This window comes from Falsirhodobacter sp. alg1 (assembly GCF_000739715.2).
Classification (GTDB): domain Bacteria; phylum Pseudomonadota; class Alphaproteobacteria; order Rhodobacterales; family Rhodobacteraceae; genus Falsirhodobacter.
This window is the reverse complement of the sequence record NZ_BBJC02000008.1, coordinates 1-47782: the sequence shown is the minus strand read 5'-3', so window position 1 is coordinate 47782 and position 47782 is coordinate 1. Positions and strand designations below refer to the sequence as shown.

46 protein-coding genes, 2 tRNA genes and 1 pseudogene are annotated in these 47782 nt (G+C 60.7%); 20 read left to right on the top strand and 29 right to left on the bottom strand.

The annotated features are described in order from the left end of the window. Positions 1-132 (bottom strand): 2Fe-2S iron-sulfur cluster binding domain-containing protein (locus TR36_RS16435; protein ID WP_153010574.1); only part of this gene is annotated, 132 nt, incomplete at its 3' end. A 727-nt stretch (positions 133-859) separates the two neighbouring features. Here TR36_RS16435 and TR36_RS13475 point away from each other — a divergent pair. Beyond that, positions 860-1681 (top strand): alpha/beta fold hydrolase, encoded by an 822-nt coding sequence (locus tag TR36_RS13475; protein WP_045388638.1) that lies wholly within the window; start codon positions 860-862, stop codon positions 1679-1681. A gap of 39 nt (positions 1682-1720) precedes the next feature. Here the strand turns inward: TR36_RS13475 and minE are convergent, their stop codons facing one another. From minE to TR36_RS13455, 4 genes are all read right to left on the bottom strand, one after another. Next, positions 1721-1999, bottom strand: coding sequence for a cell division topological specificity factor MinE (gene minE / locus TR36_RS13470; protein WP_045388636.1), 279 nt, complete (start codon positions 1997-1999; stop codon positions 1721-1723). After that, entirely contained in the window at positions 1996-2814 is an 819-nt protein-coding gene (minD, locus tag TR36_RS13465; protein WP_202814445.1) for a septum site-determining protein MinD, read from the bottom strand. The genes minE and minD overlap by 4 nt, the downstream gene beginning before the upstream one ends. 26 nt (positions 2815-2840) lie before the next feature. Then, positions 2841-3596, bottom strand: a complete 756-nt coding sequence (gene minC, locus TR36_RS13460; protein ID WP_045388633.1) for a septum site-determining protein MinC — start codon at positions 3594-3596, stop codon at positions 2841-2843. A 247-nt stretch (positions 3597-3843) separates the two neighbouring features. Continuing rightward, the gene (locus tag TR36_RS13455) at positions 3844-4782 is read right to left on the bottom strand and encodes a DMT family transporter (protein ID WP_237763595.1); all 939 of its coding nucleotides are present in this window, start codon (positions 4780-4782) and stop codon (positions 3844-3846) included. 111 nt (positions 4783-4893) lie between these two features. Between TR36_RS13455 and TR36_RS13450 the strand changes: the two genes are divergently transcribed. Next, positions 4894-5796, top strand: a complete 903-nt coding sequence (locus tag TR36_RS13450) for a LysR substrate-binding domain-containing protein (RefSeq protein WP_045388629.1) — start codon at positions 4894-4896, stop codon at positions 5794-5796. 58 nt (positions 5797-5854) lie between these two features. Here the strand turns inward: TR36_RS13450 and TR36_RS13445 are convergent, their stop codons facing one another. After that, positions 5855-7186 (bottom strand): dicarboxylate/amino acid:cation symporter, encoded by a 1332-nt coding sequence (locus TR36_RS13445; RefSeq protein WP_045388626.1) that lies wholly within the window; start codon positions 7184-7186, stop codon positions 5855-5857. A gap of 299 nt (positions 7187-7485) precedes the next feature. Between TR36_RS13445 and TR36_RS13440 the strand changes: the two genes are divergently transcribed. Then, a complete protein-coding gene (locus TR36_RS13440; protein ID WP_062763495.1) occupies positions 7486-8745 on the top strand; it encodes a tetratricopeptide repeat protein in 1260 nt (419 codons plus the stop codon). A gap of 42 nt (positions 8746-8787) precedes the next feature. Here the strand turns inward: TR36_RS13440 and TR36_RS13435 are convergent, their stop codons facing one another. Next, complete coding sequence (locus TR36_RS13435) at positions 8788-9426, bottom strand: GntR family transcriptional regulator (RefSeq protein ID WP_045388623.1); 639 nt, start codon at positions 9424-9426, stop codon at positions 8788-8790. A gap of 133 nt (positions 9427-9559) precedes the next feature. Here TR36_RS13435 and TR36_RS13430 point away from each other — a divergent pair, with 133 nt between their 5' ends. From TR36_RS13430 to TR36_RS13405, 6 genes are read left to right on the top strand one after another with little or no spacing between them, the layout of a single operon-like run. Next, positions 9560-11173 (top strand): ABC transporter substrate-binding protein, encoded by a 1614-nt coding sequence (locus tag TR36_RS13430; protein WP_045388621.1) that lies wholly within the window; start codon positions 9560-9562, stop codon positions 11171-11173. After that, entirely contained in the window at positions 11173-12120 is a 948-nt protein-coding gene (locus tag TR36_RS13425; protein WP_045388619.1) for an ABC transporter permease, read from the top strand. Before TR36_RS13430 ends, TR36_RS13425 begins: the two co-directional genes overlap by 1 nt. Then, positions 12120-12983, top strand: a complete 864-nt coding sequence (locus TR36_RS13420) for an ABC transporter permease (protein WP_062763492.1) — start codon at positions 12120-12122, stop codon at positions 12981-12983. The genes TR36_RS13425 and TR36_RS13420 overlap by 1 nt, the downstream gene beginning before the upstream one ends. Further along, positions 12980-13933 carry an ABC transporter ATP-binding protein gene (locus TR36_RS13415; RefSeq protein WP_045388614.1) on the top strand — a complete coding sequence of 318 codons (954 nt, stop codon included), beginning with the start codon at positions 12980-12982 and terminating at the stop codon, positions 13931-13933. Before TR36_RS13420 ends, TR36_RS13415 begins: the two co-directional genes overlap by 4 nt. Further along, positions 13930-14895: an ABC transporter ATP-binding protein gene (locus TR36_RS13410; RefSeq protein ID WP_045388612.1), complete on the top strand. Its 966-nt coding sequence runs from the start codon at positions 13930-13932 to the stop codon at positions 14893-14895. Before TR36_RS13415 ends, TR36_RS13410 begins: the two co-directional genes overlap by 4 nt. Continuing rightward, positions 14888-16468 (top strand): gamma-glutamyltransferase family protein, encoded by a 1581-nt coding sequence (locus tag TR36_RS13405; RefSeq protein WP_045388604.1) that lies wholly within the window; start codon positions 14888-14890, stop codon positions 16466-16468. Before TR36_RS13410 ends, TR36_RS13405 begins: the two co-directional genes overlap by 8 nt. Before the next feature lie 261 nt (positions 16469-16729). Here TR36_RS13405 and TR36_RS13395 read toward each other — a convergent pair whose 3' ends face one another. From TR36_RS13395 to TR36_RS13380, 4 genes are all read right to left on the bottom strand, one after another. Then, complete coding sequence (locus TR36_RS13395) at positions 16730-17608, bottom strand: metal ABC transporter permease (protein WP_045388598.1); 879 nt, start codon at positions 17606-17608, stop codon at positions 16730-16732. After that, positions 17605-18486, bottom strand: a complete 882-nt coding sequence (locus TR36_RS13390) for a metal ABC transporter permease (protein WP_153010573.1) — start codon at positions 18484-18486, stop codon at positions 17605-17607. Before TR36_RS13390 ends, TR36_RS13395 begins: the two co-directional genes overlap by 4 nt. Further along, a complete protein-coding gene (locus TR36_RS13385) occupies positions 18486-19412 on the bottom strand; it encodes a manganese/iron ABC transporter ATP-binding protein (protein WP_275477450.1) in 927 nt (308 codons plus the stop codon). The genes TR36_RS13390 and TR36_RS13385 overlap by 1 nt, the downstream gene beginning before the upstream one ends. Positions 19413-19508: 96 nt before the next feature. Further along, entirely contained in the window at positions 19509-20420 is a 912-nt protein-coding gene (locus TR36_RS13380; protein ID WP_045388592.1) for a metal ABC transporter substrate-binding protein, read from the bottom strand. 466 nt (positions 20421-20886) lie between these two features. Here TR36_RS13380 and TR36_RS13375 point away from each other — a divergent pair, with 466 nt between their 5' ends. The 4 genes from TR36_RS13375 (at position 20887) to chrA (ending at position 24117) form a co-directional block, all read left to right on the top strand. Then, positions 20887-21402, top strand: coding sequence for a hypothetical protein (locus TR36_RS13375; protein WP_062763486.1), 516 nt, complete (start codon positions 20887-20889; stop codon positions 21400-21402). Then, positions 21395-21784 carry a phage holin family protein gene (locus TR36_RS13370; protein WP_045388589.1) on the top strand — a complete coding sequence of 130 codons (390 nt, stop codon included), beginning with the start codon at positions 21395-21397 and terminating at the stop codon, positions 21782-21784. Before TR36_RS13375 ends, TR36_RS13370 begins: the two co-directional genes overlap by 8 nt. Continuing rightward, the gene (locus TR36_RS13365) at positions 21784-22797 is read left to right on the top strand and encodes a DUF3618 domain-containing protein (RefSeq protein ID WP_045388586.1); all 1014 of its coding nucleotides are present in this window, start codon (positions 21784-21786) and stop codon (positions 22795-22797) included. Before TR36_RS13370 ends, TR36_RS13365 begins: the two co-directional genes overlap by 1 nt. Positions 22798-22926: 129 nt before the next feature. Continuing rightward, positions 22927-24117, top strand: coding sequence for a chromate efflux transporter (gene chrA, locus TR36_RS13360; RefSeq protein ID WP_153010572.1), 1191 nt, complete (start codon positions 22927-22929; stop codon positions 24115-24117). A gap of 25 nt (positions 24118-24142) precedes the next feature. Here the strand turns inward: chrA and TR36_RS13355 are convergent, their stop codons facing one another. Next, positions 24143-24589, bottom strand: coding sequence for a DUF302 domain-containing protein (locus TR36_RS13355; protein WP_045388580.1), 447 nt, complete (start codon positions 24587-24589; stop codon positions 24143-24145). 131 nt (positions 24590-24720) lie between these two features. On the opposite strand from TR36_RS13355, the gene TR36_RS13350 reads away from it, so the two are divergent. Then, the gene (locus TR36_RS13350; RefSeq protein ID WP_045388577.1) at positions 24721-25803 is read left to right on the top strand and encodes an FAD-dependent oxidoreductase; all 1083 of its coding nucleotides are present in this window, start codon (positions 24721-24723) and stop codon (positions 25801-25803) included. Here TR36_RS13350 and TR36_RS13345 read toward each other — a convergent pair. The 6 genes from TR36_RS13345 to TR36_RS13320 form a co-directional block, all read right to left on the bottom strand. Then, complete coding sequence (locus TR36_RS13345) at positions 25781-26446, bottom strand: ATP-binding cassette domain-containing protein (protein ID WP_062763484.1); 666 nt, start codon at positions 26444-26446, stop codon at positions 25781-25783. The genes TR36_RS13350 and TR36_RS13345 overlap by 23 nt on opposite strands. Further along, a complete protein-coding gene (locus TR36_RS13340) occupies positions 26443-28176 on the bottom strand; it encodes an ABC transporter permease (protein WP_082714977.1) in 1734 nt (577 codons plus the stop codon). Before TR36_RS13340 ends, TR36_RS13345 begins: the two co-directional genes overlap by 4 nt. Next, a complete protein-coding gene (locus TR36_RS13335) occupies positions 28152-29339 on the bottom strand; it encodes an ABC transporter substrate-binding protein (protein WP_045388571.1) in 1188 nt (395 codons plus the stop codon). Before TR36_RS13335 ends, TR36_RS13340 begins: the two co-directional genes overlap by 25 nt. A gap of 20 nt (positions 29340-29359) precedes the next feature. Continuing rightward, positions 29360-29965, bottom strand: coding sequence for a CDP-alcohol phosphatidyltransferase family protein (locus TR36_RS13330; protein WP_045388569.1), 606 nt, complete (start codon positions 29963-29965; stop codon positions 29360-29362). Continuing rightward, entirely contained in the window at positions 29962-32109 is a 2148-nt protein-coding gene (locus TR36_RS13325) for an FAD-dependent oxidoreductase (protein WP_062763482.1), read from the bottom strand. The genes TR36_RS13330 and TR36_RS13325 overlap by 4 nt, the downstream gene beginning before the upstream one ends. A gap of 83 nt (positions 32110-32192) precedes the next feature. Next, complete coding sequence (locus TR36_RS13320) at positions 32193-32822, bottom strand: TetR/AcrR family transcriptional regulator (protein WP_052362503.1); 630 nt, start codon at positions 32820-32822, stop codon at positions 32193-32195. Positions 32823-33235: 413 nt separating this feature from the next. Here TR36_RS13320 and TR36_RS13315 point away from each other — a divergent pair, with 413 nt between their 5' ends. Then, entirely contained in the window at positions 33236-33757 is a 522-nt protein-coding gene (locus TR36_RS13315; protein WP_062763480.1) for a redoxin domain-containing protein, read from the top strand. A 49-nt stretch (positions 33758-33806) separates the two neighbouring features. Here TR36_RS13315 and TR36_RS13310 read toward each other — a convergent pair whose 3' ends face one another. The 7 genes from TR36_RS13310 to TR36_RS13280 all read right to left on the bottom strand — a co-directional run bounded on the left by TR36_RS13310 (position 33807) and on the right by TR36_RS13280 (position 40501). Next, positions 33807-34040 (bottom strand): hypothetical protein, encoded by a 234-nt coding sequence (locus TR36_RS13310; RefSeq protein WP_045388565.1) that lies wholly within the window; start codon positions 34038-34040, stop codon positions 33807-33809. A gap of 37 nt (positions 34041-34077) precedes the next feature. Next, a complete protein-coding gene (locus TR36_RS13305) occupies positions 34078-34707 on the bottom strand; it encodes a sigma-70 family RNA polymerase sigma factor (RefSeq protein WP_045388564.1) in 630 nt (209 codons plus the stop codon). Positions 34708-34774: 67 nt separating this feature from the next. After that, on the bottom strand, positions 34775-35932 hold the full coding sequence (locus tag TR36_RS13300; protein ID WP_153010571.1) for a CaiB/BaiF CoA-transferase family protein: 1158 nt from the start codon (positions 35930-35932) through the stop codon (positions 34775-34777). Then, positions 35929-37077 (bottom strand): OpgC family protein, encoded by a 1149-nt coding sequence (locus TR36_RS13295; RefSeq protein WP_082714974.1) that lies wholly within the window; start codon positions 37075-37077, stop codon positions 35929-35931. The genes TR36_RS13300 and TR36_RS13295 overlap by 4 nt, the downstream gene beginning before the upstream one ends. Beyond that, entirely contained in the window at positions 37055-38632 is a 1578-nt protein-coding gene (locus TR36_RS13290; protein WP_062763474.1) for a thiamine pyrophosphate-binding protein, read from the bottom strand. Before TR36_RS13290 ends, TR36_RS13295 begins: the two co-directional genes overlap by 23 nt. Before the next feature lies 1 nt (position 38633). After that, positions 38634-39113: a hypothetical protein gene (locus TR36_RS13285; protein WP_045388560.1), complete on the bottom strand. Its 480-nt coding sequence runs from the start codon at positions 39111-39113 to the stop codon at positions 38634-38636. A gap of 23 nt (positions 39114-39136) precedes the next feature. After that, positions 39137-40501 carry a hypothetical protein gene (locus TR36_RS13280; protein WP_202814439.1) on the bottom strand — a complete coding sequence of 455 codons (1365 nt, stop codon included), beginning with the start codon at positions 40499-40501 and terminating at the stop codon, positions 39137-39139. A gap of 517 nt (positions 40502-41018) precedes the next feature. Here TR36_RS13280 and TR36_RS13275 point away from each other — a divergent pair. Both TR36_RS13275 and TR36_RS13270 read left to right on the top strand, forming a co-directional pair. Next, complete coding sequence (locus TR36_RS13275) at positions 41019-41963, top strand: hypothetical protein (RefSeq protein WP_045388558.1); 945 nt, start codon at positions 41019-41021, stop codon at positions 41961-41963. 153 nt (positions 41964-42116) lie between these two features. Further along, positions 42117-42362 (top strand): putative quinol monooxygenase, encoded by a 246-nt coding sequence (locus TR36_RS13270; protein ID WP_237763594.1) that lies wholly within the window; start codon positions 42117-42119, stop codon positions 42360-42362. A 61-nt stretch (positions 42363-42423) separates the two neighbouring features. Here the strand turns inward: TR36_RS13270 and TR36_RS13265 are convergent, their stop codons facing one another. Both TR36_RS13265 and TR36_RS13260 read right to left on the bottom strand, forming a co-directional pair. Then, positions 42424-43065 carry a DUF3047 domain-containing protein gene (locus tag TR36_RS13265; RefSeq protein WP_045388554.1) on the bottom strand — a complete coding sequence of 214 codons (642 nt, stop codon included), beginning with the start codon at positions 43063-43065 and terminating at the stop codon, positions 42424-42426. Between the two features lie 130 nt (positions 43066-43195). Continuing rightward, positions 43196-43272 (bottom strand) — tRNA-Arg (locus TR36_RS13260). A 97-nt stretch (positions 43273-43369) separates the two neighbouring features. On the opposite strand from TR36_RS13260, the gene TR36_RS13255 reads away from it, so the two are divergent. Continuing rightward, positions 43370-44383, top strand: coding sequence for a LacI family DNA-binding transcriptional regulator (locus TR36_RS13255; protein ID WP_045388553.1), 1014 nt, complete (start codon positions 43370-43372; stop codon positions 44381-44383). Here the strand turns inward: TR36_RS13255 and mtaB are convergent. Both mtaB and dapF read right to left on the bottom strand, forming a co-directional pair. Then, on the bottom strand, positions 44380-45633 hold the full coding sequence (mtaB, locus tag TR36_RS13250; RefSeq protein WP_045388919.1) for a tRNA (N(6)-L-threonylcarbamoyladenosine(37)-C(2))-methylthiotransferase MtaB: 1254 nt from the start codon (positions 45631-45633) through the stop codon (positions 44380-44382). The genes TR36_RS13255 and mtaB overlap by 4 nt on opposite strands. Beyond that, a complete protein-coding gene (gene dapF / locus TR36_RS13245; RefSeq protein ID WP_045388551.1) occupies positions 45630-46445 on the bottom strand; it encodes a diaminopimelate epimerase in 816 nt (271 codons plus the stop codon). The genes mtaB and dapF overlap by 4 nt, the downstream gene beginning before the upstream one ends. 97 nt (positions 46446-46542) lie before the next feature. Between dapF and TR36_RS13240 the strand changes: the two genes are divergently transcribed. Both TR36_RS13240 and TR36_RS13235 read left to right on the top strand, forming a co-directional pair. Beyond that, positions 46543-46618: transfer RNA gene (locus tag TR36_RS13240), tRNA-Lys, on the top strand. Positions 46619-47274: 656 nt separating this feature from the next. Further along, positions 47275-47700 (top strand): annotated as a pseudogene (locus TR36_RS13235) (LysR substrate-binding domain-containing protein); the annotation flags it as partial. Positions 47701-47782 lie beyond the last annotated feature (82 nt).

Below are 47782 nucleotides of genomic sequence, written 5' to 3'. Positions count from 1 at the left end.
GATCACCGCGGTTTCACATGTCCCGCAGTAACCATCCGCGCAGTTGAAGCTCAGCCCCTGCCGTTGCTTGCGCGCCTCGCCCAGAATACTTTGCCCCGGGCTTATGGTTATGGTCACGCCAGTGGCACGCATTTCCACCTCGRWSSGAAGACTTCGCTCGACTTGCATGTGTTAGGCCTGCCGCCAGCGTTCGTTCTGAGCCAGGATCAAACTCTCAAGTTGAAAGTCCCGAAGGACTATCCTTGACGTCGAAACCTTCGCACATCTAACCTGGTCATAAAAACCAGGTTAACCTTCTGTCCGTTAGTCAAAAACCAACAAGACAGTGAAGCTAAACTATCATCATCGCCAAAAGGCTAGATAGCCAGAATATGCAAACATCCAGACGCCGAAGCAACCAAACCGCCCGCATATCCCTTCAGAATATACATCAATGTCAAAGAGCAGGGAGACTTGTTTAACCGCATCTCCGGTCCCGCTTCCGTTCCGCCAACCGGCGTCTCGTCTTCGGTGAGGGCTATCTACGGAACCGCGACCGGACCCGCAAGTGACAAAATGATGAAAAATCACCTTCAGACAAAAATAAATCAAAAAACACTACATCTTGCGATCAACGCAAAACAAAACACCATCTAGTAGCTAACCCCGCCCCACAAACAAACGATACAAACGAAAACCAACCAGTAGAACCGATAGGGCGACCGCCAAATCGGACGATGAACTGGAGAATCCCCACCCCGAACCTATGGAAGATGCCACCGGCACATTCCCAATCGATCCATCACCATTCCGGGGGATCCGGGAACAAGCATGCGCGACCCCGTGTTTTCCTGCCAAGAATGGAACAGAGGATCACATCATGCACAGCCGCACAGCCCGTGTTGAAAACATCGAAATGCGTTGGGAAGAAACAGGCGCAGGCGAAGCCGTCATTCTTGTTCACGGCATTCCAACATGCCCCGCGCTTTGGCGGGATGTGGCACCACATATTCAGGGGCGCCGCGTTCTTGCGTGGGAAATGCCCGGATATGGCGCCTCCATTCCCGAGGGTCAGGATCGTGACATTTCGGTGTCGGCACAGGCCGATTATCTGATCGCCTGGATGCGCAGCCAGAATATCACCCGCGCAATTCTTGCCGGGCATGATCTGGGCGGGGGCGTCGTGCAGATTGCTGCCGCACGTCACCCGGAAATGGTCAGCGGCCTCTTTCTGACGAATGCCATCTGCTATGATTCATGGCCCGTCCCGATGATCAAGGGCGTTTCCATGGCAGGCTCCATTCTGAAGCACGCCCCTGACGGGTCCTTGCATCAGTTGCTGAAGATGATGTTCAAACAGGGCCATGAAACGGAAACGGCAGCCGAAGCCGCATTCGCAGCCCATGCCCCCCATTATGACCGGCATGGCGGTGCCGAGGCATTCGTCTGGCAGGCGCGGTCCCTTGAGGTTGAAGATACACAGTCCATTGCCGATCAACTGCCCCTGCTGAACATTCCAACCCGGATTGTCTGGGGCGTCGCAGATGATTTCCAGAAGATCGAATATGGAGAGCGGCTGGCCAGGGATCTGAAGGCCCCCCTGCGCAGGATCGAAGGGGGCAAACATTTCACCCCCGAGGATCACGGCCCGCTCATCGCCGAGGAGATCAACCTCCTGATCCGCACGGTCGAGGGCCGCTGAAGCAAAAGGGCGCGACTGTTACCGGTCGCGCCCTTTTCATCATTTCTTCGCAGGCGCCGCAGCCTTGGGCAATTCGATGTTTATCTCCAGGCTGGACATCTGATCACCACGCTCCATCCGCACATCGACATCCTTATCACCGATCGGAACGTATTTGCGGATTGCAGCAACGATATCGCGCTGCAACATCGGCAAGTAATCGGCCCCCTCGGGGCCACCGCTGCTGCGTTCATGCGCCAGAAGGATCTGCAGCCGGTCCTTGGCAGTCTGGGCTGTCTTTGGCTGGCGCCCTTTGCGTCCAAAGTTGAAAAAGCTCATGTTGCACGTCCAAACATCCGCCGGAACAGGCCGGGCCGACGCTCTTCGACAATACGCATTTCCAGCTCGGTTCCCGTCAGGCGCGTCACCGCATCCTCATAGGCCTGCGCCGCGGCCGATGGCCCGTCCAATACGACGGGGGTACCGACGTTCGACGCCCGAAGGATCGCCTTGCTTTCAGGGATGACGCCCAGCAAAGGAACCGCCAGAATTTCCAGCACATCCTCGACCGTCATCATCTCACCGATATCGACGCGCGACTGGTCATAACGGGTGATCAAAACCTGCGCCTTGATCGGCTCCGCATCCGCGGTCTCCGCGCGTTTGGTCTGGCTGTTCAACAGGCCCAGAACCCGGTCGCTGTCACGAACCGAAGAAACCTCGGGGTTCGTCACGACAACAGCCTCATCCGCGTAATACATTGCCAACTGCGCGCCGCGCTCGATCCCGGCGGGGCTGTCGCAGACGATGTAATCGAATTCGGTCTTCAGTTCGTTCAGGATCTGCTCCACGCCCTCTTTCGTCAGGGCGTCCTTGTCGCGGGTCTGCGAGGTGGGCAGAATCGACAGGGTCTCCAGCCGCTTATCCTTGATCAGCGCCTGCTTCAGCTTGGCGTCACCCTGGATGACGTTGATGAAATCGAACACCACGCGGCGTTCGCATCCCATGATCATGTCGAGGTTGCGCAGGCCGACATCGAAATCGACGACAACGGTGCGGAAGCCCTGCTTGGCAAGGGCTGCAGAGATCGCGGCGGATGACGTGGTCTTTCCGACGCCCCCCTTGCCCGACGTGACCACGATGACCCGCCCCAAGGGCGGCTTGTCTTTCAGTTCCGTCGTCATGCGATCACCTCCATGCAGATTTTTTCGTCTTTTAAGTAGATATGCGTATTACGTTCACGCGCAGTGTCTTCAATGGTCTCGCTGGTCTGATAGACGCCCGCGATGGCAACCAGTTCGGCATTCAGGCTTTGGCAGAAGATATGGGTATTCTCGTTTCCATGACAGCCGGCAATCGCCCGCCCCCGCAGGTTACCATATACATGGATATTGCCGGCAGCGACCAGTTCCGCACCTGACGCGACGGAACCGACGATCGTCAAATCTCCATGTTCGGCCACGACGATCTGACCGGAGCGGACAGGCGTACGGATGACCTTGTTTTCGGCCAGAGGAGCCTGCGTGACCGTCTGCGCCACCGCAGGCGCGGGATTCGTATCGCGCGGCACGGGGGCTTCGCGCCCCGGCGCGAGGGTGATCAAACCCAGCGTCTGCAACTGGCGGGCATCAATCGCAGGCGCATTCTGCACTCCGAACACCTGAAGATCACGGGCCCGCAATTTCTCGACCAGATCGCGCATGCGCGAATGGTCGGCAAAGTCGGGCGCATTGGCCAGATCAAGCACGATCGGCGCCCCCATGAACAACTGCCGCCCCTTACCCAGCTGTTCATCCAGCTGCGCATAGAATTCGGCATCCGCGCTTGCGGAATCGATCCGCAGGGCCAGCGCGGTCAGAAAACGTCCGCGCACCTGAAATGCTGCAACCTTGGCCGAACGTGGATCAGGACGTGTCCGTGCATATCGATCTGACAACTCGAAACTCTGCTCCTGCTCTAGGCGGATCGCAGCCTTCAGCCGCCCCGCTCTTATTGGAAGTCCATTGCACGAACATGCAGCGGCACAAAAGACACCGCTCGTGTGTTCAGCAGGAACCTGCCAACTTGTAAAGGCTGACCAACGATATGTCCGGCAGAAATCTGACATTGGTTCCGCCGCGCAACGGCCTGCGGGAATTTCCCGCCACATATATGGCAGGCAGGGCGCGGACAGGCCTGCAAGGCTAGACCCCGCGGTGCATCCCGCCCGGCAGGACGGGCACCATGGAATGGGGTGACCGCCGGGGAACACGCCCCCCGCTGGCAAGAACAACCCCCGCCGCGATCACGGCCATTCCGGCCACCTCGTGGTATGCAGGCACTGCCCCGAACAGCACACCTCCCCAAAGGGCCGCGAATGCCAGATAGGCCGTATCGAACATACCGACCACAGGGGTCGGCGCCAAACGATACGCCATGGCCACCGCAACGGAAATTATTGCCAGAAGCCCCCCCAGACAGGCCACAAGCAGCCAGTCCGCCGGTTCCAGCACAGGCCAGACCGCCATCACGAATCCGGTCGCGCCCTCGGGGCGCAGGATGCCCAGACCGATCATGCCAAGACCGGACAGGATGCACAGACACAGGTTCAGGTTCAGCGCCATCACGCCCGGTGTCTCCTGCTGGCACTTGCGCCACGTGATGATGCCCGACAGCGCATAGAACCCCGCCGCCGCCAAGGGCAGCAGAAGAACAGGCGAAAGGCTTTCAGGATCCGGGTCAACGACGAGGATCACACCCGCCATCGTCAGGAAAATGGCACCCCACCGGCGGCGGCTGATAACCGTGCCCAGCATAAGCCGCGACATCAGGGCCATCCACACGGGGGTTGTATAATAACAGGCCGCTGCCAGCGCGAACGACATGGACGGCAATGCCGCGTAGTAGCACAGCCACATTGCGGCCAGGCACAGGCTGCGCGCCCAGACCCATCCGGAATGGCGGAACATCGACACTTCCGCCCGGGCAAATACCAGCATGGCTCCGCCCAACAGGCCCACAGCAACCAGCGATCGCAGCAATACCAGTTGCCCCAGGCCAAACCGCGCCCCGATCAGCTTGACCAGCCCATCGGAAAACGACAGCAGAAAAACAGCAAGAAGAATGGCGGCAATACCTTGCATGCGCCCATCCATTCGCCTGTTTGTTCCCACGATCCATGCCATGGATGAGGGAAAGCAGATTGCCTGCCCGTCGTAAAATGACTATTCAGGACCAATCCATGAGGATATGGAATGGATCATCCCAAACTGCCCCCCCTTTCGCGCCTTGTCCCTTTCGAGGCTGCGGCGCGCCACGAAAGCTTCACCGCGGCTGCGGATGAACTGGGGCTGACGCAGACGGCCATCAGCAAGCAGATCGCGGCGCTGGAGGCCGATCTTGGAATGCCGCTGTTCGAGCGGCGGAACCGCTCGGTGTTCCTGACCGAGGCCGGACGTGCCTTCGGCCGCGTTGTCAGCACGGCTCTGGCCGATATTGCCGCCGAGGCGGCCCGACTGCGCGGCGGCCAGAATATCGGGGGGCTGATCCTGCACTGTCAGTTATGCGAGGCGTTCTATTGGCTTATGCCCCGCCTTGCCCGTTTTCACGAAAGGCATCCGGGCATAGAGGTCCGGGTGGTCAGTTCGCTTGCGCCGCTGACCACCACCACGGAACCGTTCGATGTGGCCATGCAGACCAGCGGCAGGCCATCGGGTTCGGCACGGCTGGTCTTCACGGCCCCGGACGAAGTGTTTCCCGTCGCCTCGCCCGGATTGATGGCCCATAAGACGCTGCCCTGTTCACTTATGGAATTGTCGGACCTGCCGCTGCTGTCACATCAGGTGATACCGCAGGACTGGATGGATTGGCCCGACTGGTTCGCTGCCATAGGCCACCCTGCCCCAAAGGCGCGGCGGGTCGCCAGCTTCGACAGTTTCCCCCTTGTGCTGCAGGCCGCCGTCGCGGGGCAAGGCGTTGCACTTGGCTGGCGGCGCACGGTCGAAGGGCTGATTGCGGATGGCAAACTGGTGCGTGTCTGCACCGAAACGGTTTCCCGCCCCACCGAGATCTCGGTGTTCCGTGGGATCCGGCGTGGCAACCATGCCGAGACCGATGCGCTGATTTCCTGGCTGCGTGAGGAACTGGCCGCCTTCTGACCGGAGAGCACCGTTACGATCTGAAAAGGCCCCCGTCGTTCAGGACGGGGGCCATGTATCAGGGATGTGTTGCAGTGCCATGCGGCAGATGCGGCGTATCATCGACCAGCCCCGCATCGGGATCGTTGAAGACCGCCATATCGACCTTGCCCTCTCCCTTGGCGACGATGGTCGTAACGATGGCATCCCCCGTGATGTTCACCGCAGTGCGGATCATGTCCATCAGACGGTCCACCCCGAGGATGATCGCGATCCCCTCGATCGGCAGTCCGACCTGCGTCAGCACCATTGTCAGCATCACAAGGCCGACTCCGGGCACACCCGCCGTACCGATAGAGGCCAGAACAGCCATGCCGATCACGGTCAGATATCCGCCCAGCCCCAGATCGATCCCGTAGACATTCGCAAGAAACACCGTGGCCACGCCCTGCATGATGGCAGTGCCATCCATGTTGATCGTTGCCCCGAACGGAATGCAGAAGGACGCAACCCCCTTGTCCACACCCATACGCTTGGTCACGGCACGGTAAGTGACGGGGATCGTGGCATTGGAACTGGCGGTAGAGAATGCGAATACCTGCGCCGCACGCATCTTCTTCATGAAGGTGATCGGGTTCAGACCGCTCAGCAGCTTCAGCAAAAGCGAAAGCGTGCCGTAAAGGTGGATCAGCAGCGCCAGCACCAGTGTAAACACATATCCCAGCACCGGCAGGAACAACCCGATACCCTGTTCCGCAAAGGTCTTGGCAATCAGACAGAACACCCCGTAAGGCGCAAAGATCATGACGATGCTGACAACCTGCATCATCAGCTCGTTCATGTAGCTGCATGCCGCAACGAACGGCTTAGAGGCATCCCCCATCATCAGGATCGCGACACCCAGCACCACGGTGTAGAAAATCACCTGCAGCATGTCGCCATTCGCAAAGGCCGCAATCGGGTTGGTCGGAACAATATTGGCGAATACGCTCCAGACCGACGGGGCGGCCGCACGTTCGACCATGGAGGTGTCGATCCCGTCCATGACAAATCCGGCGCCCGGTCCGACGATTTCAGCCAGCACAATGGCCATCGCGATGGCACATGCGGTGGTGAACAGATAAAGCCCGAACGACTTCCCCCCGACACGCCCCAGAACGCGCACATCACCGATGCCCGTGACCCCGCCGATCAGGGAAAAGAACACCAACGGCACAACCAGCATCTTCAACGCGTTGACGAACATCGCGCCGATCATTGCGAAAAATCCGCCAACAATATGCGTATTGATGAAATCGGATTGAATTGTGTTGAAGATCACCCCAACTACAATACCGAGCGCCATTGCGACCATGATCTGGCCGGTCAGCGAGAATTTTCCAGAGGATCCGGAAGGTTTTGGATCTGTCATCCGATTTTTCCTGTGAGGGTTCCGCCTTGATAGTGGCAGGAACAGCGGAAATGTCAAAGCGTCGTGCTTGGTCGAAGGGCGGCGCTGTACCGGATATATTACGGGAAAGCATCCCGGCAGCGCAGGTGAAAGCAACATCATCGCCTGAAATCTCTGTTATCTGCGGATTTATGCCGGATTCAGAGCCCCGAGGCCGGCAGGCCTGCCCCTCTCTGGTCATCCCTTGCCACCTTGCATAGCAAAGGGGCAACGGGGTGGATCATGCCGCCCCCGGAACGAAGACAGCGAAAGGACATCCGATGACGCAGCCCCCGAAAGGCACATTTCTGGGCCGGATCATGGGCGCATTCCGCACCTCCTCCGAACCGGCCACAAATGTTGCGGCAGGAATGAAGGCACTGGACGACGGAAGGTATGAAACCGCGCGCGCGATCTTCGAACCCCTTGCCGACCAGGGCAATGCTGAGGCGCAATGCCAGATGGGGCGCATTCACTTCCACGGCTTCGGGGTGCCGCAGAACTACAGCCTGTCCATCGCCTGGGCGAAAAAGGCAGCAGCCCAGAACCATGGCGGCGGCCTGAACTCTTTGGGCGTATGCTACCGTGAGGGGCTGGCGGTCGATCGCGATATTGCCACCGCCATCAGCTATTTCGAGCGGGCCGCCGATCAGGGTGTTCCGAATGCCATGTTCAATCTGGGAAATATCCAAGACATCGGAGACGATGTGCCGCAGGACCATTCCCTTGCGGTGTCATGGTACAAGAAGACACTGGCCACGGATCCCGAACATGCGCTTGCGGCCTACCGTCTGGGCGAAATGTATCTTCAGGGCCAAGGTACCGAGGCCGATCCGGTCCACGCCGCATCACTGCTCCGCGCTGCGGCGGATAAGGGCATTCCCGAAGCGCAATACGTTCTGGCACTGATCCTGTCCGGTGGCTACGGGCTGGAACCGGACCCCCTTCAGGCCAAGGACTATTATACATTGGCGGCAAATCAGGGGTATCCAGCCGCGATGATCAACCTCGGCAATATGTACAACAGTGGCGACGGCATTCCGCAGGATCAGGCAAGAGCCTTGCGCCTGTTCCTGCAGGCCGCCGAAATGGGCCTCCCCGCCGGAGAGATCAATGTGGGCCGCCAGTACCATATGGGCTGGGGTGTTCCGCAGGATTATGACGAGGCCATCAGCTGGTATCAGCGGGCGGCCAACTCCGGCGAACCGACCGCATTCCTGAATATCGCCTTGATGTACATGAATGGCGAAGGGCTGGACCCAAGCGACGCCGACGCACTGCAATGGCTGTACAAGGCGGCCGAACACGGCGTGCCGGATGCGATGCGGTGGCTTGGCCGCGCCTATGACGAGGGGCGCAGTGTAGCCGCAGATCCGGTTCTTGCGCTGGCCTACGAACAGCTTGCCCATGATTTCGGCGCGAATACCGAAGGAGAGGCAATGCGGGAATACCGTGCCAAGCTGAACGATGCGGATGCGGAAAAGGCGCTGGCGCTTGCCGCAGGCTGGGATATCGGCATGCCTGCATTGGGCACGGCCTGACACGGTACAATCCGGTTGCCCGCCTCCGGGACGGGCAACCGCCTATTGCTCTGCCCAGGCCAGATCTATCTCCAGCACGACCTGCAGGGTTGCTGCGACATGCATCACCATCAAACGTTCGGCCCGTCCGGCATCGCGGTCCCGGATGGCCTCGGCGATCTGGCGATGCTCATCCTGCGAGGTCTGCACCCTGCCCTCCTTCAGGCGGAACTGCATGGCCCGAAGCGGCAGGGACCGCAGCTGCAGATCACGTAGAACATCCTGCAGAACGGGATTCCTCGCTCCGGCATGCAGCGCCGCATGAAACCGCGCGTTGATGTCATTGAAATTTTCGGGGAAGTCATCGCCCTCCGTCACGATGCGTTCCAAGGCGCAAATGTCCCCTTCGCTCATGCGTTGGGTGGCCAGCTTCGCGCAGATCCCCTCCACCTCGCCCAGCGCCTCGAACAACACGCGCAGATCGCTGCGCGCCATGTTGCGTACCACAAGAGTACGGCGCGGACCGGGTCCAAGCACATTCTCGCGGCGTAGACGTTGAAGCGCCTCACGGACAGGGGTGCGGGACAGACCTGATTCTGCTGCCAATGCGACCTCGCTCAACACATCCCCGGATCGAAGATCGCCACACATGATGCGCTCAATTAAGGCATTATACAGAATATCTGCTGATCTTTTACTCATACATCCGAAGCCCACGCCAATATCGCACCCTGTCTTTCCCATATGTATACAAGTCGTACCAATCTGTCTGCATCCCCGGCTGCGATCCGCGCAGAATGGCACAAAGACCTCCGGCAACAGTGGAGACTTCGACATGGCAGACGTATCGATCGATCACAAAAGCATCCTCGCTACCCATATCGCAAAGCGCATAGGGCGCCGCACATTGCTGCAAGGCATGGGCGCGGGCCTTCTGGCCACCACTGTCGGCGGCTTTCTTCCCGGCAAGGCCAGCGCACAGCAGGCCGGGCACATCAAGATCGCGGCAGTCAAGCATATCGATACGCTGGACCCGCATTTCACCTTCTTTCTGGCTGCGGTCCAGATCATCAACAACATCCATAACGGCCTTCTGAAGGTCGCCTATGATGGGGAGGCTGTCAGCTTCGAGCCCGATCTGGCCGAGACATGGGATATCGAGGATGACCGGACGCACCTGTTCAAACTGCGCCCGGACGTCATGTTCCATGATGGCACACCCTGCGATGCCGAGGCCGTCAAGTTCTCGCTGCTGCGCGTCAAAGAAGGCACCCCTGCCTCGCCGCATGCATGGAAGCTGGAGCTGCTGGAAGAGATCGAAATCGTTGACCCGCTTACCATTCGGCTTCGCTTTACCCAGCCCTATGCCTTCCTGCCAGTTGCGCTGACCGGATCGACAGGCCGCGCCGGCACGATCGTCAGCCCGGCCGCCGTTGAGAAATACGGGGCGGATTACGGCCGCAATCCGGTCGGCACCGGACCCTTCAAATTCGTATCATGGCGTGAAAACGATTCGATCGAGCTGGAGGCCAACCCCGATTATTTCGAACCGGGCCTGCCGAAACTGGCCCGCGCATCCTTCATGCTGATCGACGAGCCGACCACGGCCGTGGCTGCCCTCGTCTCCGGTCAGGTGCAGGGGATGAACGATTGTCCGATGCAACTGGTCCAGCAGTTGAAGAACGTACCGAACGTCACCCTCTATGGCGAGATCGAAGGAAACTACAGCTACGTCGGCATGAACACCACGCGGGCCCCCTTCGACGATGTGAACCTGCGCCGCGCCGTGGCCTTTGCGATCGACCGTGATGCCCTGATGAAACAGGCCTACTTCGGGTTGGCCCAGCAAGCCTACACCCCGATTTCACCGCCCATGACGGGATATTTCGACCCCGACATTGCCACGAGCGGACGCGGACACTTCTTCGATCTGGAAAAGGCCAAGGAATATCGCGCATTGGCCGCCAATCAGGATGAGATCGAGGTGACATACCTCATGGCCGAACGCGGCCCCGTCGGCACGCGAGTGGCGCAGGTCATCGCCCCCATGCTGGCCGAAATCGGCATCAAGGTGAAACTGGAGCTTCTGGAATCCGCCACATGGGTTCAACGCATGAAGGATCGCGACTTCGACATGCTGGACTTCGATTGGGTGGCCGATCTGGATCCGGACGAAACCCTGTTTCCCGAGTTCAAGACCGGCGGATCCTGGAACTACTGGGGATGGAGCGATCCGGAATTCGATCGTCTCTGCACCGAAGCGCAGGTGGTTCTGGACGTCCCCGAACGTGCCGGGCTTTACCATGCGGCAGAAGATATCCTGATGGACAGCGCCCCCGTGGCGATGCTGGCCCACCTGCCGATCTACAAGGCCTTCACCAACAACGTGCAGGGTTTCGAATACATCCCTGCCGATCTGTTGAACCTGCATACCGTGAGCCTTGGCTGATGCTTGCCCATATCGGCCAGAAGGTTGCCCAGACCTTTGCGGTATTGCTGATCGTTTCCTTCGCCAGCTTCGCCTTGTTGAAGCTGGCCCCCGGAGACCCGGTGGTATTGATGCTGGGATCGGAGTTCTCGCAGGAGACCTATGACGACATGCGGGCACAGCTTGGCCTCGACCAGCCGTTTCTTGCGCAATACGTGCAATGGCTGGGCGATTTCGTCACGGGACACTGGGGCACCTCCTATGTCGGGCGGGCCGATATCTACACCTATGTCGTGCATGAGGCCCTTCCCGTCACCCTGACACTGACGGCAGCTTCCATCTTTCTGGCGCTGCTGATCGGTGTACCCCTTGGCGTCATCTCTGCCGTTCGCAAGGACGGAGTTCTGGATACGGTCGTCGCGGCAGGCGCGTTGACCCTGACGGCATTTCCGTCATTCTTTCTCGGTATTCTTCTGATCTGGTTCCTGGCTGTCCGCTTCGGGCTGTTTCCCGTGATGGGGTTCGTGCCCCCGTGGCAGGATTTCGCAGCGGGAATGTGGCATCTGGCGCTGCCGGCGCTGACCCTTTCCACGTTCTTCATCGGCATGATCGTCCGCGTCACCCGCGCTGCCATGATCGAGGTGATGGAGCAACCCTATATCGCTTCGGCCCGCGCCCGTGGAGAGCCGCAATGGCGTGTCGTATGGGTCCATGGGATGCGCAACATCATGATGCCGCTGGTGACCACCGTCGGCCTGCAACTGGGCGGCATCCTGCAGGGGGCCGTACTGACCGAAACCGTCTTTTCCCTGCCCGGCTTGGGCCAGATGCTGACGAATGCCGTTTTGGGGCGTGAATATGTTCTGGTTCAGGCGGGGGTCATGCTGACTGCGCTGATGTTCATCTTCGTGAACCTGCTGGTGGATCTGTCCTACCCCTTTCTTGACCCGCGATTGAGGACACGCTGATGGCCGTCATCGACGTTCCGCGCAAACGCGGCACCTCCCATGGTATTTTCCGGCGCAGGCCCTTCTTCACGCTGGCCTGCCTGGTAGTGCTGTTCTTCATCGCCTGTGCGGCCTTTGCGTCCTGGATCGCGCCCTATGATCCGCTGGCCCAATCCATTGATGCCATGATGCAGCCCCCCGGGGGCGACCACCTTCTGGGCACCGACAGCTATGGTCAGGATATCCTGTCCCGCATCATCCACGGGGCAAGATATGCCTTGCTGATCGGGCTGGGCTCGGTCCTGCTGGGGGCAACGGGCGGGCTGATCCTCGGTGTGGCTGCCGGCCTGTCCAAGGGGTGGGTGGAATGGGTTCTTGTCCGGATCATCGACGCCATTCTGGCCCTGCCCTCGCTGATCCTTGCGGTCGCCTTCATAGCCCTGCTGGGGCAGGGCGTGGACAAGGTGACGCTGGCCGTCGGTCTGTCGATGATCGGGCCGTTTTCGCGCACCGTCCGATCCGATGTGCTGCAGGTGAAATCGCAGCTGTTCGTTGAGGCGGCTGGCCTGATGGCCATTCCCCGTCTGCACATCATTCGCAGGCATATCCTGCCGAACATCATCTTTCCGCTTTGCGTGCAGGTGACAGTCCGGGTGTCAGAGGCGGTTCTTGTGTCGGCATCGCTGTCCTTTCTGGGGATCGGTGTCACACCGCCCACCCCCGACTGGGGGCTGATGATTTCCGAAGGTCGCGGGTTCGTCAGCTTTGCCCCGTGGATGTCGGGAATGCCTGGACTGGCTCTTGCAGCCCTGCTGATTGCCCTGGCCATCATGGGCGACGGCATCCGCGAGGAATATGACCCGAAATTGAGGCAGGGCCGATGAACGATATTCTTCTGGATGTGCGCGACCTGACACTGGACCGCGGCGAGAAGCGCATTCTCGATCGTGTCAGCCTTACCCTCGCCAAAGGAGAAACCCTTGCACTGGTCGGGGAAAGCGGGGCCGGAAAATCCACCATCGCGATTGCCCTGATGGGCCTGCTGGGGCGCAGCGCAACAACCTCCGGCACGGCACGCTTCGATGACCAGCCCGACCTTCTGTCGTTGTCCGAGCGTGGCTGGGCCGCCCTGCGGGGGCGCAAGCTGGCGATGGTGTTTCAGGATGCGGGGGCCGCGCTCAACCCTTCGTTCACCGTGGGCCGGCAATTGGCCTCGGTCCTCCGGCGCCAGTTGGGCCTTTCGAAATTCGAGGCACGGTCGCGCGCGGTGGCGTTGATGGAAAGCGTGGGGATCAATGATGCCGAGGGCCGGATGACGGCCTATCCGCACCAGCTCTCGGGCGGGATGCAGCAACGCGTGATGGTGGCCATCGCCCTTGCCTGCAATCCGGATCTTCTGTTTGCGGATGAACCGACCTCTGCACTGGACGTGACGATTCAGGCACAGATCATCCGCCTGATACTGGAACAGACACGGGCACGGGGGGCCAGCTGCATTTTCGTGCTGCACGATCTGGCCCTCGCCAGCCAGTCCTGCGACCGGATTGTTGTGCTCTATGCCGGTCAGGTGATGGAGGCCGGGCCGACCGAGGTGGTGCTGCGCGATCCCCGCCACCCCTACACCCGCCTGCTGCAATCCTGCGTAATCGAAATCGGCACCGAGGATCTGACCCCGCCCGAAGGCAGCGTTCCGCCCTATGACCAGATGCCCGCCGGGTGCCGCTTTTCCACCCGCTGTCCCCGCGCCGATGCCCGTTGCGCTGCCGAACGCCCGCCCCTTCAACCTGTTGCAGGCCGCGATCTGGCCTGCTGGCACCCCGAGGACGCCGCATGACCCCCCTGTTCGAACTGCGCGAGGTCGAAAAGACCTTTGAAATCCGCCGCAAGGGCAAAAAACTGGGGCTGCGCGCCCTGGACGGTGTGCGCCTCACGATCACCCAAGGGGCTAGCATCGCCCTGGTGGGGGAAAGCGGATCGGGCAAATCCACCCTGCTGCGTGTGCTTCTGGGGCTGACGCCCCCCACCGAGGGGGTGGCCCTGTATCAGGGGCGGCCCATCGCACAGGTTCGCGCCGAAAACCGCGAATTCGCCCGCAATGTGGCCATGGTGTACCAGGATGCACGGGGCAGCCTGAACCCCCGCATGACCGTGGAGGCGTTGATCACCGAACCTTTGCGCCATTTCGGGATCTGTACCGCGGCGCAGGCACCCGCGCGGGTTCGGGCGCTTCTGGCGCGGGTCGGCTTGGCACCCGAAGTTGCCGGGCGCTTTCCCTCCGAAATGTCCGGCGGGCAGGTGCGTCGGGTGGCAATCGCCCGTGCCCTTGCCTCCGAGCCGACCGTGCTGGTCGCGGATGAGGCTGTCTCGGGGCTCGATGTCTCCAGTCAGGCGCAACTACTGAACCTCTTGCGCCGCCTGCAGGCGGAAATGGGGCTGACGCTGATCTTCATCACCCATGATCTTGGCGTTGCCAGCTATCTTTGTGCAGAAATCGCCATCATGTATCTGGGCCGGATCGTCGAGACAGGGCCGACGCGGGCCGTGCTGGATGCCCCCGCGCACCCTTATGCCCGCGCGCTGCGCAAGGCAGCCCCCGAATTCTTCGCTCCACTTGCCGAACCCCTGACGGGGGAAATCCCCAGCCCGATCGACCTGCCCCCCGGATGCCGTTTTTCGGGGCGCTGCGCCTATGCCCAGGCAGACTGCCGATTGACGGACCCCGCTTTGTTGCGTCTGAATGACCATCGGGCGGCTGCCTGCCTTCATCCCCTGACACAGAGCTTTGCAAATGTTTGACTTCTTTTCCGCCCGTCGCCCTTCCACCCTGGCAAGCAAGGCGATGATCGCAACATCGCACCCGCTGGCCACTGCCGCCGGGCTGGATATCCTGTCGGCCGGGGGGAATGCGGTTGATGCGGCCATCGCCGCCGTGGCTGTCCAATGTGTCGTCGATCCGCTGATGACCGGCATCGGCGGCGATTGCTTTGCCCTTCATGCTGCAGCTGACGGGACGGTAAAGGCGCTGAACGGCTCCGGTCGCGCACCCGCCGCCGCAACCGTTCAGGCGCTGAAGGATGCGGGGCTGACCGACGAAATTCCGCAATCCAGCCCCCATTCCGTTACTGTTCCCGGTGCCATTTCGGCGTGGTGCCTTGTCCATGCCGATCACGGCTCCCTCCCCTTGGAACGCCTGTTCGCACGTGCCATCGGATATGCCGAAGACGGCTATCCAGTTACTCCGCGTGTTGCCCTGGATTGGGCGGCCCATGCCGCCACCGTCGCGGCCGACCCCCATTCCGCCGCCGTATTCCTTCCCGACGGGCGCGCCCCTGTCGCTGGCGAACGCCACGCACAACCCCTGCTGGCCGCCCGCCTGCGCGAGATTGCCGCCAAGGGAGCTGCCGGTTTCTACGAGGGCGATACGGGCGCGGCGATGGTCAGCCACCTCCAATCTCTGGGGGGCCTGCATACCACCGAGGATTTTTCCGCAGCCACCACGGCGGCGCATTGGGTGGATCCGATCAGCACCACCTACCGCGGGGCCACGGTGCATGAATGCCCGCCGAATGGTCAGGGTCTGGCCGCGCTGATGATCCTGAAGATCATCGAGGGCTTCGACACCGCAACCATGTCGCAGGCTGACCGTATCCACCTTCTGGCCGAGGCTACCAAGATCGCCTACCATCACCGCGATGCCCTGATCGCCGATCCTGCACATTGTGAGGGGGTTGCCGAGCAACTGCTTTCCGATGCCGTCATACGGACCCTGCGGGACCGGATCGATATGGCACGGGCCGGCGCACCCGCGTTGTGGGATGAACCGGAACACAAGGATACCATCTATCTGTGTGTGGTCGATGCGGAGGGGAACGCCATCTCGTTCATCAATTCGGTCTTCCACCCCTTCGGATCAGGTCGGGTCGATCCGGTCACAGGCGTGTTGTTCCACAGCCGCGGCGCCTCTTTCCGCCTGATCGATGGGCATCCGAACGCCATCGGCCCGATGAAACGCCCCATGCATACGATCATCCCCGGCATGGTCACGCGCAACGGCATCGTGGAAATGCCCTTTGGCGTGATGGGTGGGCACTATCAGGCAACCGGCCATGCCGCCTTCTTGTCCGCTGTTCTGGATGACGGCATGGGCCTGCAGGAGGCGATGGACGCCCCCCGCAGCTTTGCCACCGGCGGGCAGCTGGAAATCGAACCGACCATCAGCGCCGAGGTGCAGGCCGATCTGGCCGCACGGGGCCACAGCCTGAAAATTGTCAGCAGCCCGATCGGGGGCAGTCAGGCCATCCGCATAGCCGAAGGCACGCTGGAAGGGGGCTCCGACAGCCGCAAGGACGGCATGGCCCTCGGATTCTAAAATACTGACGGTCCGGCGCCATATGTGCCGGACCACGCCACGTGTCCCCCCGATACACTCGGGCTCTGTGAATGTCCGGTCCTGACAACTGCTTGATTATGGCGGAATGTGTGTATGGAAGCCGAAGGCATTCTGTGGCGGGCCACCGCAGCGCCCGGACCGCCGCTGGATCATGATCTGGCGGTTGATCTCGCCATCATCGGGGGCGATTCTGGTGCATGCGGCGGGGGCGCGCAGACCGTCGCCCCCGCCGCTGCAGTCCTAGGCATTGGTTCGGCCCAGCGCGCGTTCCGCAGCTTCATCCCGGATTGCCTGGCGTGATGTACGACGGGTAGAGGCCATCCGGCGCAAAAAGGCGAGAATGAACATGCTTGTCAAAATCAGGACGATCGTGGCGGCGGGGGCACTGTCGATATAGAAGCTGGCATAGGTGCCGCTGACCATCGCGAACAGACATACCCCGAAGGAAACCATCAGCATCGGGCCAAAGCTGCGCACCGTCAGGAACGCGATTGCCCCCGGCGTGACCAGCAGCGCCACCGCAAGGATCAACCCTACCGAGGAAAGCGTGGAAACGATGGTCAGCGACAAGGCACAAAGCAGCCCGTAGTGCAGAACACCGGTCCTTAGCCCCGAGGCCTGCGCCTGCGCCGGATCAAAGGCATGCAACAGCAGATCTTTCCATTTCAACAGCAGGACAAAAGCCACCAGCGCTCCGATGATCCCCGAGGTCCACAGATCCGTGGTGCCGACCCCCAGCATGTTGCCGAACAGCACATGGTCCAGATGCTCGTTCGTGTGGATGGAGGTGTACATGATGATGCCCACCCCGAACATGCCGGAAAAGACGACCCCCATGACCGTATCCTGCTTGATCCGGCTGTTGTGCGCCAGAAACCCGGTGGATAGCGCACAAAGCATTCCTGCGGCAAAGGCACCGACAATCAGCGGCAGGCCCAGGATCCAAGCCAGGACGATGCCCGGCAGGGTGGCATGGCTGACGGCATCCCCCATCAGCGCCCAGCCCTTGAGAACCAGAAAACAGGACAGCAAGGCCGTCGGTGGTGCCACGAACAGGCATATCCAGAAGGCGTTCTGCATGAACGGAAACTGGAACGGCAGCAGAAGTGCATCGATCATGGGCGTACCTCCGCTGCGGCTTCGGGCAGCCGCTCCAGCGCGCGGGCGGCCTTGCGGCGGGCAGCCAGCATGCCGTGTTTGGGGGCAAAGACGAATGCGGTCAGAAAGATTACCGTTTGCAATGCCACGATCACCCCTCCCGTGGCCCCGTCGAGAAAGAAGCTGATGTAGGCGCCAAGGAAACTGGTAATTGTCCCGATCAGAACGGAGACCACGATCAGGCGTGGAAAGCGGTCGCACAGCAGATAGGCCGTGGCCCCCGGCGTCACCACAAGGGCAATGACCAGAAACGCCCCGACCGTGATCATGGCGGCCACGATGGCAGCCGACAGCAGCACGAAGAAGACCGCCTTCAGCAGCTCGGGGTGCAGGCCGATGGTACGGGCATGGTTCTCGTCGAAGAACACGACCATCATGTCCTTCCACTTCAACAACAGCACGGCCAGACAGACAAATCCGATTATGGCCAGTTGCACCGTATCGCTTGGGGTGATGGCAAGGATATTGCCCATGATGATTGTCTGGATGCTGACCGACATCGGCGACAGCGATACCATGAACAGGCCCAGCCCGAAAAAGGATGTGAAGATGATGCCGATGATCACGTCGATCTTCAGCCCCGAACGGTCGGACAGGAACAGCATTGCCCCTGCGGCCAGCCCCCCTGCGGCAAACGCCCCCAATGCAAAGGGCAGCCCCAGCATGTAGGCCCCAGCCACACCGGGCACGACCGAATGCGAAAGCGCGTCCCCGATCAGCGACCAGCCCTTCAGCATCAGATAACAGGACAGAAAGGCACAGACCCCGCCGACCAGCGAGGATACCCACATGGCGTTGAACATGTAGCCGTAGGAAAACGGCTCTAACAGCAACTGCATCACTGGAACCGCTCCTTCGTTTCGTCGGACGGTTCGGCAGCGGCCGTCCGGTGCTTTTCGCCATACTGCACGAAGGGACGTTCATCATCGGTGATGATCCGGACCTCGCGGCTGTCGTCATCATGGTGAAGATCGCCGCCGCCCAGGGTGAAGTGGCGCAGCACGCCGCCAAAGGCCGCTTCCAGATTATCGCGGGTAAATGTCGTTTCGGTCGGCCCGTAGGCCAGAACGGTCCCCTTCACCAGAACGGTGCGATCGCAGAACTCCGGCACCGAGCCGAGGTTGTGGGTGGAGACCAGCATGACCCGCCCTTCCTCTTTCAGTTCGCGCAGCAATGTGATGATCCGTTCTTCGGTTTGCACATCGACACCGGTAAAGGGTTCGTCCAGCAGGATGACCTGCCCGTTCTGGGCGATACTGCGCGCCAGAAAGACCCGCTTGCGCTGCCCGCCGGACAGTTCACCAATCTGGCGCTTGCGAAAATCGCTCATCCCGACGCGTCCCAGTGCGGCCTCTACCGCGTCATGGTCGGCGCGGCTGGCACGGCGCAGGAAGCCCATGTGACCATAACGGCCCATCATCACGACATCTTCTACCAGCACGGGAAAGGCCCAATCAACCTCTTCGGCCTGCGGGACATAGGCCACCAGATTGGCCGCCAGCGCCTCCTTGACCGAGCGCCCCAGCAGTTTTATCTCGCCCCGCGCGGTGGGCACGAATCCCATGATGGCCTTGAACAAGGTCGATTTGCCGGCCCCATTCACCCCGACCAGCGCGGTGATTGTCCCGCGTGGAATTTCGAAGGTGGCATCATGCAGGGCGGTATGGCCATTGCGATAGGTTACCGTCACATCACGCGCCATGATGCCCCCCGCCATATCGTTCCCCCCATCGGGAGAGGCGTGCATTCTGGCTTGGTCGGGCATCGTCTTATCCTTTGATCGCGATTGTCGTATGGAACGTAGCGCGCCTGCCGGAAATCCATGCCCCCGACAGGCATTATGACCGGAAACTCTGGTCAATCAGTTGTTATGCGGGGCCAAGGCATCCGCAATCGTTTCGGCATCGATACGCAGCAGATCCAGATAGGTGGGCACGGGGCCATCTGCCGCGCTCAGGCTGTCAACGTAAAGCATGCCGCCGTAATTTGCGCCGGTTTCCCGGGCGACCTGCTGGGCGGGGGCCTGGTTGACGGTGCTTTCACAGAACACTGCCGGAATTTTATGCGTGCGAACAACATCCACGACGCTGCGGACCTGCTGCGGGGTGCCCGTCTGATCGGCGTTGATGGGCCACAGATAGGCTTCCTGCAGGCCGAAGTCCTTTGCGAGATAGCTGAATGCCCCCTCGCAGGACACTAGCCAGCGGCTGCTTTCGGGCACCGACTGGATCCGTTCGCGCAGCGGGCCGACGGTATCCTCGATTTCATCCTTATAGACTTCGGCATTGGCCGCATAGGTATCGGCATTCTCCGGATCGTATTCCGACAATGCGTCCCGAATATTGTCCACGTAGATCGAGGCATTCTCCAGCCCCATCCAGCCATGAGGGTTCGGCAAACCTTCGTATTCCCCTGCCGCAATGGAAATGGGGTCAATCCCGTCCGTCAGCACCACCGAAGGGATATCCCCCAGATTGTCGATGAACTGCTGGAACCAGCGTTCAAGGTTCAATCCGTTGTAAAGAATCAGATCTGCATCCGATGCCCGGACGATATCCTGCGGGGTGGGTTCATAACCGTGGATCTCCGCGCCCGGTTTGGTAATCGACACCACATCGGCCGCATCACCGGCAACGTTCTGTGCCATATCCTGCAGGATCGTGAAGGTGGTAACGACTTTCAGCTTATGGCCCGTGTCGGCCTGTGCCGCCAATCCCGATGCCGATGTGATCAACAATGACGCAAGTGCCAGCCGAATAGGGGAGTTCCGCATATGATCGCTCCTGATTTGCTGGGGATGACGCTAGGCATATTGCGAAGCATTCGCAAGTAGGCATGCAAATGATAATTGATCGCAAAAACTTGAGGTTTCGGGCAAAGCCTTCCAGTGCAAACATCGCTTGCAGGCATATGTGCCCGCGAATGCGGCATCACTGGCGGAAATCCCCATCGGGCCCACGCCCTGCACCATTGAGGGGCAGGACCACCGGGCTATTCCCTCAACCCACCATATCCATTGCATATTATTGCCCGCCCTGAGGCAATCCCGGCAATAACCGGATTGCCCATAGTACGATTGAACATCGCATCAACTGCAATATCCCGGTTTATGCTGATTAAAAAACAGCATCAAAATCGGAACATATACGGCACCAGTTTTCTTTACTCCAAGCGCGGAGAGATAACCGCAACATATTGCCTGTCGCTGATTTTAATCAACGCAACTTTTGGAGAGAGACATGTCCGATTTTTCCACGAACGGTGGGAGCTCCGGTTCCGATCATCTCAAACAAAAAGCCGATGAGGTTAAGACCCAGTTCTCGCGTGAAAGCGATGAGCTGAAGAACAAGGCCAAGGCTGGCCTGTCCGATGCAAAAGACGCCGCCGCCGAGCGTGGAGAAGCTGCAAAAGAACGCGCTGCTGATGAAATCTCCAGCACTTCCAAGGCGCTGCGTGCAGCTGCCGGCGAATTGGAAGAAGGATCGATCCAGCACCAGATGTTCATGCAGGCCTCTGATGCCGTGGGTGGATTTTCCAGTGCAATGAACGACCACAGCATTTCGGAAATCGTGGATAACCTAACCCGCTTCGGTCGTCGCAATCCGGCAGCCGTAATTGGCGGCGCTGTTTTAGCGGGCCTTGTCGTATCCCGCTTCATTCGGGCCGGGGAAAACAAGCCGGAGGTCGAGAGCCAATTGCCGGCCACGACGGCCTATTCCGTAGACCCCTATGCGAAGGAGCGTTTTAATGGATGATCAAGTCAATAAATCCGCAACCAATCTCGTAGGTGATCTGGTCGGCAACGTGAACAATCTGTTCCGCAAAGAGATCCAGTTGCTGCGGGCCGAAGCCAGTGAAAAGGCTACCCAGGCCGTGGCTGCCGTCGGGCAGATCGCAGCGGGTCTGGTGATTGTTCTGGTTGCACTGATTGTTCTGGCCTTTGCCATCGTTGCCGCCATCCACGCTGCCGGACTGAGCGTTGGCTGGTCGGCCCTGATCGTCGGTGGTGTGTTTGCCGTGATCGCGCTGATCCTGATCAGCAAAGGCGTGAACGATCTGAAGGCGACCAATCTCGCCCCCGCCCGCACAGCAGATTCGGTGTCCAAGGACGCCGCCATGATCAAGGATAAAGTGTGATGAGCGATACAACAAACCCGGGCTCCAAAAGCGCCCATGACATCGAACGCGAAGTCGACCAGACCCGTGACAATATCTCGGCCACGATCGAAGCCCTGCAGGACCGTTTCTCGGTAGAGACCATCGTTGATAACGTTGTCCAGTCGGTCACGAAAAACGGGGGCGAGGTCAGCCGCAATCTGGGTCGGACCGTACGCGACAATCCGGTCCCCCTGATCCTGACGGGAATCGGTCTTGCATGGATGATGGCCAGCAACAATCGCAGCCCGGCCCAGAATACGGCATCGCGGCTGGATTATACGCCGGACCCGCGACCCTCGTATACGGCCACTCCGGCACCTGTTTCGGACACGCTGAATCCGCGCCCGGTTACCACCGGTACCCAGACCTACACCGGTACGGCGCTGAATGATAATACGTCGCATGATGATGCCTCCGGCCCGTCGATGGCGGATCGTGCGCGGGAAAAGCTGCATGATCTTCAGGATGCCGCCGGCAACATGAAGGATAGCGTGAAGGACAGCGCCACCGGATACGGACAGAATGCCAGTGCGCGTCTAGATGACGTCCGCAATCAGGCAGGTGACCACGCTGCCCGCCTTCGTGAGAATGCGCTCCGCAACGGCACAGATTTCTCCCGTCAGGTCGAGAAATTCGTGAAAGAGCAGCCGTTGGTAGTTGCAGCTCTTGGGTTTGCTGCAGGTCTGGGTCTGGGTGGTTTGCTGCCAAGCACCAAGGTTGAAGACGATCTGATGGGTGAGCATTCCGACGCCGTCGTCGCCTCTGCCAAGGAAATGGCCGGAGAGCAGATGGACAAGGCCAAAGCCGTGGCGGGTGCTGTCGCGAACGAGGCTGTCAGCATGGCCAATGAAGCCGCTGATGCCGTGGACGAAAAGACCCCCGCAGGCGAGGATATGGTTGGCCGCGTCAAGGAAGAGGCAAGTGCTGCAACCGATCGCCTGACCGAGGCCGGAACCCGGGCCGCAGACGAGCACGACACCAAAACGTTCTGAGGTTTATCCGCCAGACCGATCATCTGCATGGCGTGGCCCTTCCGGGCCGCGCCTTCTTCATGGTGTCGTTGCAAAACCACCCTGTGCCCTGCACAGTCCGCTGCAAACATGCGGCAGAGGTTTCGCACCATGAAAAAGGCACCGACCGGCACGGCTTTGGAAGTGTTTCGGGCTTTTCTGAAGCTCGGGCTGACGTCTTTCGGAGGCCCGGTCGCGCATATCGGATATTTCAGGGATGAACTGGTCGTTCGCCGCAAATGGCTGACCGAAGAAAACTATGCGGATCTGTTGGCTTTGTGCCAGTTTTTACCCGGTCCGGCCTCCAGCCAGTTGGGGTTCGCCCTTGGCCTCCTGCGCGCGGGATGGGGCGGGGCAATCGCCGCATTTCTGGCATTCACGCTGCCATCGGCCGTCTTGCTGACAGCGCTTGCACTTGCGGCGGTACATCTGGACGGGGATGTGGCGCATGGGCTGATCCACGGGCTGAAGATTGTGGCCGTCGCGATTGTGGCACAGGCAGTTTGGGGAATGGCCAGAACCCTGTGCCCTGATGCGACACGGGCTGCCATCGCTCTATCCTCCATGGCCCTTATCACCCTCCTGCCCGGATCATTCGGCATGATGGCTGCAATAGGATTGGGCGGGCTGGCAGGAATGGCATTATGCGGGGCCTCTGGCGGGCAGATGCATCAGATGCACATTCCCGTCGGCAAAGGCGTGGGCATCACGGCGCTGGCCTGTTTCACCTTTCTGTTCGCCGTCTTGCCGATCATGTCCTCTTCGGGACAGGGATTTGCCATGATCGACGGCTTTTACCGTGCGGGGGCATTGGTCTTCGGCGGGGGCCACGTCGTCCTGCCGTTGCTGGAGGCAGAGACGGTGGCAAGGGGGTGGATCAGTTCCGATACGTTCATCACCGGATACGGTCTGGCACAGGCCGTTCCCGGCCCGCTTTTCACCTTTGCCGCATGGTTGGGGGCGGCAGGGGGCAGTGCGCCGAATGGCATTCTCGGGGCAATGATTGCGCTGATTGCCCTGTTCGCGCCAGGGTTCCTGCTGTTGATCGCGGCCCTGCCCTTCTGGGGGCAGCTGCGAGCGCGCCCTCATGCCCAGACGGCCATGCAGGGGGCGAATGCGGCAGTCGTCGGCATATTGGGACTGGCGCTTTATGACCCTGTTTTTCTTGGCGGCATCAACGGGCGCGTGGATATTGTTCTGGCCGCGATCTGTTTTGTGGCACTGGTGCGCTGGCGCATTCCCCCTTGGGCTGTGGTGGCGGGCGCCGCCGCCGGGAGAATGCTGATTTTCGGGCTGGCGTGAGTGTCGCCACGCCAGCCGGTACTGCTCAGTTAGGTTGCAGCGCCATATCTGTCAGGCGGTCCAGAACCTGCGCCATGCTGTCAACGATTTCGGAGGCATCGTCCAAGGAATAGCGTTCCTTGAGCGTATCTGTGCTGAGATATCCGATGTTCGTCTTTCCATCCTCTTCCCACACAAGCACGCGGATCGGCAGGTCCATCGCACTGCGCGGGTCAGCCTGCATCAGGGGCGTTCCAAGGGCCGGGTTGCCGAAGATCAACACGGTCGCAGGCCCCATTTCCAGATCGGCCCCCTTGGCTGCGGCCTGATGGTCCACACGCGCCACCAGTTTGGCCGGGCTTGCCTCGATCACCGCCTCCATGCGGTCAGCCGTGCTTGTCACATCAGATGTGCTTTGCTTGATGACCCATTCATCGGCATGGCTGGCCGTGGCAGCAAGGCAGAGCGACGCAGCAATGAGAAGTTGGCGCATTCGATGGTCCCTTTCAAAACAGTTCCCGGCCACCTTGCCCGACGGTTGCGTATATTCCTAGCGGCTGGCACTGTTTTATGCACGATAGGCGACGGTTCGCCACAACCTGCCGCATTTGAAAGGTGATGCAGATGCCGGATTACAGTGCCTTGCGTATCCTGCTGCTCGGGGCCGGCCATACGAACCTTCTGGCGGCAAAACGGCTACGCGCGGCCCTTCCCGATGCCTCTATCGTGCTGGTCGAAATGGCCACCGCCGCCACCTATTCGGGTATGTTTCCCGGCTGGCTGGCCGGGCATTACACCTTGTCCCAGATGCGTGTGGATGTGGCGGAATTTGCCGCCCGCCATCATATCGCACACCGGCACAGCCATATCGAAAGTATCGATCCCATCCGCAGGACCGCCACCCTGAACGACGGAGAGGTGCTGGAGTATGATCTGGCCGCGCTGGATGTCGGCAGCCACTCTCTCATGCCTGAAATCGAGGGGTTTGCAGAACATGCGGTGCCTATCAAACCCTTTCACGGGCTGGTCGCACGCATAGGCAGCCTGCGCCCCGATGCGCCCGTCGCCATCATCGGCGGGGGCGTGGCAGGCGTCGAGATCGCGCTGTCGCTGGCCCGGCGCCAGAGCGGACCCGTGACATTGATCGAGGCCGGAACACGAATTGCCGCCACTCTGGGCCCCAAAGGACAGCGTCTGCTGCGGGGGGCACTGGACCGCGCCGGCGTGCAGGTACTGGTGAATGCGCAGGTGGCCCGCATCCATGATGGTGCCCTGCAACTGAGGGATGGCAGCCACATGCCGACGGGCATGGTGCTTGGGGTTGCCGGCGCACGGGCGCACGGGTGGCTGGCACGTTGCCTGCCGGTCAACGATGCGGGATTTGTCCGGGTCGCACCCACCCTGCAGGTCGAAGGCGCGGCGGGCCTCTTTGCGACGGGGGACTGCGCTGCCATGATGCATGCTCCCCGGCCCAAGGCGGGTGTCTACGCCGTGCGGCAGGCCCCGACCCTGCTGCACAACCTGCTGGCCACCCATCACGGAACACCTCTGCGTCCCTATATCCCGCAGCGGGATTATCTGAAGATCATCTCTCTGGGGGGCAAGACCGCCTTGGCCGAATGGCAGGGCATGACCCTGCACGGGCGCTGGCTGTGGCGATGGAAAGACCGGATCGACCGGCGGTTCATGCACGCCCTGCAGATGTAGCCGCAGCGGGCGCGAGTCCGATCAGACCGCCCCCACTCGCCTCTGCATCCTTGACATCATGGGTTACCAGCAGGGCGGGGATCTGTGCCCTCCGGATACTGTCGAATACGAAGGCCCTGATGTCCTGTCGCAACTCCGGATCAAGGCTGGAAAACGGTTCATCCAGCAGAATGGCGCAGGGTTGGGACAGCAGCGTCCGCATCAGGGCCGCCCGCGCCCTCTGTCCCCCCGAAAGTGTGGCCGGATCACGCTGCCCCATGCCATCCAACCCCGCCTGCCCCAGGGCCGCCTCCACTGCGGCGCGCCGTGCCGCACGACCCCGCACCCGCGCCGACAGTCCAAAGGCCAGATTGTCGGCCACGGACAAATGCGGAAACAGCACTGCCTCCTGGAACATGATCCCCACCCCACGCTTCTCGGCGGGCAGATGCGTCACATCGCGACCCGTTAGCAGCACATGCCCCTGCGTCCGGAATCCCGGAGCCAGATGCCCGCCGATGGCTGCCAGCAGCGTGGATTTCCCCATCCCCGACGGACCCATGACGCTGGCAATACAGCCGGTTTCCACGGTCAGCGTCAACGGCGCGAACATGGCCTCGCCGTTCGGGCGCGTCACGGTCAGGCGGTCCAGTTGCAGGCTCATTTGGAAAATCCTCCCCGCAGGGCGCGGCGGTTACGATGAAGGGTCGCGGGAATGGCAAACATGAGCACGAAGACCAGCAGCGGCAACACCGCCTGCAGCGTTGCGTGAACGGCTGCCACCCGCCGGTCGGACCCCGAGGAAAGCGCTACCGCTTCGGTGGTTAGTGTCACGATGCGCCCGCCCCCCAGAAACAATGTGGGCAGATACTGGGCGATAGACACGGAAAAACCCACTGCCGCTGCGGTACAAATGGGCGTCAGAAGGGCCGGCAGCTTTACCCGGACAAAGCGCCGCCACGGCCCTGCCCCCAAGGCGGCGGCGGTCCGCTCCAGCCGTGGATCCAGCGCCCCCCACGGATCGGCCAGTGCAATCATGACATAGGGAAATACGAACAGCCAATGCCCCCAGACGACAAGCGCCAAAGGAGAAAAAAGACCGCTTTGGAGTGTCATTCCACCCAGCCCGATCAGAAACGAGATCTGCGGCATCAGAAGCGGCAGGTATATCGCGAACTGCAACCAGATCGACGTGCCCCCGCGCCCAGTGCGATCACCGCTTTCCAGCCAGACAATCGCAACAAGCAGCGCAATGGCGGTCGAACAGACCGCCACCAGAAGCGAGGTGCCCGCAGCGCCCTGCCAACTCTCGGCCGCCCCCCGCCATGCCCGCATCGACAGGGATGCGGGCCAAAGATCCGGCCACCGCCAGACAAAGCTGACCGACCAGATCAACAGGGACATCAGCCCCAATCCTGCCAGCAGAACCACCCCGACAGCCAATGCCGCCGGAAGGGACAGCACCTTGTCCAGCCACCGCAGCCGCAATCCGCACCGCAAGACCAAGCGCCCCAGTTGCCGAACCAGGATCTGGGCGCCAAGCAACGCAGCAAAGCCCACCCCTACCAGCACCAGTTGCAACACCCCGCCCGCCGAGGCTGGAAGGATCGCATCCACATTGGGGTCCGCGAACAGGCGTGCAACCATCACCGCCAGCGTGGGCGGATTGGACGGCCCGATGATCATCGCCATATCGACGACCGATATCGCAAAGGCCAGAACCACCAGAACCGGCAGGCGGATCAGGGGCCACAGCTGGGGAAAGACCAGCCATAGCCAGCAGGCCGCCCGCCCGTATCCCAGCGAGCGTCCGGTCGCCATATGCTGGCGAACCGGGATCTGCGTCATTGATCCCAGCAGGATCAGAACCACAAAGGGCAGTTCCTTGACCACCAGCGCCAGAACCAGCGCAAGCGCCCATGGATCACCCACCGTGGGAATATCCGGCGGATAGGCCCAGCCGACAAGCGGCGCAAGCATCCGGGCAATCCAGCCGGAAGGCGCAATGACAAACACCATACCGATGGCAATGGCGGCATGGGGCGCAGCCAGCAACGGGGTCAGGATACGGCTGAATGTGCCGTGGCGCAGCCTGCCATGGAAAACCGCCAGCACGGCAAAGGCCAGCATGACCGAGATGGCCGTGGAGAGAAGGCCGGCAAACAGCCCCGTCGCCGCAGCGCGCCACAGGCCGGGCAGTGCGACCAGCCCCTGCCACGCCTCGAACGACAGTCGCGTCGCGCCGATTGCGGGAAAATACCCGAAACTGGCACCAAGACTGTGCCACATTCCAAAGGCCACCGGCACCGCCAGTCCGGCCACGATCAGGGCGCCTGCCGCGCCCCGGATGAAAATGGCACCCTGCCCGCTCATCGGGTGTAGCGATGCTGCCATTCCAGCGTCAGGCGGGGCATCCAGTCCGGGTGTGGTTCAGGCAGGACAGGACCCAGATCATCCAATGTCGGCAGGGCCTCAGCGGTCGGCAGGCTGGCAAAAGCGGCACGCCCGGCGTCATCCAGCAAGGAAGGATCCAGAACCGAGAACGATCCAAGCACATCGATATCCTGCATCCGCGCCTGCGTTTCAGGGGCCAGCAACGTATTCGCCACCACCTTGGCCCCCGCCATATGCGCGGCATTATAGGGGATCGCCACAAAGCTGACATTGCCGATGCTGCCCGCTGCGGGCACAAAGACGCGCACCGTTTCCGGCAATAACCCGTCACCGATGGCCGCAGCTGCCGAGGCCGGGTCGAACGACATGGACATATCCACCTCGCCGTCATTCAGCATCTGATGCTGTGCGGATTCGTTTTCGGGAAAGGATTTCCCGTCACGCCACAGATAGGGCCGCAGCGCGTCATACCATTCCCACAGCGGTGCCGTCGCCGTTGCAAAGCTGGCATCGGTGGGGGCAATCGAAAGGTCGGTGTCTTCGGGGGCCAGTTCGATCAGGGCCTGCTTCAGAAAGGTGGCCCCCATGAAGTTGGCCGGATCGGGATGTGTGATCCGGCCGGGGTGGTCCTTTGCCCAATCCACCCATCCCGCCATGCCCGCGGGCGGCGGGGTGATACGGTCGGAATCATAGGTAAAGACAAACTTTGCCAATCTCCAGGGCGCCTCCATCCCCTCGACCGGAATGGTGAAATCAACGGTATTGGCCGACCCTTCGGTCATATCCAGCGCCGCAGAGTTGGGCAGATCCGCGACGAAGGGACCGTGCAAAAGCCCTTTGTCCTTCATCGTCATGAAGTTCGGGCCGTTGATCCAGATCAGGTCCACCGCCCCCTCCGTATCACGACCGGCGGTTTTTTCCGCCAGAACACGGGCCACGGCGTCCGCCGTATCGGCCAGTTTGACCTGCCGGATGCTGACGCCATATGCCGCCTCGGTACGCTTGCCCAGATCGGCAATGAAGGCGTTTGTCCGTTCATCACCGCCCCATGTATTGAAATACACGGTCTGACCACGGGCTGCATCCAGCGTCGCTTGCCAGTCTTCGGCCAGGGCCGGCGATGTCCCGAGGGCCAGGGCCGCCATGATCAGAAAGGGCTTCATTCGGGTCTCCGGTTCTTGGGTTATCGAAATGCCGTCCAGCCCATACGCCAGCGTAGAGCGGTTGTTACAGCACAGGCCGCGGCAAAGATGTAGGCCAACAAGGCAAAGGATTGGGGAAAGATGCACATTGCCAGAAACACGGCGATCGTTTCCCCGCCCTCGGTCAGGCCGCCAAGGTAATAGATTCCCTTTTGGGGAAAGGCAGATGCCGCCTTGCCCCGCTTGGCCGCGATCGTGGCATAGGCCAGAAAGGAAGAGCCTGTCCCCACGAAAGCCGCAATCAGGATGGCCGCCGGCAGCGCATTCTGCACCGGATCATGCAGCGCGAATCCGACAGGGATCAGCGCGTAGAACAGGAAATCCAGCGTAATATCCAGAAATGCCCCGCGATCGGTCGGACCGTTGATCCGCGCCACGGCACCGTCCAGCCCGTCCATGATCCGGTTCACACCGATCAGCACCGCAGCAAGCCACCATATCCCGGCAGCCACTGCCAGAACCGCCAGCACACCCACGCCGAACCCGACAAGGCTTATGGCATCGGCACCCGCCCCGCGCCCTGCCAACCAGCGCGCGGGCACATTGAGCACGACGCGCTGCATCGGCAGGATGCGGGCGTCGATCATCCGCGCCTCCATGTGTGGAAACGCTCGACAATTGTCAGCAGACGCGGGTTCACATGGGCGCGCCGCCATTCACCGGCCACGGATTTATTGGCCTCGGCCCAGGTCGGATAGATATGGATCGTTCCAAGCACCTTGTTCAGTCCCAGCCCATGCTTCATCGCCATCACGAATTCCGCCACCAGATCACCGGCATGATCACCCACGATGGCCACCCCCAGAATGGTGTCTTTGCCGGGCGGTGTCAGCACCTTTACAAAGCCGCGCGTGGCACCATCGGTAATCGCCCGATCCAGTTCGGCCAGTTCGTATCGTGTCACCTCATAGGCGACGCCCTGCGCCTTGGCGTCTGTTTCGGACAGCCCGACACGGCCAACTTCGGGGTCGGTGAATGTGGCCCAGGGAATGACACGGTAATCGGCCTTGAACCGTTTGATCGAACCGAACAGCGCATTCACGCTGGCGAACCATGCCTGATGCGAGGCGACATGCGTGAACTGATAGGGCCCCGCCACATCGCCCGCCGCCAGAATATGCGGAAAGCGCGTTTCCAGATATTCATTCGTTTCCACCGTGCGATCGGTCGGGATGCCGATATCTTCAAGGCCAAAGCCGGTCAGGCGCGCACTCCGGCCCACCGCCACGATGATCTCGTCGAATTCGATGCGCTGTGTCTGTCCATCATGCTCCACCTCGATCCATTTGGCACCGTCATGACCGCAGGTCACTGCCTTGTGGTTCGTCAACACGTCCACGCCGTCCGCCACCATCGACTCCCGCACCAGTTCCGAAATCTCCGGATCCTCGCGCATCATCAGGCGTTCCGACATCTCGATCTGGGTCACCTTCGATCCCAGACGGGCAAAGGACTGCGCCAGTTCACAGCCGATCGGACCACCGCCCAGCACAACCATACGGGGGGGAACATGCTCGCGGCCCTGCAGTTTTTCCCAAAGATTGTCGGAGGTCAGCGGATCGACCAGATCAAGGCCGGGCAGTGGAGGAACGAACGGGCGCGCGCCGGTGGCGATGATGACCGACCGCGTGGTCAGCCGTTCGCTCGCGCCGCTGGCATCGGTGATCTGCACGGTCCAGGGGTCGATCAGACGGGCATATCCCTTCTTCACCTCGACGCCGAGATTCGTATACCGCTCCACGCTGTCGTGCGGGGCAATATCCGCAATAACCCGATGCACGCGGTCCATGACCTTGCCGAACGGGACGACGGGCGCTGCGTCATTCAGGCCCCAGTCTCCGGCATGGCGCATCTGGTGGGCCAGCGTGGCACTGCGGATCAGCGCCTTTGACGGAACGCAGCCGTAATTCAGGCAGTCACCGCCCATTTCCCCCGCCTCGACCAGCGTTACACGGGCTTTGGTCGCGGCCGCGATATAAGCAGAGACCAAACCGGCCGATCCGGCACCGATGACGACAAGGTTGCGGTCATAGCTTTTGGGGCGTTGCCAGCCGGCATAGACCTGACGCTGCCGCCAGATGGCGATCGCCTTGCGGGCAATCCATGGGAATACCGCCAGCAGCGCAAAGGAAAACAGAAGCGGAGGCGAGACAATGCCCGACAGGCTGTCGAGTGCCGCAAGCTGGGTGCCTGCATTCACATATACCGCAGTGCCGGCCAGCATTCCGACCTGGCTGACCACATAGAATGTCAGCGCACGGATCGGCGTCAGCCCCATCAGCAGGTTTGTTGCGAAAAACGGCATCACGGGAATAAGACGCAGCGAGAAGAGATAGAATGCGCCATCCCGCTCCAACCCGGCCTCGATGGCCTGCGTGCGACGCCCCAGGCGGGCCCGCACCCAGTCACGCAGCAGATAGCGCGACGCCAGAAAGGCAAGCGTTGCCCCGATGGCCGAGGCAAAGGACACCAGCGCCAGCCCCTGCCAGAAGCCGAACAACGCGCCCCCCGCCAGCGTCAACCAGACCGCAACCGGCAAGGACAGCGCCGCCACCGCGATATAGGCCAGCAGGAACACCATCGCGACAGTGAACGGACGGGATTGGCGCAGATCCGAAATTCCGGCCAGATATTGGCGCAGCCCTTCTATGCTTAGGTCCTGTCCACGCAATATAATAAAAAGAGCAGCAATTATTATTACGGCGACAGCGACAAGAACTAATTTTTTCATCAGGGGTTCTTTTCGGTTTGAGGCGTATGTTGAAACAGGGCGATATCGGGGCCGGAATTATCAGGGGTGATGACAATAATCGGTCATTTTTCAGGTAGGGTGTCGCGCATTCTGTACAGCGCTTCGGCGGCGGATATGGCAACGGGATAAAGATCATCCGCGCTTTGTCCGGTCCGCCCGCGTTGCACGATCCCCCGCGCCATTGCCGCAGCAAGCGAGGCGGCCACATTGGCAGGGCAGCTTCCGGATGTGGGCCATCCATCGCGCAGCAGACGTGCCTCGAGGCGCTGTTCCAGCGCGTCGAACCTGCGGTTCCGCTCATCCCGGAATTCGGCGTTGGTGGCGGCAACATCTGCCAGCACACAGGAAATCAGACAGCCCGCCGGATCCCGGCCTGCCGTTGAAAGCTGCACCACCCCTTTGAAAAAGGCGTGCAAATCCTGCAACAGATCATTCCCCGATGACAGGGTTTCAGCCACAAAGCTCAGCCGTGTCTGCGCGTAATGGGACACGACAGCCAGAAACAAGCCGTCCTTGTCGCCGAACAGGCTGTACATCGTGGCCCGCGGCATCTCCATCGCGCTGCACAGCAGATCAACCGACGCCTGGTCATACCCACGCGTCCAGAAAACACGCAAAGCCTGTTCCAGTGCATTGGCCGCGTCAAATCCGCGGGGGCGCCCTCGGGGGCGTGGCTGAAGGTGCACAGTCACGATGTGCTTCTCCGGTTTTTGAAATACTCGTTTCAAAAATTGCGGGAATGGCACGAACAGGCAAGTTACAGAACAGTGAGGGCACCGTAACATTGAAAATCGGTCTGATTTAATCGGCTCTTTTTCATCGAATTTCCCCGAAACAGGGTATTCGCCCTGTTTTTAACGGGTCTTCCAGCAGGACGCCGACCCTCAAGTTTTTGTGAAAAATCATTTCATAAGGCAAAAATCGCCAATGCACGCTGGAAATACCGTCCGTTATTACGGATTGTTACAGGCCAGCAGAGATGATGCCCATTGGAACCACCATACCGGGCGGGCGTTTAAAACCCGCAGAACACGAAATTCGAACGTTCTGCGGTTGCTTCGGGCCCGGCCCAGGTAACCGTAGTTCCTTTACAGGAAGATGAGATATGACACATCAAACCCCGATGCCCGGCAGCAAAGCCCCCGCCATTCACGCAACTGCCGCTGACGGCAATGCATTTACTGCACCCACCGCCCCCGAGGGTGGCTTCTCCGTGGTCTTTTTCTACCGCGGTGTCCATTGCCCGAAATGCAAGGATCAGTTGCAGGAACTGGCAGAGCAGGAAGCGGCGTTCCGCGAGGCGAATGTGGTCGTATCCGCGGTATCGATGGATGACGACGAACGCTTTTCCCGCCAGAAGCAGGAGTGGAACGTCGGCGACCTGACGCTGGGCAACAAACTGACCGAGGAATCGGCGCGGGAATGGGGTCTCTTCATCTCGGCCAAAGCCAAGGATTCCGAGCCTGCCAAATTTGCCGAGCCGGGCATTGCCGTGATCCAGCCGGATGGAACGATCTATGCCCTGTATATCCAGAACGTTCCCTTTGCCCGCCCCGGATTGGGCGACCTGCTGGGCGCGCTGAAATTCATCATGGCGAATGATTATCCCGTTCGCGGCACAGCCTGATATCAACAAGGGGCGGGTATGATACCTGCCCCTTCTAATTTTCCGGGTATCAACCCCGCACTTTCTGGTCATCCTCATGCAGGCCCAGCGCTTGCATCAATGCATCCGGCGCCGGCATCTGCAGGCTTTGCACGGCAAGATCACGTGCCTTCAGAAACCCCCGCATATAGGCGCGGCAGGATTTGCATTGAACAAGATGGAACGCGAACTTCAGCCGTATCACTGCCGAAAGATCACGGCCGATATAGCTGCTGGCCAGTTTCGGAATCTGATCACAGGTCATTGACTGTCCTTGATGCTGGTCTTGACCATATAGGCGGTCATCCACGGTGGGAAAGGTCGTCCAGGGCCCGTCGCAATCGGATCCGGGCACGATGCAGCAGAACGCGCTGATTCTCCGCGCTCAGATCCAGAATATCTGCCGTTTCGGCGGCATCCGCACCCTCGACGTCGCGTAAGATCAGTACAGCACGTTGCGCGGCGGGCAGTCGGTCAATCTGGTCCCGCACCTGCTTCCAGACTTCGCGCCCGGCAAGAATGCGCTCCGGTGTCAGTGTCTCCAGATCGTCGGGGGCGACGCGCCAGTGTCCGGTATGGTCGAAGCGCTCTGGCCCCTCTACTTCATCATAAGGGTCATCGGCATCCAGCAGGGGAACATAACGCCCCTCGCGGCGGGCATGGGCACGCGCCTTGTTGACCAGAATGGCCATCATCCATGTCGACAGCTTGGCACGCCCCTCAAAGGATGGAAGGCCCGCGATAACGGCAATCCATGCCTCTTGAACCACATCATCAGCCGCAGCCGCATTGCGAAGGATCGAACGCGCCAGCCCCACCATGGACCCGTGATGGCGGTTCACCATCCGGCGCAACGCTGTCGGATCCCGGCGCTGCAGCAGCCCCAGATCCGGCTCGGTAAAAGGGGCCGCCTTTGTCCACCGCCCCAACATCGCCAAACGCTCCAGTACACTCCAACAGGGTTTCTATTGGCAGATCACCGGCGCTGCTGCAACGCTCTCAGGCCTTGTCGGGGTTCAATAGCCGAAGCACCTCGGCGCGATGCTCATCCAGATGGGGCGGACGGCGGGGCGGGCGCACCGGCGTTTTCGACAGATGCAACGGGTTGCCCAGAAGCCGGATTTCAGGCGCATCCTCGGCCCTTGTGACCATGCCCCGCGCCTCGGTGTCCGGATCGTCCAGCACGTCATCGACGCTTCGCACCAACCCCGCCGGAATACCCGCCGCCGACAGCCGATCCACCCATGCAGCGGCAGGGGCCGTCGCAAACAGGGGCACCAGAGCCTCCTCCAGCGCATCCACGTTCAGGACACGATCACGGTTCAGCGCGAACCGCGGGTCATGCCCCAGCTCCGCATCCCCCAGTTCGATCATCAGGCGCCGGAATTGCGCGTCATTGCCGACGGCAAGCGCCAGATCTCCCGCCGCTGTCGGATAGGTCTGATAGGGGGCAATATTCGGATGCCGGTTGCCAAGGCGGCGCGGCGGTTTGTTCGATACAAGTGTATTCGTTGCGGCATTCACCAGCCATGCAAGCTGCGCGTCGTATAGGGCCACATCCACGCGCTGCCCCTCCCCCGTCCGGTCCCGGTGGCGCAGGGCCGCAAGGATCCCCGTCGTCGCATACATCCCGCACATCACGTCCGCGATGCCGACGCCCACCTTCATCGGCGGACCCTCCGGATCCCCGGTGATGGACATGATCCCCCCCACCGCCTGCACCAGAAAATCATAGCCGATGCGATCGGCATCCGCCCCATTGCGGCCAAATCCGGTGATGGAGCACCAGATCAATCCCGGTCGCAGGGCCGCCAGATCGTCATAATCCAGCCCGCGGCGAGCCAGATCCCCGGGCTTGTAGTTTTCAACGACGACATCGCATTCCACCACCAGCCTGCGGATCAGATCGGCCCCCTCGGGGGTGGTAAAATCAATTGCGATGGATTGCTTGTTGCGGTTCGCACACAGAAAATAGGCCGAGAGGTCGGAGCCCTCTTCCACAAAGGGTGGCCCCCAGCCTCGCGTATCATCCCCGCACCCCGGGCGTTCCACCTTGATGACCTCGGCCCCCAGATCGGCAAGCAACTGCGTGGCCGTCGGCCCTGCCAGAATACGCGACAGATCCAGAACCCGGATGCCTTCAAGGCTCATGCTCATGTGCGGCGTTCCTTCCATGGGGTGGATTTGAACCATCGGATCACCATCGCGATCGCGATCGCGATAGCAAATCCGCTCAGGTTGATCAGCGCGGTGGTGCCGAAATTCCGTCCCGTATGATCCAGCACGATCCCCAATGCCTGCGCCAGAAACATGCTGGACACGAAGATGGCCAGGGATTGCTGCCCCACACAACGCAGGATTTCAGTGACGGGCGCAATTGCAGGATACGAAAGGTTTACCCCTTCCGGCCCTGCCAGACGGACGCAGATAATGGCCAGAGACAGAAAATGCACAAGGCGCAGGATACCGAAGGCGCTTTTGTCGGTCAGCGGATGTATCAGGACAGCGGCCGATTTCAGGAAGGGTACCGCCTCCAGCGCGCGGAACCATGCGAAAGGCACGGTCAGGATCACCACGGCGATTGCCAGCTTCAGCACCCAGCCCTCGGCCTTGGGCGCGGGGCACGTTCCCCGGCGCAGGAAAAACCCGAGGTAGAACAGCAATTGCCATCCCAGCGGATCAAAGAACCAGGTGCGATCCGACCACGGTTCGGCGGGAAATTGCAGCATATGGCTTTGCGCGATCAGCCACAGCCCCGCCATGATGGCGAAGGGCAGCGCGCCATGCACCCGTTCTGCCAGCAGCATCACGGGCATCAGCGCCAGGATCACGATATACATCGGCAGAATATCGAAATAGTTCGGCACGTAGCTAAGCCGCAGGAAATCAAGGATAAGCCCCGGATCGGCCACGAAGCGCTGCAGGTTCAACGTGTAGAAATAAGGTTGATCCGTGTTCGTGTTTCCGGCCCAGATCATCATCGCGAAAATGGCCACGAACAGGCACACGTGCACCCACCACAGCTGCCAGATGCGCTGTGCCACACGGGCGAACAGCATCCCCGCACCCTTGCGGTCAAAGGTGCCGCCGAAGGCAATGGCCGAGGCCATGCCGGAGAGGAAGACGAACATCTCTGTTGCGTCGGAAAAGCCGAACCGGGCCGGAATCCACAATGTCCAGGTATTCCCCGGAATATGGGCAACCAGAATGATCAGCATGCCCAGCCCACGAAACATATCCAGCCGCGGATCGCGGACGGATACGGCGACATGGGCCGGTTTAGAAAGAATTGCGGTAGTCATCGGCGTCGAACCTACAGGCGATAAGGGTGAAGCCGGCACGGTCCCGGGCATCGGCAAGCTCTTGGGCAAGTGTCCGGGCATCGGAAACGGTAACCCCTGCTCCGCCGAATGCACGGGCAAGTGCGGCAAAATCGGTCAGACCCAACGTGACAGCCCCCGAAGGCAACCCCGCCTGCGCCTGTTTCATTGCGATCAACGCAAGGCTCTGGTCCTGAAAGACGATCACGGTTACGGGCAGGCCCAGATCACGCAGGGTCGCAAGCTCTCCGGCGCACATCTCCAACCCGCCATCGCCCATGACGGCGATCGTCCGCTGGCCCGTGGCCGTTGCAGCCCCTATGGCAAGAGGCAAAGCGGCCGCCATCGTGCAGAACCCAGCGGATTGCAGTAGCGTCAGGGGCTGCATCGCCTGCCATTTCTGTGAGAGCAGAATGCGGTGGGCGCCACTGTCCACGGTGACGACGGTTTCGGGTGAAACGGTGTTCAGCGTCTCGATGATGGCATGCGGGCCCCAGGGCTTGGGCGTCTCGAATTTCGTGCGCAGAGCTTGGCGCGTCTCCGCCGCCATGTCCTGCCATTGCGGACGCGGGGTGATCAGGCCGGGCAAGAGGGCGCACACCTCGGCGGGGCAGGCCAGAAAGCGCAGGCTGGCGCCATGCATGGCGTGATCCGCAGGCGCACCCGTCACTTCCACAAGGCGGTCCGAAGGGTCCAGCCAGCCCAAACGCATCTCGATGGGATCATACCCGATCGCCAGCACCAGATCGGACCGGGCGATCAGGTCAAGGGCAATCTTGTCGGCTGCAGGCGACAGGCCGATCCCCCCCATGGCAAGCGGATGATCTTCGGGGATGATCCCCTTGGCCTTGTAAGTCGTGAAGACCGGCACACCCAGCCCTGCAACGTCGGCCCCCAGACAGGCCGCCTCGAACCCGGCGATGATCAGCGGGCGCTCTGCCGCCGAAAGGCGCGCCGCAAGATTGCGCAGCGCGGGATCATCGGCGCAAAGGCTGGGCAGGCTGACAGGGACCGGCCCCGAGGGTTGATCAAGCGCAGGAAGCGCCGCCGTCGCAGGCGATAGATCCAGATGCACCGGGCCGCGCGGATGCTGCATTGCCAGCGCCAGTGCGCGGGTCACGGTGGCAGCGGCACTTTCCGCCTCCACCTCGAAGCTGGCCTTGACGAAGGGGCGCAGAACGGCTGCGTGATCGATCACCTGATGGGTATAGCGGGCCCGCGTCGGACGGTCCACGATTCCCGAAATGACCAGCAACGGCACCCGTTCCTGCGATGCATCGGCAATGCCGTTCACCGCATTCGTCAGCCCCGGCCCGACCGTTGTCACCAGCAATCCGGGCACATCCTCCAGCACGGACACACCGGCTGCCATGATTGCCGCGGCTGTTTCGTGCCGCGCAAGATGGAACTGGATGCCTGCGGTGACGAGGGCGTCGATCATGGTCACGACCTCCCCCCCCGGCATGCCGAACCCGTGGCGGACGCCATGGGCCTGCAGGGTCAATGCGATGGTGTCGGCAACATTCGGTCGGATCATGTCACACTCCGCGACGGTGCAGAACTACGGCCACGACCAAACCGAACAGCAGGTGGCCCACCAGGGAGACCCATGTGATCGGACCAAAGCCCAGAAACGCGGGCAGCCCCGCAAACAGATGCGCCATGACATAAAGCGAGAAAATCCACAACCCGACGCCAAAACCCAAGGCTGTCAATATCATAGGCAGGCCCGGCAGGATCGCGCGCTGCAACGGGCGGGCAATGAACAGGTACCCCAGCGGGTAGAAGACCACCCCCACGACCAGGTGGATCAGTTCGGCCAGCACGTGGCTTTGCAGGCCAAAGACGCTCTGCACCAGCGCAGAAGGCTCCAACGGGCCGCCGATGATCAGCGGGGTGATTCCGCGCGCCCAGATTTCCCATGTAATATCTGCCAGAACCCCTGCGATAAGGGCGCTGATGATCATGGTCTTGGTAATGGCTGGAAACAGCGCGGGCTTGGCCGAAAATGTGGTCATGGCAATCATCCTTATGTTGAGGTTCAGCTGGCAGCGCGCAATCCGATTTCACGGATCAGGCGGTCTTCGGACTTCAGGGTGGATCGAAGGGCGGCAATCCGGGCGGATGCCGGGCCATTGCCGTCACGGGCTGCGATATCGGCCAGCGCCAGCAGGAACAGGTCGCATTGCGCGTTGCTGCCGCCCAGCGAAGGAACCGCGCAGACCAACTGGTCCAGATGGCGGCGTTCCAGCGGAGTGGCATGATCGGTCAGCAGACGGGCCAGTGGCAGGCCGATGCGGCGGGCGACGCCGCCCTGATCATCCCCGATCCGGGCGCGCGCCTCCAATGCCGCCATCATCTGCGCGACACCGGCGGTATCCCCGATCGCCAGCAGCGCGCAAAGCGTATGCAGCGAGGCAAAAATCAATGTGGTATCCGACTGCCGGTGGCGTGCCACCGCCGCCAGATCCTGCCAGCGATGCCCGACATCCACGCCCACATGTTGCAGCCGCCACAGGATAGATACAGCATTGGCCAGATCGCGATAATCGTCGGTTTGTTCAGGGCGGATGTCGGCATCATACAGGGTCAGCACACGGTCATGCTCCCCACGCTCCAGATGCAGCAGCCCCAGGTGCCACGACATGTGAAAGGAGAAGTTGTTGCAACGCGACCAGTGGCTCCGGCTGTTTTCCAGCCAGTCGATGCCCATCTGCACCTCGCCCCGCATCTCGTGGACATGGCTGACCGCGTGACGGCCCCAGCTGTCTTCGGGGGTCAGCAGCACCGCCCGGTGGCCAATGGCTTCGGCCTCGTCATAACGTCCATGCTCTTCAAGGGAAAAGGCGTGGCACCCCAGGATGAAGCCCCCTGCGGCCCCCTCGGGCAGGGTGCCCGCTGCGGCTGCGGACGTCCGGGCCAGCATGCCGTTCTTGTCCCCCGCCATGAACCGCAATCCGTGCGATAGCTTGAATGGCAGCAGCGCCGCGGGCCGGTCGACAAAGCCCTGATCCAGCAGATCGGAGGCGGCAACGAAACCGCCCGCCGTGGCAAGGCCAAGGGCCTGCACCATCAGACGTTCATCAGCTGTACCACCATCCGCGCGCTGCAAGGCCGCCTGTGCCGTGGCAAGCGCCTCGGTCGCCGGCTGCTGCATCTCGTTGCGGGCCAGCATCAATTTGGCGAATCCCATCAGGGCCTGTGCGCCGATGTGGTCAGGATCTGCCGCAACGGCCTCGGCCAAGGCCGGGCCAGCCTCCGGACGGTGGGCGGCAATGGCATAGGTGGCCGCATCAAAGGCCGCACCGGCCGAAGCAGAGGAGGAACTGCTTTGGACACCTGCCTGAACCGGGGCAACGGCGGGGGTTCTATGGATCGGATCGCCCGATGTCGGCTGAACGGTCATGTGCACATCCCCCCACCGGGACGACCGAAACGCGCCCCGATCATCCGCGGCCGCAGAGGGTATGGGGCGAACCCGCCCCCGAAACTGGACAGTTCAGGATCGCAGCTTTGCCGCGTATCAACAGGGGTGGCTTGGCAATTCACTGACACTTCATACATCCACAAATTGATATGGTTCTGGTGCTCAGAGCGTATTCGCGGCCCGAACGTTACATTTTTCCGTATCACGGTTGAGTGAAACGACGTTAGAAGATCTCCCTATAGCCCATTCGTTTTCGGCCCGGTTCACCGATCATACATAATTCAGGCGCCTGCCGGTAATGTTTTGCACAAGATATTGTCTTTGCTTGAAAAATATCGATAAAAACTGGTATTTCCGGACTTGAATCCGGTAAGTCATTTTATGAAATGCGTTTTAACGCAGCACATACGTGTAAAATCGTCGCAGCAATTGCACTTGATAATAAACGAGTGAAAACTGTTTCAGAATTACGGTGTGTCCGAAAATCAGGGGTGTAATGCGTATCTGGATCCATATCGGTTTGCGTAAAACCGGAACGACCGCACTGCAGGGGTGGCTTCTGCAAAACTCGGAGATGCTGCGCGCGCAAGGGGTCGCATTTCTGCAGTCACGTCCCAACAGCGGCCCGCTGGCGCGCGCCCTCTTGAAGGGGTCCCCCGAAACAGGAAAGCTTGTCGAACCGGTTCTGAAGCACATCGCAGCCGTACCCGATACAACCGACGGGATACTGTCGTCGGAGGACTTTTCCGATCTTTCGCCTGAACAAATGCAGCCCCTGATCGATGCACTGGCGGGTCATGACATACGGATACTTGTCACTCTCCGTCGGCAGGACCGGCTGGCCGAGGCGCTGTACAAGCAGAACGTGAAATGGAACGGCGGGGCCCATGATGTGCAAAAGTTTCTCAACTCCGACAGCATAAGGGCGCTTGATTACGAACGCATGCTGGACCGATGGGCAGCCTTGCCGAGCACCCGCCTGCATCCCATGCTGTATCGTGAGGCAACAGAGACCGCGCCACCCGACAGCATCGGGGCGCTTCTGCATGAAATCGGACGGGCCGAGCTGATCCCGGCAGATGCCCCGACATTCCGCCAGAATATCTCTCCTGCTGCGGCATTGGTGAAACATTACCAGACAATCGCCCGCACCGACGGTCAGGCGCTGCGCCGCGCAAATCGTCGCCTGATGGCGGAAATGGGAGAAGCGGCTTCGGGCCGGTCTGACCTGTTTCCTGCCGAAACCCTGAAGCAGCTGCGCGAAAGATTTGCAGAGTCCAACGCCGCCGTTTGTGCAAAGTGGTTCGGCAGACAGGACAGCCTTTTTCCCGATAACGATTTACAGCAATCGGGCGCATCCCGTTCCGACCTGGAACAGCGGTTCGACAGCTATTTTGTGGCAGAACGCGCAAAGCTCGCACATAAGAAAGTGGATCCCTGAAGGCCCTTGCCTGCCACCCGGATCGGGCACGGGCAGGCTTGGCCGCCCTTCCCGCATTATAGCCGGCTTGCGCTGGAAACCGGAACCGGAAGAAAGTACCCTGCCATTATGGACAAGATAGTGCGCCTTACCGGCAGGATGATCTGCGCCGACATGCATGATGTTAGCATCATCAGAGAGCATCTTCCTGAACACATCCGGCTGACGAATGCAGAAACCGGATGCCTGTCATTCAAGGTTTGGCAGGCCGAAGATCCCCTGATCTGGAATGTGGAGGAAGCCTTCACGGACCCTGCCGCCTTTGCACACCACCAGCAGCGAACGCGTGCCTCAAACTGGTGGCGAGCCACGGCCCGTATTCCGAGGCGCTATGACATCAGCGGGCCTGCATCGGAATGATACCTGCCTTAACGGAAATCGGCAGCCCGGCGTATTACCGACCCGGGAAACCGCCGATGGTCTATTGCAGCACCAGATTGCCGATTGCTGCCCGGATCACACTTTTCGTGTCATCACTATCACCTGATACGGCAAGTCCGACAAGTGCCCCCTTCTCTTCGCCGAACGACCGGCTGTAATCCGCAGAAAGGTCGGCATTCTCGGCATAGGACCCTGTCCCCGCCTGCCGCAGCGGAATTGTCACAGCCTGGCCGCTTGGACCATAAGGCGATGGAATTACCTGCCCACGGCTATGGTTTCCGCCCCATGTATACTGGATGATCCGCACATCCTTGTTGCCCAGAAGGCTGCGGATATTGGCCCCTTCAAGGCCGGGAGCCATGCTTTGGGGAACAAATACGAAGTATAGGGATAGATTGCGATCATCCCCGCCCTTCCGCGCAAGATCGGTTGCAGGAACCGACTGATCCACCGTCCAGTTCCACGAGGCCCCGGAAGCCGCCCAGTCCCCCCTGCCGACGCGCGTCCATGCGATTGATACCGAACCATCGGATACCATCGAAAGGTTGGTTCCGAAGCTGTAGTCGTTGGAGCTGAAAACCGAAAGCCGCTGCTCCTGCCACCCGTTGGCAAAGCTGACCGGCCCCGCAGAGGCGGCGGTTGCATTGGCAGCAATCAGGGCAAATAGAAATGCGATACGCATCAGATAACGCTCCGGGTTGGTCCTTTTGTGCAAGGCTATCGCGATACCCGACGGCGTACAGGCCAAGATCGCCGATCTGACGGCTTTGTCAGCATCCCGTGAGAAGGCTGATGCCGTTGATATGGAAAAGTGGTGACCCCGACAGGACTTGAACCTGTAACCTGCCCCTTAGGAGGGGGCTGCTCTATCCAGTTGAGCCACGGGGCCAGTGTTTTCCTTTTGCTGGTATTCGCGTCGCGCTGCAACCCCCGCTTGGACTGGCTTTGCGGATGGCGTAACAAGAGGCAGTCATCTGGGGGACATTATGGCCGATATCCGTCGCACTCTGACATTGCGGGACGTTTCCGAGGCTTCGGGGGTCAGTGAAATGACCGTCAGCCGCGTTTTGCGCAACAGCGGCGATGTTTCCCCTGCGACACGCGCCAAGGTATTGGCCGCGGCAAAAACGCTTGGCTATGTTCCTAACAAGATTGCGGGGGCACTGGCCAGCCAGAGGGTCAATCTGGTGGGCGTTGTGGTGCCGTCCCTCTCGAACATGGTCTTTCCCGAGGTGCTGGGCGCGATATCTTCTGTTCTGGAGGATACAGGGTTGCAGCCCGTGTTCGGCGTGACGGGGTATACCCCCGAAAAGGAAGAACGCGTTGTTTATGAGATGCTGTCCTGGCGGCCCTCGGGGCTGATTCTGGCAGGGCTGGAGCATGACGAGGCCGTGCGGGCCATGCTGGCAAGCGCGGGCATTCCTGTGGTGGAGATCATGGATACCGACGGTCCGGTAATAGATAGTGCCGTCGGGATTTCCCACACCCGCGCAGGGCGCATGATGGCAGAGGCCATCATCGCTGCCGGATATCGCCGCATCGGCTTTCTTGGAACGCGGATGACGAATGACCACAGGGCGCGCAAGCGTTTCGAGGGGTTTTCGGCTGCGCTGGCCGAAGCGGGCATCGCGATAGAGGATCAGGAATCTTACGAAGGCGGCTCGGCCCTAGCCAAGGGGCGCGAGATGACGGCCGCCATTCTGGGCCGCTCTCCCGAGCTGGATTTCCTGTACTATTCCAACGATATGATCGGGGCCGGCGGATTGTTGTACTGCCTGGAGCAGGGCATCGACATTCCGGGCCGCATGGGGCTGGCCGGATTCAATGATGTGGAGCTGCTGGACGGTCTGCCCATGCGTCTGGCCACCATGGATGCCTGCCGCGCTGAAATCGGCCGTCAGGCGGCCGAAATCGTTGCGGCCAAGCATCCGGCAGGTTTCATCGGTGGTGAGGTTGTCACCCTGACCCCACGTTTGCAGCGCGGTGATACCATCCGTTAGGCAATCAGCCGCCCGTTCGCAGCGCCGGTAATACGGGCCGTAACAATCTGCCCCTCGGGCTGGTCGATGGTGAAATCCACTTCGGTGAATTGCTCAGTACGGCCACGGCGCGGGCCCTCCATCAGCACCTGATGGGTTTTTCCCATTTGCGCCGCCAGATGCGCCGCAACCTGCGCCTCACCTGCTGCACGCAGACGGCCAGCCCGGTCGCGGATCGCAGGGCTACGTACCTGCGGCATCCGCGCGGCAGGCGTTCCCTTGCGCGGGCTAAAGGGGAACACATGCAGGAATGTCAGCCCGCAGTCCTCAACCAGCTTCAATGAATTGGCGAACATCTCTTCGGTTTCGGTCGGGAAACCGGCAATGATATCGGCGCCGAAGATCATGTCCGGCCGCAGGCGCCGGGCATCCTCGCAAAAGCGGATCGCATCATCCCGCAGGTGGCGGCGCTTCATCCGTTTGAGAATCATGTCATCGCCCGCCTGTAACGACAGATGCAGATGCGGCATCAGGCGCGGCTCTGTTGCGATTGCCTGCATCAGGTTTTCATCCGCCTCGATGGAATCGATCGAAGATATCCGCAACCGAGGCAGATCCGGGACCAGCTTCAGGATACGCATGACCAGATCGCCAAGCCGCGGCAGGCCGGGCAGATCCGACCCCCATGACGTCAGATCCACACCTGTCAGCACAACCTCGTTGAAACCCTTTCCAACCAGCCGTTTGATCTGTTCCACCACCACCCCGGCAGGAACCGAACGGGAATTGCCGCGCCCGAAGGGAATGATGCAGAACGTACAGCGGTGGTCGCACCCGTTCTGCACCTGCACATAGGCGCGATGGCGGCCAAAGCCGTCAATCAGATGGCCAGCTGTTTCCTTGACCGACATGATGTCATCCACCATCACCTTTTCGGTGACACCGATCAAATCCGGCGCGCGCAGGCTTTGCCATGTATCCGCCTGCATCTTTTCATGATTGCCGATGACGCGCGTAACCTCGTCCATTTCGGCAAAGGTCTCCGGTTCGGTCTGCGCCGCGCAACCAGTAACCAGAATCGGCGCACCGGGATTCTCGCGTGCAAGCCGGCGGATTTCCTGTTTGGCCTTGCGCACGGCCTCGGCCGTTACGGCGCATGTATTGACCACGACCGCATTGGTCAGGCCCGCCTCCTGGGCAAGCTCCTTCATCGCCTCGGTTTCATAGGCGTTCAGGCGGCATCCAAGCGTCGAGAATACAGGCGCATTCATATCGTAGCCAACCATTCAGGTGAAAGAACGCCTTCGAACACCCGAGCCACCGGCCCCGTCATCCAGACGCCATCGTCACGCCAATCTATTTCCATACGCCCGCCGTCCACGTCCACAGTGACGCGTCGCCCGGTCAGCCCACGTAGATGCGCAGCCACGGCCGTTGCACAAGTGCCCGTGCCGCAAGCCAGTGTAATTCCCGCCCCACGCTCCCACACCCGCATCCGCAGATGGTCTGGCGCAATCATGCTGGCAAACTCCACATTCGTACGCTGCGGAAACAAGGGGTCATGCTCCACCTCGGCACCACGGGTGGCCAGATCGACAGCCTCGGCATCCGGCACAAAAAATACGCAATGCGGATTGCCCATCCCCACGCCCACCGGATCACCTGCCAGCGGCAGATGTTCTGTCGGCACGGCATGCGCCAAGGGGATCTGGTCCCATTGCAACTGTGGCTGTCCGAGGTTCACTCGAATCAGATCGCCCGACCGCTCTGCGTGCAGAATCCCCCGCTCTGTCCGGAACGTCAGGGCGGAGACACCCATTTCTTCCATCACCAACGAGGCAACACAGCGGCTGGCATTTCCGCATGCACCGGCCCGGCTACCGTCCGAGTTCCAGAAATCCAGTGTAAAATCCGCATCATCGGCGGGCCGAAGCTCTGCCAATTGGTCGAATCCCACGCCGCGATGCCTGTCGCCCAGGGCCTTCGCCAAGGCAGGTGTCGTCACAGCCTCCGTTTTACGGGAATCGATAACAACAAAATCGTTGCCAAGGCCGTGCATTTTTAGAAAACTGATCGGGTTCATGCTTGCGATATACGCCCCTTTGCAACTTTTTGCCAGAGGTCGTGCATTTCATGCTTGACCCCCCCGGCAACTACCCTTAGTAAGCCCCCTGTGATGTGAGCCGATAGCTCAGTTGGTAGAGCAACTGACTTTTAATCAGTAGGTCCTGGGTTCGAGCCCCAGTCGGCTCACCACTTTAACTCCTGAATTTTACAATCATAGAGTTTTTGAATACGGCTTTTCAGGTCGTAGTTTTGGTGCTTGGGTATTCTCGGGGCTCCAAGGGGGAACAGCGAGAAGTTGTTCTATTGATGCCAAGCGTGTCGAACCTAAGATATCAGCATGCAGATCGATCCCAGATGAATTTCTCAGGACTTTGCACAAATGATATTGGGTAAAGCTCGTTGCCCAAAATGATGTAAACGCTCATTTTGCAGAGGTTCTGCGTCCTCTGTTCGTTGGGCTTCTGATTGACCTGCTGGTTAGCATTTAACGTTGGAACAGGCTCCGCTCCCCAAACGGGAGTTTTCTATTTTGAATTACTCTACCTAGATCTCTTTGCCCTGATAGGAGACTGCGCGTGTACACTCGGGGGGCGTGGGTAGTATCAGAGCACCCGCTCAACGCGCTTTTAGCGTCGTCAGGTTGCCAAGCGCAGAGTTGTGCCAGACATCCCTGTATTGCTACGCGAAAGGCGGCTTCGCGGCGCGCATTCTATAAGGTAAGAAAGACTGCCTCTCCCCACCCTTGTCCCGCAAGTTCCCATTACGTGATTCCATCGTGGGCGACCTCCTGCTACCTGTTAGGGTCAATGTCGAACCAGTCGATATGACTTCACCCATCCCATTTTAGCTTTCCCTTGACGCGAGAGGAGTTGTGTCTGGTTCTTCCTTTTGGTGAGGGGTGGCGGGGGCTTTCGCTGGAGGGGCTGGATGCGTTGGGTTTTGTGGATCATCCGGACGGGTCCGGTTATGCCGACGACCTTCTGTCGTTGAACTTCCCCTTGGAATACAAGGGGGCGGATCATCTGCGAATACGGACCTTCGTGAACCAGATCGGCCAGATACCGATCCCTGTCGCTCGTGGTCTTGGCTACACTATCCTTCCCCGCTCCGGCATAGAGGCGTTTCCGCATCAGGAAGCTTTGTCGATCGTTCCGCTTGCGCACAAGCGGCATCAGGAGTTGTGGTTGGTCTACCGCACGGGTCGTACGGAGTTTGCCCGGGTTGCATCGGTTCAACGGATCATCATGGCGGCGGCAGAGGGGCTAGGATGATCCCTACCGGAAGATGGTTGTTCTCTGCTGGAGCTGGTTGGCCTCGGCGCCGGCCTCGGCCCTTGTGCTATTTCTACTTTGC

Excerpts from the sequence above, each read along its gene's own strand:
- TR36_RS13475 (WP_045388638.1), top strand. The coding sequence starts at position 860 with ATGCACAGCCGCACAGCCCGTGTTGAAAACATCGAAATGCGTTGGGAA.
- minE (WP_045388636.1), bottom strand. The coding sequence starts at position 1,999 with ATGAGCTTTTTCAACTTTGGACGCAAAGGGCGCCAGCCAAAGACAGCC.
- TR36_RS13455 (WP_237763595.1), bottom strand. The coding sequence starts at position 4,782 with ATGCAAGGTATTGCCGCCATTCTTCTTGCTGTTTTTCTGCTGTCGTTT.
- TR36_RS13450 (WP_045388629.1), top strand. The coding sequence starts at position 4,894 with ATGGATCATCCCAAACTGCCCCCCCTTTCGCGCCTTGTCCCTTTCGAG.
- TR36_RS13445 (WP_045388626.1), bottom strand. The coding sequence starts at position 7,186 with ATGACAGATCCAAAACCTTCCGGATCCTCTGGAAAATTCTCGCTGACC.
- TR36_RS13440 (WP_062763495.1), top strand. The coding sequence starts at position 7,486 with ATGACGCAGCCCCCGAAAGGCACATTTCTGGGCCGGATCATGGGCGCA.
- TR36_RS13435 (WP_045388623.1), bottom strand. The coding sequence starts at position 9,426 with ATGAGTAAAAGATCAGCAGATATTCTGTATAATGCCTTAATTGAGCGC.
- TR36_RS13430 (WP_045388621.1), top strand. The coding sequence starts at position 9,560 with ATGGCAGACGTATCGATCGATCACAAAAGCATCCTCGCTACCCATATC.
- TR36_RS13425 (WP_045388619.1), top strand. The coding sequence starts at position 11,173 with ATGCTTGCCCATATCGGCCAGAAGGTTGCCCAGACCTTTGCGGTATTG.
- TR36_RS13420 (WP_062763492.1), top strand. The coding sequence starts at position 12,120 with ATGGCCGTCATCGACGTTCCGCGCAAACGCGGCACCTCCCATGGTATT.
- TR36_RS13415 (WP_045388614.1), top strand. The coding sequence starts at position 12,980 with ATGAACGATATTCTTCTGGATGTGCGCGACCTGACACTGGACCGCGGC.
- TR36_RS13410 (WP_045388612.1), top strand. The coding sequence starts at position 13,930 with ATGACCCCCCTGTTCGAACTGCGCGAGGTCGAAAAGACCTTTGAAATC.
- TR36_RS13405 (WP_045388604.1), top strand. The coding sequence starts at position 14,888 with ATGTTTGACTTCTTTTCCGCCCGTCGCCCTTCCACCCTGGCAAGCAAG.
- TR36_RS13395 (WP_045388598.1), bottom strand. The coding sequence starts at position 17,608 with ATGATCGATGCACTTCTGCTGCCGTTCCAGTTTCCGTTCATGCAGAAC.
- TR36_RS13390 (WP_153010573.1), bottom strand. The coding sequence starts at position 18,486 with ATGCAGTTGCTGTTAGAGCCGTTTTCCTACGGCTACATGTTCAACGCC.
- TR36_RS13385 (WP_275477450.1), bottom strand. The coding sequence starts at position 19,412 with ATGCCCGACCAAGCCAGAATGCACGCCTCTCCCGATGGGGGGAACGAT.
- TR36_RS13380 (WP_045388592.1), bottom strand. The coding sequence starts at position 20,420 with ATGCGGAACTCCCCTATTCGGCTGGCACTTGCGTCATTGTTGATCACA.
- TR36_RS13375 (WP_062763486.1), top strand. The coding sequence starts at position 20,887 with ATGTCCGATTTTTCCACGAACGGTGGGAGCTCCGGTTCCGATCATCTC.
- TR36_RS13370 (WP_045388589.1), top strand. The coding sequence starts at position 21,395 with ATGGATGATCAAGTCAATAAATCCGCAACCAATCTCGTAGGTGATCTG.
- TR36_RS13365 (WP_045388586.1), top strand. The coding sequence starts at position 21,784 with ATGAGCGATACAACAAACCCGGGCTCCAAAAGCGCCCATGACATCGAA.
- chrA (WP_153010572.1), top strand. The coding sequence starts at position 22,927 with ATGAAAAAGGCACCGACCGGCACGGCTTTGGAAGTGTTTCGGGCTTTT.
- TR36_RS13355 (WP_045388580.1), bottom strand. The coding sequence starts at position 24,589 with ATGCGCCAACTTCTCATTGCTGCGTCGCTCTGCCTTGCTGCCACGGCC.
- TR36_RS13350 (WP_045388577.1), top strand. The coding sequence starts at position 24,721 with ATGCCGGATTACAGTGCCTTGCGTATCCTGCTGCTCGGGGCCGGCCAT.
- TR36_RS13345 (WP_062763484.1), bottom strand. The coding sequence starts at position 26,446 with ATGAGCCTGCAACTGGACCGCCTGACCGTGACGCGCCCGAACGGCGAG.
- TR36_RS13340 (WP_082714977.1), bottom strand. The coding sequence starts at position 28,176 with ATGGCAGCATCGCTACACCCGATGAGCGGGCAGGGTGCCATTTTCATC.
- TR36_RS13335 (WP_045388571.1), bottom strand. The coding sequence starts at position 29,339 with ATGAAGCCCTTTCTGATCATGGCGGCCCTGGCCCTCGGGACATCGCCG.
- TR36_RS13330 (WP_045388569.1), bottom strand. The coding sequence starts at position 29,965 with ATGATCGACGCCCGCATCCTGCCGATGCAGCGCGTCGTGCTCAATGTG.
- TR36_RS13325 (WP_062763482.1), bottom strand. The coding sequence starts at position 32,109 with ATGAAAAAATTAGTTCTTGTCGCTGTCGCCGTAATAATAATTGCTGCT.
- TR36_RS13315 (WP_062763480.1), top strand. The coding sequence starts at position 33,236 with ATGACACATCAAACCCCGATGCCCGGCAGCAAAGCCCCCGCCATTCAC.
- TR36_RS13310 (WP_045388565.1), bottom strand. The coding sequence starts at position 34,040 with ATGACCTGTGATCAGATTCCGAAACTGGCCAGCAGCTATATCGGCCGT.
- TR36_RS13305 (WP_045388564.1), bottom strand. The coding sequence starts at position 34,707 with ATGTTGGGGCGGTGGACAAAGGCGGCCCCTTTTACCGAGCCGGATCTG.
- TR36_RS13300 (WP_153010571.1), bottom strand. The coding sequence starts at position 35,932 with ATGAGCATGAGCCTTGAAGGCATCCGGGTTCTGGATCTGTCGCGTATT.
- TR36_RS13295 (WP_082714974.1), bottom strand. The coding sequence starts at position 37,077 with ATGACTACCGCAATTCTTTCTAAACCGGCCCATGTCGCCGTATCCGTC.
- TR36_RS13290 (WP_062763474.1), bottom strand. The coding sequence starts at position 38,632 with ATGATCCGACCGAATGTTGCCGACACCATCGCATTGACCCTGCAGGCC.
- TR36_RS13285 (WP_045388560.1), bottom strand. The coding sequence starts at position 39,113 with ATGACCACATTTTCGGCCAAGCCCGCGCTGTTTCCAGCCATTACCAAG.
- TR36_RS13280 (WP_202814439.1), bottom strand. The coding sequence starts at position 40,501 with ATGACCGTTCAGCCGACATCGGGCGATCCGATCCATAGAACCCCCGCC.
- TR36_RS13275 (WP_045388558.1), top strand. The coding sequence starts at position 41,019 with ATGCGTATCTGGATCCATATCGGTTTGCGTAAAACCGGAACGACCGCA.
- TR36_RS13270 (WP_237763594.1), top strand. The coding sequence starts at position 42,117 with ATGCATGATGTTAGCATCATCAGAGAGCATCTTCCTGAACACATCCGG.
- TR36_RS13265 (WP_045388554.1), bottom strand. The coding sequence starts at position 43,065 with ATGCGTATCGCATTTCTATTTGCCCTGATTGCTGCCAATGCAACCGCC.
- TR36_RS13255 (WP_045388553.1), top strand. The coding sequence starts at position 43,370 with ATGGCCGATATCCGTCGCACTCTGACATTGCGGGACGTTTCCGAGGCT.
- mtaB (WP_045388919.1), bottom strand. The coding sequence starts at position 45,633 with ATGAATGCGCCTGTATTCTCGACGCTTGGATGCCGCCTGAACGCCTAT.
- dapF (WP_045388551.1), bottom strand. The coding sequence starts at position 46,445 with ATGAACCCGATCAGTTTTCTAAAAATGCACGGCCTTGGCAACGATTTT.